General features: G+C 59.7%; 51 protein-coding genes and 1 tRNA gene (2 of these 52 only partly in view). 22 read left to right on the top strand and 30 right to left on the bottom strand.

What is annotated here, in order from left to right; all coding sequences use genetic code 11:
* From QSV77_RS22260 to QSV77_RS22215, 10 genes are all read right to left on the bottom strand, one after another.
* Window positions 1-1,000 carry the 5' portion of a DUF2332 domain-containing protein gene (locus QSV77_RS22260; protein ID WP_302735081.1) on the bottom strand. The gene continues 53 nt to the left of window position 1, outside the view, so 1,000 of the gene's 1,053 nt are visible here — the first part of the coding sequence; it begins with the start codon at window positions 998-1,000; its stop codon lies off the left edge, out of view.
* A 24-nt stretch (window positions 1,001-1,024) separates the two neighbouring features.
* Window positions 1,025-1,513: a MaoC family dehydratase gene (locus tag QSV77_RS22255; RefSeq protein ID WP_269701636.1), complete on the bottom strand. Its 489-nt coding sequence runs from the start codon at window positions 1,511-1,513 to the stop codon at window positions 1,025-1,027.
* A gap of 54 nt (window positions 1,514-1,567) precedes the next feature.
* On the bottom strand, window positions 1,568-3,523 hold the full coding sequence (glgX, locus tag QSV77_RS22250) for a glycogen debranching protein GlgX (protein ID WP_302735080.1): 1,956 nt from the start codon (window positions 3,521-3,523) through the stop codon (window positions 1,568-1,570).
* 250 nt (window positions 3,524-3,773) lie between these two features.
* On the bottom strand, window positions 3,774-5,402 hold the full coding sequence (locus QSV77_RS22245; protein WP_302735079.1) for an alpha-D-glucose phosphate-specific phosphoglucomutase: 1,629 nt from the start codon (window positions 5,400-5,402) through the stop codon (window positions 3,774-3,776).
* 4 nt (window positions 5,403-5,406) lie between these two features.
* The gene (gene glgA, locus QSV77_RS22240; RefSeq protein ID WP_142842469.1) at window positions 5,407-6,849 is read right to left on the bottom strand and encodes a glycogen synthase GlgA; all 1,443 of its coding nucleotides are present in this window, start codon (window positions 6,847-6,849) and stop codon (window positions 5,407-5,409) included.
* Between the two features lie 5 nt (window positions 6,850-6,854).
* Entirely contained in the window at window positions 6,855-8,117 is a 1,263-nt protein-coding gene (gene glgC / locus QSV77_RS22235; RefSeq protein ID WP_046801691.1) for a glucose-1-phosphate adenylyltransferase, read from the bottom strand.
* A gap of 21 nt (window positions 8,118-8,138) precedes the next feature.
* Window positions 8,139-10,346 (bottom strand): 1,4-alpha-glucan branching protein GlgB, encoded by a 2,208-nt coding sequence (gene glgB, locus QSV77_RS22230; protein WP_269701643.1) that lies wholly within the window; start codon window positions 10,344-10,346, stop codon window positions 8,139-8,141.
* Window positions 10,346-12,808 carry a glycogen/starch/alpha-glucan phosphorylase gene (locus tag QSV77_RS22225; RefSeq protein ID WP_271362782.1) on the bottom strand — a complete coding sequence of 821 codons (2,463 nt, stop codon included), beginning with the start codon at window positions 12,806-12,808 and terminating at the stop codon, window positions 10,346-10,348. Before QSV77_RS22225 ends, glgB begins: the two co-directional genes overlap by 1 nt.
* 441 nt (window positions 12,809-13,249) lie before the next feature.
* The gene (locus QSV77_RS22220) at window positions 13,250-14,020 is read right to left on the bottom strand and encodes a class II glutamine amidotransferase (protein ID WP_142842466.1); all 771 of its coding nucleotides are present in this window, start codon (window positions 14,018-14,020) and stop codon (window positions 13,250-13,252) included.
* Window positions 14,021-14,734 carry an aspartate/glutamate racemase family protein gene (locus QSV77_RS22215; protein ID WP_302735078.1) on the bottom strand — a complete coding sequence of 238 codons (714 nt, stop codon included), beginning with the start codon at window positions 14,732-14,734 and terminating at the stop codon, window positions 14,021-14,023.
* Between the two features lie 167 nt (window positions 14,735-14,901).
* On the opposite strand from QSV77_RS22215, the gene QSV77_RS22210 reads away from it, so the two are divergent.
* On the top strand, window positions 14,902-15,363 hold the full coding sequence (locus QSV77_RS22210; RefSeq protein ID WP_142842464.1) for an Lrp/AsnC family transcriptional regulator: 462 nt from the start codon (window positions 14,902-14,904) through the stop codon (window positions 15,361-15,363).
* 17 nt (window positions 15,364-15,380) lie between these two features.
* Here QSV77_RS22210 and QSV77_RS22205 read toward each other — a convergent pair whose 3' ends face one another.
* The 3 genes from QSV77_RS22205 to QSV77_RS22195 form a co-directional block, all read right to left on the bottom strand.
* Window positions 15,381-16,376 (bottom strand): aldose 1-epimerase, encoded by a 996-nt coding sequence (locus QSV77_RS22205; RefSeq protein WP_302735077.1) that lies wholly within the window; start codon window positions 16,374-16,376, stop codon window positions 15,381-15,383.
* A gap of 158 nt (window positions 16,377-16,534) precedes the next feature.
* Complete coding sequence (locus QSV77_RS22200; RefSeq protein ID WP_302735076.1) at window positions 16,535-17,428, bottom strand: NAD(P)-dependent oxidoreductase; 894 nt, start codon at window positions 17,426-17,428, stop codon at window positions 16,535-16,537.
* An 87-nt stretch (window positions 17,429-17,515) separates the two neighbouring features.
* Window positions 17,516-18,271 carry an SDR family oxidoreductase gene (locus QSV77_RS22195; RefSeq protein ID WP_110759189.1) on the bottom strand — a complete coding sequence of 252 codons (756 nt, stop codon included), beginning with the start codon at window positions 18,269-18,271 and terminating at the stop codon, window positions 17,516-17,518.
* Between the two features lie 218 nt (window positions 18,272-18,489).
* Here QSV77_RS22195 and QSV77_RS22190 point away from each other — a divergent pair, with 218 nt between their 5' ends.
* The 7 genes from QSV77_RS22190 to cydX all read left to right on the top strand — a co-directional run bounded on the left by QSV77_RS22190 (window position 18,490) and on the right by cydX (window position 26,831).
* On the top strand, window positions 18,490-19,521 hold the full coding sequence (locus QSV77_RS22190; RefSeq protein WP_302735075.1) for an L-idonate 5-dehydrogenase: 1,032 nt from the start codon (window positions 18,490-18,492) through the stop codon (window positions 19,519-19,521).
* A 282-nt stretch (window positions 19,522-19,803) separates the two neighbouring features.
* Complete coding sequence (locus tag QSV77_RS22185; protein WP_302735074.1) at window positions 19,804-20,382, top strand: GbsR/MarR family transcriptional regulator; 579 nt, start codon at window positions 19,804-19,806, stop codon at window positions 20,380-20,382.
* Between the two features lie 17 nt (window positions 20,383-20,399).
* Window positions 20,400-22,190, top strand: coding sequence for a thiol reductant ABC exporter subunit CydD (gene cydD, locus QSV77_RS22180; protein ID WP_302735291.1), 1,791 nt, complete (start codon window positions 20,400-20,402; stop codon window positions 22,188-22,190).
* A complete protein-coding gene (cydC, locus tag QSV77_RS22175; RefSeq protein ID WP_302735073.1) occupies window positions 22,187-23,878 on the top strand; it encodes a thiol reductant ABC exporter subunit CydC in 1,692 nt (563 codons plus the stop codon). The genes cydD and cydC overlap by 4 nt, the downstream gene beginning before the upstream one ends.
* Window positions 23,879-23,944: 66 nt before the next feature.
* Window positions 23,945-25,522, top strand: coding sequence for a cytochrome ubiquinol oxidase subunit I (locus QSV77_RS22170; RefSeq protein ID WP_142842458.1), 1,578 nt, complete (start codon window positions 23,945-23,947; stop codon window positions 25,520-25,522).
* Between the two features lie 6 nt (window positions 25,523-25,528).
* The gene (cydB, locus tag QSV77_RS22165; RefSeq protein WP_302735072.1) at window positions 25,529-26,686 is read left to right on the top strand and encodes a cytochrome d ubiquinol oxidase subunit II; all 1,158 of its coding nucleotides are present in this window, start codon (window positions 25,529-25,531) and stop codon (window positions 26,684-26,686) included.
* Between the two features lie 22 nt (window positions 26,687-26,708).
* Window positions 26,709-26,831: a cytochrome bd-I oxidase subunit CydX gene (gene cydX, locus QSV77_RS22160; RefSeq protein ID WP_045015706.1), complete on the top strand. Its 123-nt coding sequence runs from the start codon at window positions 26,709-26,711 to the stop codon at window positions 26,829-26,831.
* A gap of 81 nt (window positions 26,832-26,912) precedes the next feature.
* Here cydX and QSV77_RS22155 read toward each other — a convergent pair whose 3' ends face one another.
* The 7 genes from QSV77_RS22155 to QSV77_RS22125 all read right to left on the bottom strand — a co-directional run bounded on the left by QSV77_RS22155 (window position 26,913) and on the right by QSV77_RS22125 (window position 32,325).
* A complete protein-coding gene (locus QSV77_RS22155) occupies window positions 26,913-27,101 on the bottom strand; it encodes a hypothetical protein (RefSeq protein ID WP_142842456.1) in 189 nt (62 codons plus the stop codon).
* Between the two features lie 22 nt (window positions 27,102-27,123).
* Window positions 27,124-27,543: a DUF3597 domain-containing protein gene (locus tag QSV77_RS22150; protein WP_046801706.1), complete on the bottom strand. Its 420-nt coding sequence runs from the start codon at window positions 27,541-27,543 to the stop codon at window positions 27,124-27,126.
* 12 nt (window positions 27,544-27,555) lie between these two features.
* The gene (locus QSV77_RS22145) at window positions 27,556-27,807 is read right to left on the bottom strand and encodes a GlsB/YeaQ/YmgE family stress response membrane protein (RefSeq protein ID WP_142842455.1); all 252 of its coding nucleotides are present in this window, start codon (window positions 27,805-27,807) and stop codon (window positions 27,556-27,558) included.
* A gap of 149 nt (window positions 27,808-27,956) precedes the next feature.
* On the bottom strand, window positions 27,957-28,814 hold the full coding sequence (nadC, locus tag QSV77_RS22140) for a carboxylating nicotinate-nucleotide diphosphorylase (protein WP_302735071.1): 858 nt from the start codon (window positions 28,812-28,814) through the stop codon (window positions 27,957-27,959).
* Between the two features lies 1 nt (window position 28,815).
* A complete protein-coding gene (locus tag QSV77_RS22135) occupies window positions 28,816-30,384 on the bottom strand; it encodes an L-aspartate oxidase (RefSeq protein ID WP_302735070.1) in 1,569 nt (522 codons plus the stop codon).
* The gene (gene nadA, locus QSV77_RS22130) at window positions 30,381-31,352 is read right to left on the bottom strand and encodes a quinolinate synthase NadA (protein WP_302735069.1); all 972 of its coding nucleotides are present in this window, start codon (window positions 31,350-31,352) and stop codon (window positions 30,381-30,383) included. Before nadA ends, QSV77_RS22135 begins: the two co-directional genes overlap by 4 nt.
* 70 nt (window positions 31,353-31,422) lie before the next feature.
* Window positions 31,423-32,325 carry a hypothetical protein gene (locus tag QSV77_RS22125; protein WP_142842451.1) on the bottom strand — a complete coding sequence of 301 codons (903 nt, stop codon included), beginning with the start codon at window positions 32,323-32,325 and terminating at the stop codon, window positions 31,423-31,425.
* Between the two features lie 210 nt (window positions 32,326-32,535).
* On the opposite strand from QSV77_RS22125, the gene QSV77_RS22120 reads away from it, so the two are divergent.
* Window positions 32,536-32,910: a PAS domain-containing protein gene (locus QSV77_RS22120; RefSeq protein ID WP_142842450.1), complete on the top strand. Its 375-nt coding sequence runs from the start codon at window positions 32,536-32,538 to the stop codon at window positions 32,908-32,910.
* Between the two features lie 66 nt (window positions 32,911-32,976).
* Window positions 32,977-33,504, top strand: coding sequence for a thermonuclease family protein (locus QSV77_RS22115; protein WP_302735068.1), 528 nt, complete (start codon window positions 32,977-32,979; stop codon window positions 33,502-33,504).
* A 51-nt stretch (window positions 33,505-33,555) separates the two neighbouring features.
* Here the strand turns inward: QSV77_RS22115 and QSV77_RS22110 are convergent.
* Window positions 33,556-33,631 (bottom strand) — tRNA-Ala (locus tag QSV77_RS22110).
* Between the two features lie 152 nt (window positions 33,632-33,783).
* Window positions 33,784-34,173, bottom strand: coding sequence for a TIGR02300 family protein (locus tag QSV77_RS22105; RefSeq protein WP_046801713.1), 390 nt, complete (start codon window positions 34,171-34,173; stop codon window positions 33,784-33,786).
* A 198-nt stretch (window positions 34,174-34,371) separates the two neighbouring features.
* On the opposite strand from QSV77_RS22105, the gene cmk reads away from it, so the two are divergent.
* Together cmk and rpsA are read left to right on the top strand one after the other, a co-directional pair.
* Window positions 34,372-35,031, top strand: a complete 660-nt coding sequence (gene cmk, locus QSV77_RS22100) for a (d)CMP kinase (RefSeq protein WP_271362794.1) — start codon at window positions 34,372-34,374, stop codon at window positions 35,029-35,031.
* A gap of 170 nt (window positions 35,032-35,201) precedes the next feature.
* Window positions 35,202-36,902 (top strand): 30S ribosomal protein S1, encoded by a 1,701-nt coding sequence (gene rpsA, locus QSV77_RS22095; protein ID WP_046801715.1) that lies wholly within the window; start codon window positions 35,202-35,204, stop codon window positions 36,900-36,902.
* 100 nt (window positions 36,903-37,002) lie between these two features.
* Here rpsA and QSV77_RS22090 read toward each other — a convergent pair whose 3' ends face one another.
* The 4 genes from QSV77_RS22090 to QSV77_RS22075 all read right to left on the bottom strand — a co-directional run bounded on the left by QSV77_RS22090 (window position 37,003) and on the right by QSV77_RS22075 (window position 41,114).
* Window positions 37,003-38,550 carry a hypothetical protein gene (locus tag QSV77_RS22090; RefSeq protein ID WP_302735067.1) on the bottom strand — a complete coding sequence of 516 codons (1,548 nt, stop codon included), beginning with the start codon at window positions 38,548-38,550 and terminating at the stop codon, window positions 37,003-37,005.
* 267 nt (window positions 38,551-38,817) lie between these two features.
* On the bottom strand, window positions 38,818-39,126 hold the full coding sequence (locus QSV77_RS22085; protein ID WP_302735066.1) for a hypothetical protein: 309 nt from the start codon (window positions 39,124-39,126) through the stop codon (window positions 38,818-38,820).
* A 47-nt stretch (window positions 39,127-39,173) separates the two neighbouring features.
* Window positions 39,174-40,406 carry a hypothetical protein gene (locus tag QSV77_RS22080; RefSeq protein ID WP_302735065.1) on the bottom strand — a complete coding sequence of 411 codons (1,233 nt, stop codon included), beginning with the start codon at window positions 40,404-40,406 and terminating at the stop codon, window positions 39,174-39,176.
* Between the two features lie 81 nt (window positions 40,407-40,487).
* Window positions 40,488-41,114, bottom strand: a complete 627-nt coding sequence (locus QSV77_RS22075) for a ribonuclease D (RefSeq protein ID WP_046801718.1) — start codon at window positions 41,112-41,114, stop codon at window positions 40,488-40,490.
* Between the two features lie 163 nt (window positions 41,115-41,277).
* Here QSV77_RS22075 and QSV77_RS22070 point away from each other — a divergent pair, with 163 nt between their 5' ends.
* The 8 genes from QSV77_RS22070 (at window position 41,278) to QSV77_RS22035 (ending at window position 49,765) form a co-directional block, all read left to right on the top strand.
* Window positions 41,278-41,892 carry a nucleoside 2-deoxyribosyltransferase gene (locus QSV77_RS22070; protein ID WP_142842445.1) on the top strand — a complete coding sequence of 205 codons (615 nt, stop codon included), beginning with the start codon at window positions 41,278-41,280 and terminating at the stop codon, window positions 41,890-41,892.
* The gene (locus QSV77_RS22065; protein ID WP_302735064.1) at window positions 41,889-42,638 is read left to right on the top strand and encodes an SDR family oxidoreductase; all 750 of its coding nucleotides are present in this window, start codon (window positions 41,889-41,891) and stop codon (window positions 42,636-42,638) included. Before QSV77_RS22070 ends, QSV77_RS22065 begins: the two co-directional genes overlap by 4 nt.
* 551 nt (window positions 42,639-43,189) lie before the next feature.
* Window positions 43,190-44,377: a Xaa-Pro peptidase family protein gene (locus QSV77_RS22060; protein ID WP_302735063.1), complete on the top strand. Its 1,188-nt coding sequence runs from the start codon at window positions 43,190-43,192 to the stop codon at window positions 44,375-44,377.
* 117 nt (window positions 44,378-44,494) lie between these two features.
* Window positions 44,495-46,099 carry an ABC transporter substrate-binding protein gene (locus QSV77_RS22055; protein ID WP_269701700.1) on the top strand — a complete coding sequence of 535 codons (1,605 nt, stop codon included), beginning with the start codon at window positions 44,495-44,497 and terminating at the stop codon, window positions 46,097-46,099.
* Window positions 46,100-46,161: 62 nt separating this feature from the next.
* A complete protein-coding gene (locus QSV77_RS22050) occupies window positions 46,162-47,169 on the top strand; it encodes an ABC transporter permease subunit (RefSeq protein ID WP_269701702.1) in 1,008 nt (335 codons plus the stop codon).
* Window positions 47,166-48,080 carry an ABC transporter permease subunit gene (locus QSV77_RS22045; protein ID WP_046801723.1) on the top strand — a complete coding sequence of 305 codons (915 nt, stop codon included), beginning with the start codon at window positions 47,166-47,168 and terminating at the stop codon, window positions 48,078-48,080. The genes QSV77_RS22050 and QSV77_RS22045 overlap by 4 nt, the downstream gene beginning before the upstream one ends.
* 3 nt (window positions 48,081-48,083) lie before the next feature.
* Window positions 48,084-48,923 carry an ABC transporter ATP-binding protein gene (locus tag QSV77_RS22040; RefSeq protein WP_142842440.1) on the top strand — a complete coding sequence of 280 codons (840 nt, stop codon included), beginning with the start codon at window positions 48,084-48,086 and terminating at the stop codon, window positions 48,921-48,923.
* Window positions 48,920-49,765, top strand: coding sequence for an ATP-binding cassette domain-containing protein (locus QSV77_RS22035; RefSeq protein ID WP_302735062.1), 846 nt, complete (start codon window positions 48,920-48,922; stop codon window positions 49,763-49,765). Before QSV77_RS22040 ends, QSV77_RS22035 begins: the two co-directional genes overlap by 4 nt.
* A 52-nt stretch (window positions 49,766-49,817) precedes the next feature.
* Here the strand turns inward: QSV77_RS22035 and QSV77_RS22030 are convergent, their stop codons facing one another.
* Entirely contained in the window at window positions 49,818-51,287 is a 1,470-nt protein-coding gene (locus QSV77_RS22030; protein ID WP_302735061.1) for a mannitol dehydrogenase family protein, read from the bottom strand.
* 107 nt (window positions 51,288-51,394) lie between these two features.
* Window positions 51,395-52,069 carry a GntR family transcriptional regulator gene (locus tag QSV77_RS22025; RefSeq protein WP_269701710.1) on the bottom strand — a complete coding sequence of 225 codons (675 nt, stop codon included), beginning with the start codon at window positions 52,067-52,069 and terminating at the stop codon, window positions 51,395-51,397.
* 280 nt (window positions 52,070-52,349) lie between these two features.
* Between QSV77_RS22025 and QSV77_RS22020 the strand changes: the two genes are divergently transcribed.
* A complete protein-coding gene (locus QSV77_RS22020; protein ID WP_302735060.1) occupies window positions 52,350-53,468 on the top strand; it encodes a mandelate racemase/muconate lactonizing enzyme family protein in 1,119 nt (372 codons plus the stop codon).
* A gap of 50 nt (window positions 53,469-53,518) precedes the next feature.
* Here QSV77_RS22020 and QSV77_RS22015 read toward each other — a convergent pair whose 3' ends face one another.
* Both QSV77_RS22015 and QSV77_RS22010 read right to left on the bottom strand, forming a co-directional pair.
* Window positions 53,519-54,541 (bottom strand): LLM class flavin-dependent oxidoreductase, encoded by a 1,023-nt coding sequence (locus tag QSV77_RS22015; protein ID WP_302735059.1) that lies wholly within the window; start codon window positions 54,539-54,541, stop codon window positions 53,519-53,521.
* A 136-nt stretch (window positions 54,542-54,677) separates the two neighbouring features.
* Window positions 54,678-55,595, bottom strand: a complete 918-nt coding sequence (locus QSV77_RS22010; RefSeq protein WP_142842434.1) for a LysR family transcriptional regulator — start codon at window positions 55,593-55,595, stop codon at window positions 54,678-54,680.
* Window positions 55,596-55,827: 232 nt separating this feature from the next.
* Here QSV77_RS22010 and QSV77_RS22005 point away from each other — a divergent pair, with 232 nt between their 5' ends.
* A protein-coding gene (locus QSV77_RS22005) for an ABC transporter substrate-binding protein (RefSeq protein WP_142842433.1) crosses the window boundary here: on the top strand, window positions 55,828-56,751 show its 5' portion. It continues 285 nt past the right edge of the window; only the first 924 of its 1,209 coding nucleotides appear in the window; its start codon is at window positions 55,828-55,830; its stop codon lies beyond the right edge, outside the window.

Here is a 56,751-nt window from a genome sequence, read left to right as displayed (position 1 = left end):
CGGCGCGGCCGATTTCCTGTTTCTCGCCGGTTGGCCAGATTTGCAGGGTAATCGCGGCGCTGCCCGGCGTCTGGTCCGCCTCCATCTGCAGGCGGGCAAGCGGAGCCTCGGGCGTGGCGCGGGCGCCTGCCTCGGCAATCAAGGCTTCGCCGGCCTGCTTCAAGGCATCCGGCAGATATTGCCAGGCGACGGAATGGTAGACGACATGGGTGGCACCCGAATGCGGTGTGGCAAGGCGGCGTTTCAGCCAGTCGATCGCATCGGCCTTTTCGACGTGCAAGCCGTTCTCCACCGCAATCTGTAGAGCCGCTGCCGTTCGCTCCAGCCTGTCGGTCTGATCGGCCCAGACATAGGACATCAACCGCAGGCGATCTTCGGCGGACGACGGATCGAGTGGGTTGAGATCGCAGCCGGCGCGCTCGATGACCTCAATCCGACGACCGGGCGGCGGAGCGTTTCCGCGCCATTCCGGCGAGAGAAAGACATCCGACGTCTCACCCCATGCAAGGTCGCCCAGTCGATACTGGTAACGGTCAAATTGCAGGTTCAGCCCGGCGCTGGCGCCAACTTCTGAAAGCGCCAACGGCTTGCCGGCAAGTGCTGCAATCGTCAGAAAACCCGGCAGCAGCACTGCGGAACGGCGCACTTCGTTGGTCTGCGGTGGTGATGTCAACCTATCGAGGATAAAGGCCGCGTGAAAGCGTAACGCATCCTCGCAGGCCTGCCACAACGTATCCTCGTTTTCAGGTGCGATATCGACAAGCGGCGCGATCTTGTCCTCAATGGCAAGTGCATGCAGGGCGCCCGCCAGCCGCAGCGGCACGGAATCACCGGAGGGGCCAACATCACCGGGCCAGGAAAGGATTTTCCGGCCCACTTCCGTCTGGCGATCCAGCCGCGCTGAGACCGCGCGGCAGAGCCGTGCAGTAAAGGGCGAGCCAAGGCTGTCGCAAGCCCTTGCCTGAACGAGAAACGCATTTCTTACGGCTTCATCATGCATGCGGTCTCTCCCTTGGTTCGTGGGTCAGATATCCTCCGGCCTGTCCTCCGGATTGAACTGGGTGATCGTCGTCCAGCGGGCGGTGAGCGCCGGCTTTCTTTCGTTTTCAATCTCCACCGTCACGTCATAGGTCGTCATCAGCATGGCGGCGCCGCGAAAGCGGGCTTCCGCCAGGAGGAACCGGCCGCGCACCCGCGCACCAGATTTAACCGGCGCGACGAAACGGACGGCGTCGAAGCCGTAATTGAGGCCCATCGTCTGCTCGCGAATAGGGGGCACGGCGTCATAATATAGTGCCGAAAGCAGAGACAGCGTCAGGAACCCATGCGCGATGGTGCCACCAAACGGGCTTTCCGCTTTGGCGCGCTCCGGGTCCGTGTGGATGAACTGTTCGTCCAAAGTTGCCTTTGCGAAAGCGTCGATCATCGTCTGATCGACAACGATCCAGTCGGAAACGCCCATTTCCGTGCCAACGAGACTTTTAATCTCAGCCAGCCCTATGTCCTTTGCCATCTTGTCTCTTTCCGGTTGCGTCGCACGCCATATAAGGGTGCGACGGCCAGGCGATCAACCGCGCAGATAAAACACCACCGAACGGGCAGGCAGGAAAGCCGGATTGCCGAAATCCGTGCCGATAGCTTTCCAACCATTGCCGGGCAAGGTGAAGGGCACGATCTCGCGGTTGCGGTTGATGAGCACGGCGAGTTCGACATCGTTTCCACTCTCATGATCGGAGGTGGAAAGCACCATGGCGAAGGCCGGTCCGTCCGGCCTTTCCCAGTCCGACACCGTCATGGGTTCGCCGCCGGGAGCAAGCCATGCCACATCGTCCTTGCCGGAGAAAAATGCGGTTTGCGAAAAGACGCCGAAGCGTTTGCGCAATGCGGAAAGAAACGCGGTGTGATCAATCAGTTCCGGGGAAAGCGACGACCAGTCGACCCAGTTGATCTCATTATCCTGACAATAGGCATTGTTGTTGCCCTGCTGGCTGCGGCCGCCCTCATCACCGGCGGTCAGCATCAACGCGCCGCGGCTGACGAAAAGCGTGGACAGCAGCGCCTTCACATCTGCAAGGCGCGCAGCGACAATGGCGGGATCATCGCTTGGGCCTTCGACGCCATTGTTCCAGGAATGGTTTTCATTGTGGCCGTCGCGATTGTTCTCGCCGTTTTTTTCATTGTGCTTGTGTTCGTGGCTGACGAGATCGAACAGCGTGAAGCCGTCATGGGCGGCAAGGAAATTGACGCTGCGGCTTTTTGAGCGGCCATGGCGTGAAAAGATCGGCGACGAACCGGACAATGCATCGGCGAGCGCCCCTGTGGTTCCGGCATCACCGCGCCAGAACCGGCGCATATCGTCACGGGCACGGTCGTTCCATTCCAGAAAGCTCTCGGGAAAATTGCCGAGCTGGTAACCGCCGGGACCGATATCCCATGGTTCGGCGATCAGCACACGGTCGTGAAGCACTGCGTCCGAATGCATGGCCGCAAGCGTTTCGCTGGCCATCTCGAAGCCATTGGCGGTTCGGCCGAGCACGGGTGCCAGATCGAAACGGAAGCCGTCCACACCGGCATTCACGACAAAATGCCTGAGCGCATCGATGATGAGCTGGCGCACATAGGGGTGGTCACAGGCAACCGTATTGCCGGTTCCTGTGTCGTTGACCAGCACGCCCGGTTCTCCGGGCGGGTGTCGGAAGGCGGTAAGATTGTCGAGACCCCGCAATGACAAAACCGAGCCTTCAATATCGCTTTCACCCGTATGGTTGAAGACGAGATCGAGAATGGTGCCGATACCTTCCGTATGCAGCGCGGCCACCGTGTCGCGTAATTCCCGCACGCCGCCGGGGCAGAGGCGCGGATCGAGCGCCATGAAGCCGACCGGGTTGTAGCCCCAGGCATTGGAAAGGCCGAGCGGCGGCAGGTGCCGCTCGTCGATCCAGGCAGTGATCGGCATCAGCTCCACGGCATCGACGCCTATCTTCTTTAAATGGGCGATTATGGCGGGATGAGCCAGCGCCGCGACGGTGCCCCTGATGTTTTCCGGCACCTCGGAATGCAATTTGCTGAAAGATTTGACCGCGAGTTCGTAAATCAGCCCGCCTTCGGCAAAAAGCGGTGGTTGGCGTTTGAGCGGTTCGTATTGCGAAAGGATCGCCTTGGGCATGATGCCGCCCGTGTCTTCGCCAAAAGCGTATAGCGCCGGATCATGGCGGAAGGGGCGATCGATCTCCATGGCATAGGGGTCGAGCAGCAGTTTTGATGGGTCGAACCACAGGCCGTGTTCTGGCGCGTAAATTCCGTGGGCGCGGTAGCCATATCGCGTGCCAGAACCGGCATCTGCCACCGTCAAACGGTGAATATCATCCTCTCCGCGCTTCATGGCCAGGCGGGCGGTCTCTTTTTCACCGGCTGCATCGAAAAGGCAAAGATCGATCTGGGAAGCGTGCCGGGAATAGACCGTGAACTCCGTTCCGTTTTCCGTCTGGGTTGCGCCTTTGGGGAAAACGGGTGGGTTCTGCATGGTTTCTCTCCGATAGAATATCGTCTCTTTTCAAACGCGTCGGCAGGGTTAGAGGGCTGGAGCCTCTCCTACGTCATCCTCGGGCTTGACCCGAGGGACCCACAACCCGGCTGCACCATGGATCCTCGGGCCAAGCCCGAGGATGATGCCGAATGTGGCGAAGGGTGCTTCACCCTATAGTCTGCCTTGCCAGATACCATCCTATTGCGCGGCGCCCTCTCTCCCGGAAGAGACAAGCGCCGCGGCAACTTCAGGTAATAACGCTCGGTTCGTTGCGGCCGGTATGGGCCTTGATACCGGCGATCGTATCGGCAACGGCAATCAGGTCGGCGAGTGCCTCCTGAGTTTCGATGCCGTGACGGCCCGCATCCGCCTCGTAACGTTCCACGTAAAGCCTGAGCGTCGCGCCTGCCGTGCCGGTACCGGAAAGGCGCAGCACGATGCGCGAACCGCCCTCGAACAGGATGCGGATACCCTGATTTTTGCTCACCGACTGATCGACCGGATCGTGATAGGCGAAATCATCCGCAGCCGCGACCTTCAGATTGCCATAGCTGGTGCCGGGGAGCGTGGAGAGCTTTTCGCGCAAGGTAGTGACCAGCGTGTTGGCGGCGTCCGAATCCACTTCTTCATAGTCATGGCGGGAATAATAGTTGCGGCCATATTCGGCCCAGTGCTTCGTGACGATGTCTTTTACGCTTTCCTTACGGGCAGCGACGATGTTCAGCCAGAAAAGCACGGCCCAGAGGCCGTCCTTTTCACGCACATGGTTGGAACCGGTGCCAAAGCTTTCCTCGCCGCAGATCGTCACCTTGCCGGCGTCCATGAGGTTGCCGAAGAATTTCCAGCCGGTCGGCGTTTCATACATGCCAAGCCCGAGCTTTTCGGCAACGCGGTCCGCTGCCGCACTTGTCGGCATCGAGCGGGCAATGCCGGAAATGCCTGCGGCATAACCGGGTGCCAGTCTGGCATTGGCGGCGATGATGGCGAGACTGTCTGATGGCGTGACGAACATGCCCTTGCCGACCACCATGTTGCGGTCGCCGTCGCCATCGGAAGCCGCGCCGAAATCCGGACCCTGCGGGCTCATGACATCGTCATAAAGCTCCTTGGCATGGACAAGGTTCGGGTCGGGGTGATGGCCTCCGAAATCCGGCAGCGGCGTTGCGTTGTGGACGGAGCCCTTCGGCGCGCCGAGGCGCTTTTCGATGATTTCCACGGCATAAGGGCCGGTAACGGCGCTCATGGAATCGACTACGACCTTGAAACCACCGGCAATCAGCGCACGGATCGCATCGAAATCGAAGAGTTCTTCCATCAGGGTGGCGTAATCGGTGACGGGATCGATTACCTCGACCGTCAGCTCATCGACTTTGAAGCTGCCCACCTTGTCGAGATCGATATCGGCGGCATCGGAAATCTTGTAGCTGTCGATGACCCTGGAGCGGGCATAGATCGCGTCGGTGATCTTTTCCGGTGCCGGGCCGCCATTGCCAATATTGTATTTGATGCCGAAATCTTCGTTCGGGCCGCCGGGATTGTGGCTGGCGGAAAGCACAATGCCACCGAAGGCCTTGTATTTGCGGATGATGTTGGAGGCGGCGGGCGTGGAAAGAATGCCGCCCTGACCAACCAGAACCTTGCCGAAACCGGCAGCGGCGGCCATCTTGATCGCCTTCTGGATGACTTCGCGGTTGTAATAACGGCCGTCGCCGCCAATCACCAGCGTCTGGCCCTGAAAACCTTCAAGCGCGTCGAAGATCGACTGGATGAAGTTCTCGGCGTAATTTTCCTGGGCGAAAACCGGCACCTTCTTGCGCAGGCCTGAAGTGCCCGGCTTCTGGTCCTGATAGGGCTTGGTCTGAACGGTCTTGATCATTGTTTCAATGGCCTTTCGAAATAAGCTGGCTGTAAAGCGCGGCGTAAAGACCGGCGCTTTTTTCCCAGGAAACATCGGATTTCATGCCGAGTTTCTGCATTTGTGTCCAAAGTTTCGGGTCGTGATAATAACGCACGGTCCGGCGGATCGCCTGTTTGAGACCGTCAAGCGTGACGGGCGAGAATTGCACGCCGGTCGCCGATTTATTGGCGATGGCGGCGTGGTTGGCATCGATCACCGTGTCGGCAAGGCCGCCGGTGCGGGCGACAACCGGAATGCAGCCGTAACGCAACGCGTAAAGCTGGGTAAGCCCGCAAGGCTCGAAACGCGAGGGAATGATGATCGCATCGCAGCCCGCCTGCATCAGATGCGACAGCGGCTCGTTATAACCAACGGCAACACCGACGCGGCCATGGTGACGGGATGCGGCCGCCAGAAGCGCGCCTTCGAGCGCCACTTCGCCAGCGCCAAGCACCACAAGACGACCGCCGAGGGCAACGATCTCGTCCACGGCTTCCGCCATGAGGTCGATGCCCTTCTGCCAGGTGAGGCGGGAAATGATGCAGAAAAGCGGGCTGTCGTCGTCATCGATGCGGAAATGCTCAGCGACCGCCTTCTTGTTCAGCGCGCGGTTCTTGAGATTGGCGGCCGAATAATTGTCGTGGATCAGATGGTCTGTCGCCGGGTTCCAGACATCGGCATCAATGCCGTTGACGATGCCGTGCAGCACATGGGCGCGGCTGCCGATGACGCCGTGCAGGCCCATGCCGAATTGCGGGGTGAGGATCTCCTCGGCATAGGACGGGCTGACGGTGCTAAGTGCGGTTGCCGTCTGCAGGCCGCCCTTCAGGAAGCTCACATCGTTATAATATTCGATGCCTTCCATGCCGAAGGAATGTGGGGGCAGTGCCAGTTTGCTGAAGATATTGGCGCCGAACTGACCCTGAAAGGCGATGTTGTGGATGGTGAGAAGGCTTGGAATCTCCGGCGTTTGCGCATAACGCATATAGACCGGTGTCATCGCAGCCTGCCAGTCATGGGCATGCACCATATCCGGCCGCCAGTCGGGAAGCGCGCCGGCGGCAATGCGGGCTGCCGCGAGCGACAGTGCCGCGAAGCGCTTCCAATTGTCTGGATAATCCTTGCCGGTCTGGTCGAGATAAGGTCCGCCGGACCGCTCGTAATAAGCGGGTGCATCGAGGATGAGGAGATCCAACCCCTCATGCCGTACCTCGAGCACCTCGGCTTTTTCACCGAGCAGATCGGTAAATTCGAAACATTTGACGGGGTCCGTCACGGCGGCTTTCACCGCCGGATAGCCGGGTATCAATGTCCGCGTTCTGACGCCGTGGGCTTCGAGCGCTATGGGGAGCGCGCCGACAACGTCGGCGAGCCCTCCGGTCTTGATCAGGGGATAGATTTCGGATGAAACCGAAAGGACATTCATGGGCTCTACAGGTCCAGCTTGTCGATCATCGATTGGGTGATAAGGCAGATGCCATTTTCCGTGCGGCGGAAACGTTTGGCATCCAGTTCTGGGTCTTCTCCTACTATCAGTCCTTCCGGAATGACCACGCCATGGTCGATGACGACATTGCTGAGCTGGGCATGACGCCCGATCTTCACACTCGGCAGTACTACGGCATTCTCAAGGCGGGAGTATGAATTGGCGCGCACGCCGGTAAACAACAGGCTGCGCGTGAGGGCCGCACCGGAAATGATGCAGTCGCCCGAGACGACCGACGACACGGCCGAACCGCGACGATCCTCATCGTCATGCACGAATTTGGCCGGTGGGGTGATTTCCGCATAGGTCCAGATCGGCCAGGATTTGTCGTAGATGTCGAGGTCCGGCACCACGTCCGTCAGGTCGATATTGGCCTGCCAATAGGCATCGATGGTGCCAACATCGCGCCAGTACGGCCCGTGTTCGAAATCCGAGCGCACGCAGGAATCCGCGAAGCGGTGGGCGACGGCTTTGCCGTGCTTGACGATATAGGGAATGATATCCTTGCCGAAATCGCGGCTGGAGGTCGGGTCGGCGGCGTCGCGGCGCAGCGCTTCCATCAGGAATTTCGTGTGGAAGACATAAATGCCCATGGAGGCGAGCGCAAAACCTTCATTGCCAGGAATGCCGGGCGGATCGGCCGGTTTTTCAATGAAGTCGATGATCTCGTCTTTTTCGTTCACATGCATCACACCGAAGCCGGTCGCTTCCATGCGCGGCACTTCAAGGCAGCCGATCGTCACGTCGGCACCGGAATCGACATGCTGCTGCAGCATGTATTCGTAATCCATCTTGTAGATGTGATCGCCGGCGAGAATGACCATGTATTCCGGCGCATAGGGCTCGATAATGTCGATGTTCTGGTAGACGGCGTCTGCGGTGCCTTCATACCACTGCGTTTCGGACACGCGCTGCGAGGCCGGCAGAATATCGAAGCTTTCATTACGTTCGGGGCGGAAAAAGTCCCAGCCGCGCTGGAGGTGGCGGATGAGCGAATGCGCCTTGTATTGCGTGGCGACGCCGATGCGGCGAATGCCGGAATTGAGCGCGTTGGAGAGCGCGAAATCGATGATGCGCGCCTTGCCGCCGAAATAGACGGCGGGTTTTGCCCGGCGGTCCGTCAGCTCCTTCAGGCGGCTTCCTCTGCCGCCTGCGAGGACATAGGCCATTGCATCACGTGCCAGTGGCTGAACTCTTTTTTCCGACATGGTGTCCTCCCTCTCTGTCTGTCAGTTTTCCGGCTCAAGCATGATCGTCGCCAGAGGCGGCAGGACGAGCATCGCCCCGATTTCTCCGCCGGCATCGACCGCCTGAACGCGTCCGCCATTTCCCTTGCCGCTGCCGCCATAGATTTCGGCATCGGTGTTGAGAATCTCCCGCCACCGCCCGGCCTGGGGCAGCGGCACATAATAACTTTCCCGGTAGACCGGGGTGAGATTGCAGATGACTGCCACCGGTTTTTCACCGGGCGCCATGCGCAACCAGGCGAAGACGGAATTGTCGTGGTCCTCGACTACCAGCCAGCGGAAACCTTCCGGCTCGCAGTCGCGGGCGTGCAAAGCGGGTTTTGAACGATAGGTGAGGTTAAGATCACGCACGAGGCGGCGCATGCCCTCATGCATCGGATATTGGCGCAGATTCCAGTCGAGCGATTTTTTTTCGCTCCACTCGCTCCATTGCGCGAATTCCTGGCCCATGAACAGCAGCTTCTTGCCGGGATAACCCCACATGAAACCGTAATAGGATCGCAGGTTGGCGAATTTCTGCCAATCGTCGCCAGCCATTTTGGCAATCAGCGATCCCTTGCCGTGCACCACCTCGTCATGGGAAAGCGGCAACACGAAATTTTCGGTGAAGGCATAAAGCAGACCGAAGGTCAGTTCCTGATGGTGGAACTTGCGATGCACCGGCTCACGCGAGAAGTAGCTCAGCGTGTCGTGCATGAAGCCCATGTTCCATTTGAAGCCGAAACCGAGGCCGCCTTCATGAACGGGCTGGGAGACTTTCGGCCAGGAAGTGGATTCTTCCGCAATGGTCATGACGCCGGGATGAGTGCCATAAACGAGCGAATTCATTTTCTGCAGGAAGCGGACGGATTCGAGGTTTTCACGCCCGCCATATTCGTTGGGAATCCACTCGCCTTCCTTGCGGGAATAATCGAGATAAAGCATCGAGGCGACCGCATCGACACGCAGGCCGTCGAGATGGAATTTTTCGGCCCAATAAAGCGCATTGTTGATGAGGTAGGACATCACCTCAACACGGCCGAAATTATAGATGGCCGTGTTCCAGTCGGGATGAAAACCCTGACGCGGATCGGCGTGCTCATAAAGCGCCGTGCCGTCAAACCAGCGCAGGCCGTGCTCGTCAGTCGGGAAATGCGCCGGAACCCAGTCGAGGATGACGCCGATGCCGACCTTGTGCGCGCCATTGACGAACCGCGCGAAACCTTCCGGATCACCGAAACGGGCGGTCGGGGCATAAAGGCCGGTCGTCTGGTAACCCCAGGAAGGGTCATAGGGGTGTTCGGTAATCGGCAGGAACTCGATATGAGTGAAGCCCATATCCGTGCAATAGGGAATGAGCTGCGCGGCCAGTTCATCCCAGCTGAGGAAGGTGCCGTCCTCGCGGCGCTGCCAGGAACCGGCGTGAACCTCGTAAATGCTGATCGGCTGGCGGCGCTGATCCACCTGCGCCCAATGTTCGCGGTGAGCCTGATCTTCCCATTTCTGAGCCAGTTCCGGTGCGGTGACGGAAGCGTTTTTCGGCCGCAACTCGCCGCGCCGGGCATAAGGGTCGGCCTTCAGCGGCAGAAGCTCGCCATTGGCACCGAGAATTTCGAATTTATAAGCGCAACCGGCATAGACGTCGGGCGCGAAGATTTCCCAGATGCCGGTATCCTTGCGGAAACGCATGACATGCCGGCGTCCATCCCAATTGTTGAAATCGCCGACTACAGAAACGCGCCGCGCATTGGGTGCCCAGACGGCAAAGTGGAAACCCTCGACGCCCTCGAGCTTCAGAGGATGCGCGCCCATCTTGTCAAAGAGCCGCAGATGCGAGCCTTCACGCACGAAATAATCGTCCATGGGTCCAAGAACCGGGCCGAAGCTGTAGGGATCGGTCACTGCCCATTCGGCATCGTCGCGGCCTGCGCGGTAACGCACCGGCTGGCGCGATGCAAGCTCGACCGGACCTTCGAAAAAACCTTCCGGATCGAGCCGCTTTAGTTCGCCAATGAAATTTCCGTCCAATGTCAGGACGGACACTTCTTCAGCGCCCGGGATAAAACAGCGGGCGGAAAACCCTTCCGGCGTTTCGTGAACGCCGAGAAGGGCAAAGGGATTGGAGTGCAAACCGCTCTTGATCGCCTCGATTTCAGCCTTCGTGATTTCGCCAGTCTTTTTCTCTTCGGCCGAATTGAGCGGTTTTTTCATCAGGCTCTCCAGATCTCGGTGGCATATTGCCGGATCGTCCTGTCGGACGAGAACCAGCCCATACGCGCCGTGTTGCGCACTGTCTTGGTGTTCCAGCTATCCTGATCGCTCCAGATCGCATCCACCTTGCGCTGCGCGTCGGCATAGGCGTCGAAATCGGCAGCGACCATGAACCAGTCGCTATTGTATATACCGTCAATAAGGCCGGCAAAACGCGAGCGGTCATCGGGCGAGAACACGCCTGACGCAATGGACGACAGCGCCTGCGACAATTCCGCGGACTGTTCGATGATCGCACGGGGATTGTGACCTTCGGCCCGCGCCTTTGCGACTTCTTCCGCCGTCATGCCGAAGATGACGATGTTTTCAGCGCCGACATGTTCGAGCATTTCGACATTTGCGCCATCGAGCGTGCCGATGGTGAGCGCGCCGTTCAGTGCGAATTTCATGTTGCCGGTGCCGGATGCTTCCATGCCAGCGGTCGAAATCTGTTCCGAGAGATCGGCGGCGGGAACCATGATTTCCGCAAGCGAGACATTATAGTTCGGAATAAACACCACTTTCAGAAGCCCGCGCACGGCCGGATCGTTGTTGATGACCCGGGCAATATCATTGGCAAGCTTTATGATCAGCTTCGCGTTGTGATAACTCGGCGCCGCCTTGCCTGCGAAGAACTTAACGCGCGGTACCCATTCCAGTTCCGGGTGAGAACGGATCTGGTCGTAAAGCGCTACCGTTTCGACAAGATTCAAAAGCTGGCGCTTATATTCGTGGATGCGCTTGATCTGGATGTCGAACATGGCCGAAGGATCGACACGGATACCCATGCGTTGCGCCACCGTATTGGCAAGGCGCACCTTGTTCAGACGCTTCACTTCGGCGAATTTTTCGCGGAAACCGGCGTCGTCGGCAAAGCGGTCGAGCGCGGTGAGCTTTTCCGCATCGTCAAGGAAGTCGTCGCCGATCGCTTCGCGCACCAGTCCTGTCAGGCCGGGATTGCATTGCATCAGCCAGCGGCGTGGCGTGATGCCGTTGGTCTTGTTGTTGATACGATCGGGGTAGAGGCCATGCAGGTCGGCAAACACCGTTTCCTTCATCAGTTCGGTATGAAGGGCAGAAACGCCGTTGATCGAATGCGAGCCGATGAAGGCGAGGTTGCCCATGCGCACGCGGCGTTCGCCGCCTTCATCAATGAGAGAGATCGAACGGATCTGCTGATCCGCCATCTTCTTTTCCTTGCGGGCATAGACCAGCGTATTGGCGTTGATCGCATAAACGATCTGCATATGTCTTGGAAGAAGACGCTCAAGCAGCGGCACCGGCCAGCTTTCCAGCGCTTCCGGCAGAAGCGTGTGATTGGTGTAGGAGAAAGTCCCCTGCGTGATCTTCCAGGCGTCATCGAATTCGAGGCCATGCACGTCGCATAGAAGGCGCATCATTTCGCAGATGGAAATGGCCGGATGTGTGTCGTTGAGCTGGATTGAAACCTTGTCCGGCAGCGAGGTGAAATCAGGATATTGCTGCAGATGGCGGCGCAGAATGTCCTGCAGCGAGGCGGAGGAGAAGAAGAACTCCTGCCGCAGGCGCAGTTCCTGGCCGGCGGGCGTCGCATCCGCAGGGTAGAGAACCCGCGTCAGGCTTTCCGCCTTGTTGCTCTCGCGCAATGCGCCGATGTGATCGCCGGCATTGAAGGCGGCGAGCAGAATGGGGTCGATCGGCTGTGCCGACCACAGGCGCAGCGTGTTGACGCGGGTGCCGCGCCAGCCGACGACCGGTGTGTCGTAAGCCATGGCGATGACGCGTTCGGCCGGTTTCCAGACGAAACGCTGCGGGTCTTCATAGCCGCCGATGGTCTCCACCGATCCGCCGAAGCCGATCTCATAGGAGCTTTCGCGGCGCTCGAATTCCCAGGGGTTGCCGTGTGCCAGCCAGGTCTCCGGCAGTTCCACCTGCCAGCCATCCGCCATCTGCTGGCGGAAGAGGCCGTGCACGTAACGAATGCCGTAACCATAGGCGGGGATATCGACGGTCGCCATGGATTCCATGAAGCAGGCGGCGAGACGACCAAGGCCGCCATTGCCGAGTGCGGCATCCGGCTCCAGCCCCGCGATAACGTCGAGATCGACGCCGAGCGAGGAGAGCGCGTCGCGGATTTCGTGCATCAGGCCGATATTGGAAATGGCGTCGCGCATCAGGCGGCCGATCAGGAATTCCAGCGACAGATAATAAACGCGCTTGGAATTGTTGGCATAGGCCTTGCGGGTGGATTCCATCCACTTGTCGATGATGCGGTCGCGAACAACGAGAATGGTCGCGGTCAGCCAGTCATGCGGCTTGGCTACCTTGACGTCCTTGCCGATACGGTAAGTCAGTCGCTCGATGATTTCCGCTGCCATGATTTCCGGGTTGGAACTGCGCGGAGCGGGGCGGGGAAGATCGGCGGCGTTGAGATTATTGATCATTGGTCGGTCAGCACCTTGGTGGGAGGAGAGGGTCTGAGAGGTTGATCCGTGTTGCCTTTGCTGATGCCAGTTTATGCATCGATATGGAGGCGTGGCAACAGCAATTTTCGCGGAAAGTTGGAGGGCTTAATATTATGAAAAATAAGACTTTTCCTTCAGCATCCCGAGGACCGCCAAAGGCATTGCGCGCTCTTCATGCGCCGTTCTTGAACGGGTTTGCGTGGTCGTTGCGATGCCGGGCATCGTTCAAAAAAGGGAGAGAGGCTGCAATACTTTCTGAAGTGGTTCACCGGTCCTGAAATCTGTTTCGGTCTATCGGATCACACACTAGCCTTCGCGGCCTGGAAAATTCAATGAAAATAAACGAGGCGGCGTCGTGACCGCTCCCGCTCTGGGTGGTGAGCGCGGAAAAAAGGCCCTGATCGTTGCAAAAACCGATATTTACGTCGGGAAAAAAGGTTCCGTCGTCATCTCGCCGGCGCGGATCGTCACGCGCGTATTCGGCGGAACGGCGCACCACGGGGTGCAATCGAAGGAAAAGGGTTCCGAACTCAGTGCAATTCCCTCATCCAGCCCACGCCAGTAAAGCGTCGGTGGCTTGTCATCGCTGGACCAGCGGAAAGCATGCAGGCAATCACCATCCATCAGCACGGCACTGAACCGCAGCGCTGAGGAAACGCCGGCTGCGAGCATCTTTTCCTGACAGAGGCGCAGTGCGGTGGAAATGGCGCGGATGGGGTCTGTGACAAGGCCGTGGCCGGCGGCGATGAGGAAGATCGCTTCGCTGTCGCCGGTGCCGCGTCGCGACGCATAGATATCATCAGGTATGAGAGAATCGATATCACGCCTGATCTGCTCGTAACCGCCGATCTGGCCATTATGCATGAACAGATATTGTCCATGGGCAAAGGGGTGGCAATTGGCGCGGGAAACCTCGCCTGACGTGGCGGAGCGGACATGGGCCATGAACATGCCCGAGCGGAGCTGATGGCAAAGTGCGGCCAGATTGGCGTCGGACCAGGCAGGTCTTGTGTCGCGAAACACGCCGGGCGTGCCGCGCTCGCCATACCACCCAAGGCCGCAACCATCGCCATTAACGACGGTCTTTGCTTCCCGTGCGGCCATGGACTGGCTGACCAGTGATGCTTCCGGCTCGATCAGCAGACTGTCGAGCCAGACCGGTTTACCGGAATAGGCAAAGAGGCGACACATTCATGCGGCTCTATTGAAGGCCTTGTTTCCGAGCGCGAAACCGACGGCGGCCTTCGCGTGAATGGCGGTCGAATCATAACCCGGCAGCGGCAAAGCGTCGGGGTTGATCAGCAGTGAAATTTCAGTGCAGCCGAGAATGACGGAATCGACACCCAGTGCACGGGCCTTCTCGATGACCGTGAGATAACGCTCGCGCGAGCAGGACTTGATCTCGCCCTGGCATAGTTCGCCGAAGATGATGTCGTGGATCGCAGTCCGGTCTTCCGCATCGGGCACAACCACATCAACACCGTGGCGGCGCATGCGGTCGGTGTAGAAGCCATGTTCCATCGTGTAGCGGGTGGCGAGCAGCAGCGGCTTGCGGCGGCCATCGGCTTTCAGGGCTGCAGCGGTCTCGTCGATAATGTCGATGAGGGCGACGCCCGACATCTTCTCAACGGTTTCTGCGACGAGGTGCATGGTGTTGGTGCAGATCAGCACACAATCGGCGCCGGCATTGGCAAGGCGCGCACCGGCAGCGCCCAACAGCGCACCGGCCTCATCCCAGCGATCGGCCTTCTGCAGGGCGACGACTTCGGAAAAATCGAGCGAATGCATGACGATATCGGCCGAGACCAGCCCGCCGCGGCTATCGCGCACGGCCTCGTTGATCATGCGGTAATAGGTTGCGGTGGATTCCCAGCTCATGCCGCCGATCAGACCGATGCGTTTCATAAGAGTTCCCTTATCAAGTTTGATTGAAGACAAGAATGCCATCGCAAGGGCGAAAACGGCATGCGTTTTTTTAGAGATTTAAATGCGTGCATGCAAATAGAAGGCGTCTGATAGGTTTGGTGTGCAAATTTCTTGCGCTGTTGCGTTAACCAGTGCATTCTTTGGCGATGATTGATGACCGTGATCGCCGAATCCTTGCGATTCTCCAGGAAAATGCCGAAACGCCGCTTGCCGATATAGCGGAGGAGGTGTCGTTGTCGTTATCCGCCTGCTCGCGGCGCGTCACGCGCCTGCGTGCGGAAGGTTATGTGACGGGCACGATGGCGCTGCTCGACCGGCGAAAGATCAACCTGCCGACCACGGTTTTCCTGCTGGTGAGAACCGGCCTGCATGCTGAAGACTGGCTGGACCAATTCCATGCCGCCGTCAGTACCATACCTGAAATCGTCGAGGTTCACCGGCTGACTGGCAATTTCGATTATATTCTGAAGCTGGTGCTGCCGAATGTCGAATATTACGACACGGTCTATAAACAGATCCTGCGCCGCGTTCAGCTCTACGATATGTCCGCATATATCTCCATGGAGACGGTGAAGCTGTCGTCGTCACTGCCGACGACGCATATCTGAGGATCATTGGTGCCTTATCAGCGCGCCGCCTCGAAGCGGACGCCGAAACGGAAACTGCGGGTCTCGCCCGGTTGAAGTGTCACTGCTGCCGCCAGCTCCGGCTGGTTGAAGGCATTGGTGGGCATCTCCACCGGTTCGAGCGCGATGGATTTTCGCCTGTCGCGGGCCAGCGTGTCGCCGGTGAAGACATGCATGTGGCCACGCTCCTGCCACACCGTGAGGCTCGAACCATCGTGCCGGTTTTCGATCCGGGTCTCGTAAAGCCCGTTTTCGGATGCGATCAGATCGGTAAAGCAGACATCCAGCACATGGCCTGCCACCGGCGCATAGAGAAAACGAGTATCGTCCCGTTTGATTATTCCTGTCCGTGAATCGTGCAGGGGAATCAAATCATCGTCCGTTTTGATGGCCGTTCGCGAAGGAAGGGTGAGAAGGAGATCGTCGATGGACGCGATGCCAGGCAGGCGGAAATAGGGATGCCAGCCGGCTGCGAAGGGCAAAGGCCGATCGCCGTGATTGATGCCACGTATATCGATACTAACCGCATGGTCGGCAAAGCGATATTCCACCTCGATGGCAAGCCGATAGGGATAGCCGCTGAAATCGGTCGGGGATATCTCGGCGCGGAAGATGAGGACATGACCCCCATCCTCCTCGAAAGATTGTTCGAGAGCAAAGGGTAGGGCTCTGGCAAATCCGTGGAAAACGAGGGCCTCGTGGGCAAGAACCGGCTCGATGTGGTGCATCTCCCCGCCGAACTCATAACGGCCGTTGGGAATGCGGTTGGTGAAGGGCGCAAGAATGCCGTTTCTCACGCCGTTCTGTGATTGCATCTCCGCCGGCGTCAAATAGCCGTCGACAAGGTTTTCGCCATCGCCATCGCTGTTACCACCGTCGGCAAGCCGCGGCCGCCAGCTCAAAAGCGTAGCGCCCTCATAAGCGATCTCGGCGCTGAAGCCCTTGCCGGAAATGGTAACAGCGGCGATCCCCGTGCCTGTCGCGGAGGTGGTCATCGGGAAATTGTCCTCTGTATGCATATGTTTGCGATCATCGGGACGACTGTCCCGATTCGCAGATCATCTTCGCTGTGCCGATATTTCGCAATGGCTGGAAGAGGCCGCAGCAAGAACGACCTCCGTTACGTCGAGGTTTGTTTCCCCTATGACGGAACTCAGTCCGGGAAGGTTCGTTTCGCGCCGCTGAAAAATTCCATCAGCGCGGCCTCATCCTCTCCGCCCAGTCCCGCCGCCGTCAGCATGCGGTGCACCTCGGTGCAAAGTGCCGTCAAGGGCATGGCCGTGTTGGTGCGTCGGGCCAGGTCCTGCGCGCCGTTCAGGTCTTTCACCATATTGTCGATGCGACCGGTGCGGCGATAGTCCTTGGCCACATAACGCGGCATATATTCCTGCAGGATGGCACTATCGGCCCGGCCGCCTTTCAGCGCCTGCGGTATCTTGGCGGCATCGACGCCGGCATCGAGCGCAAGCTGCGTTGCTTCCGCCACGGCCAGGAAATTCAGGCCGCAGAGAACCTGGTTGATGAGCTTGGTCGTCTGGCCTGCGCCGCAGGGTCCCATATGGGTAAAATTGCTGGCCACATCCTGCAGCACGCGATGGGCGTCGGCGACGTCCCTGTCACTGCCACCTGCCATCAGCGTCAACTGCCCGATGAGCGCCTTGGGCGCGCCGCCGGAGAGGGGACTATCCACCCAGCGCAGCCCCTTTTCTGCGGCTTCGGCCGCCAGTTCCTTTGTCGCCTCCGGATCGATGGAGGACATGTCGATGATCAGCGTGCCGGGCTTTGCTCCCGCCGCCACGCCATCCTTGCCGAAAACGGCGATACGGACGATCTTCGGTGAGTTGAGGCTGAGGATCACGACATCGGAGACGGATGCCGCTTCCGCCGCGGTGCCGGCGCTTTGCGCGCCGAGGCTGGTCAGGGCCGCCACTTTTTCCGCATCCAGGTCAAAAACCGTCAGTTGATTGCCGGTTTCGACTAGCCGTGTGCCGATCGCCCCGCCCATGGCGCCTGCGCCGATCAGGGCGACTTTGTTCTTCTCGGTCATGGTTTTCACGGCCTCCTCCCAAAGTGTCGTGGTGTCGTCGGTCCCATTCCGGATGGCGGCCGCAGCCCGCCATCCGGAACGATGTTTTTAAAGCGAGGCGGTGATGCCGCCATCGACGTAAAGAATATGGCCGTTCACGAAGGACGATGCGTCGGATGACAGAAAAATGCAGGCGCCGACAAGCTCCTCGACCTTGCCCCAGCGACCGGCGGGCGTGCGCTTTTCAAGCCATGCGGAAAAGGTCTCATCTGCGACCAGTGCCGCATTGAGCGGCGTGTCGAAATAGCCCGGCGCGATGGCGTTGCATTGCAGGCCGTATTTCGCCCAGTCCGTCGCCATGCCTTTCGTCAGATTGCCGACGGCACCCTTGGTTGCGGTGTAGGGCGCGATGCCGGGGCGGGCAAGAGCGGTCTGAACGCTGGCGATATTGATGATCTTGCCGCGTCCACGGGAAATCATGTGGCGTGCTGCCGCCTGTCCGGCGTGGAACACAGATGCAATGTTGGTCTGCAGCAGGCGCTCGAAGGCGTCCGCCGGAAAATCCTCGAGCGGCGTGCGGTGCTGCATGCCGGCATTGTTGACCAGAATGTCGATGGGGCCGACTTCGGCTTCGAAACGGTCTATGGCCTCGCGCACTGCACCGTGGTCTGTGGCGTCGAAGGCGAGCGTTTTTGCGCCCTTGATGCCGGCGGCGGCGGCTTTCAGCTTGGCTTCGTCACGCCCGTTCAGCACCACTTCCGCACCGGCTTCCGCAAGCCCTTGCGCCAGCGCGAAGCCGATGCCCTGGGACGAACCCGTGATCAGGGCGCGGCGGCCGGAAAGATCGAACAAATTAAGGCCCACTGTTTCCTCCAGTCTCTCGACATTGCATTTGTACAGGTTTATGTTATCGATAACATTCATCCCTTTCAGGCGTGGATGTCAAGGCTTAAACGCCCGGTTTCGGTACGGATCCGGCGCGGGAGGAGGCCGCAGGGCGGCTAAATGTGGTCTTGTGGCCGCGATCTGGATGCGGAAATTTTTACGCGCCGCAGTGGCGCGCGGTTGAACGGGAGTTGTTGATGAGAGCGATTGTCGCCCACGGGGCAAAGGATGTGCGCATTGAGGAGCGGCCGGAGGAAGCGCCGGGGCCGGGAGAAGTGCGGCTTCGTCTGGCCCGGGGCGGAATTTGCGGCAGCGACCTGCACTATTACAATCACGGTGGTTTTGGCGCGATACGGCTTCGCGAACCCATGGTGCTCGGCCACGAGGTGTCGGCCATCGTCGAGGAACTGGGTGAAGGCGTGGAAGGTCTGAAGCTTGGCGGCCTGGTCGCGGTTTCGCCATCCCGCCCGTGCCGCACCTGCCGTTTTTGTCAGGAAGGCCTGCACAACCAATGCCTCAATATGCGCTTTTATGGCAGCGCCATGCCTTTCCCGCATATTCAGGGCGCTTTCCGCGAGGTTCTGGTGGCGGATGCCCTTCAATGCGTGCCGGCTGACGGCCTGAGCGCCGGAGAGGCGGCCATGACGGAACCGCTGGCGGTGACGCTGCATGCCACCCGCCGCGCCGGTGATTTGCTGGGAAAACGCGTGCTGGTGACGGGTTGCGGCCCCATCGGCATCCTGTCCATCCTCGCTGCGCGCCGGGCGGGTGCTGCCGAAATCGTCGCGACCGACCTTTCCGATTTCACGCTCGCCAAGGCGCGCGAAGCGGGTGCGGATCGTGTCATCAACAGCAAGGATGAGCCCGATGCGCTTGCCGCTTATGGCGCAAACAAGGGCACTTTCGACGTTCTCTATGAATGCTCTGGCGCTGCCGTGGCGCTTGCCGGCGGCATCGCGGCACTCCGGCCGCGCGGCATCATCGTTCAGCTCGGGCTGGGTGGCGATATGAGCCTGCCGATGATGGCGATTACCGCCAAGGAACTCGATCTGCGCGGCTCCTTCCGCTTCCACGAGGAATTCGCCACCGGCGTCGAGCTGATGCGCAAGGGCCTGATCGACGTCAAGCCATTCATCACCCAGACCGTCGATCTCGATGACGCCATCTCGGCCTTCGAATTCGCCTCCGACCGCAGTCGGGCGATGAAAGTCCAGATCGCTTTTTCGTAAGCGCTTCCGCATATTTGTGCGACCCTAACCGGCGGTGGCTAGTTCCACCGCCGGTTTTTTATCGAGAGATTTCAGCCTCGGCAGACTATCATCGATGTTATCGGTATCATAAATTATCTGCGAAAGATTTCCTGGTTCTCCCGGCCTATCCGGCCCAGCATCTGCTGACGTATCGCCAGTCGAGCTGCACATTTTGACGCAGGTCAAAAAGGTGATTTGCCGCCTGCCGTTTTTTGCGTTATCGAAATTTCAGAAATTACTGAAAATTCAGGAAACAAAGAAATGCCGACCAGCCTGTCACCACTCGTTCAGTCCTTCGTGCTGCATTTTGGCGAGATGGGCAGCCGCTGGGGCATCAACCGCACCGTCGGCCAAGTCTATGCTTTGCTTTACATATCGCCGCAGCCGCTTTGCGCCGATGACATTGTTGAGGCGCTTGGCATTTCCCGTTCCAACGTCTCGATGAGCCTGAAGGAGCTTCAGGCGTGGAACCTTGCAATTCTCAAGCATTTTCCTGGCGATAGGCGCGATTTTTTCACGACGCCGGAGGATGTCTGGCAAATTCTCCGTACCCTTGCCGAAGAGCGCAAGAAGCGCGAAATTGATCCCACCCTGAGCGTATTGCGTGAAATTCTGATGGAGACGCCGGAGAACGAAGATGAGCGGCATGCGCAAAAGCGCATCGATGAGATGAAGACGCTGATCGAGCAGCTCACCGGCTGGTATGACGATGTGAAGCAGCTGGAGACGGAGAGGCTGGCCTCCCTTCTGGCGCTCGGCTCAAAGGTCACGAAGCTGCTGGAGGCGAAGGACAAGATCGTCTCTCTTGCAAGACCCCGCGGCGCGAAAAAGGACAGGTGAGGAGATCGGTCATGAACATGTCCGCACAAATCCGCCAGTCGGCCGATAGCAATGGCGCAGACTGTCCTGTGCCGGTTTCGGTCTCACCTGAAACGCCGAGGCGGCGCTTCTTCAGCACCGCCAGCCGCAAGACCTCCCGCGACAACACTGCCGTGAAGGCGACGCGCGCACCGGCGGTGGGTAGATCCGTTGCCCTGGTGCATGTTCTGGCGGCCCTGCTCTGGCTGCCGCAGGCGGGCCTGCTGGCCTTTTCCGTCGGAAAAATCGCTGATGGCGAGCCGATGACGGCAATCGTGCCGGCGGCCGTCGCGGTTCTCATTTTGGGTCTCCTGAAGGCGTGGCTGGAGAAAATCGCCGCGAGACTATCGTTTCGTACTGCGCGTGCGGCGCTGTCAGAGCGGCGGCTGGAAGCGCTTCAGGCCGTGGCGAAGGTTTCGCCGCTCGATCTGTCGCGCGCTGCTTCCGGCGAGGCGGCAAGTGTCGTGGCCGAGGCGGCGGAATCGCTGGTGCCCTATCTTTCCCGTTTCCAGCCGGCACGGATGAAAGCCACCATCGTTCCCCTGGTTTTTGTGGTGGTGATCCTGCCGTTCACCTGGATTGCGGCGCTGGTGCTGCTCATCTCCATGCCGACCATTCCGCTTTTCATGGCGCTGATCGGCTGGCAGGCCAAGGCGGCGAGCGAAAAGCAGCTGGCCGAGACCGGCAATATGAATGCTTTCCTGCTGGATCGCCTGCGCGGGCTGGAAACGATCCGCGCACTGGAAGCTGTCGATCTGACTGCCGGGCGCCTCAGCGCCGATGCGCAGAACCTCAAGACGCGGACGATGGCGGTTCTGAGGATCGCTTTTCTGTCTTCGGCGGTCCTGGAGCTTTTCGCCGCCCTCGGCGTTGCCATGACCGCCGTTTACATCGGTTTTCATCTCCTCGGTTTTCTTGATTTCGGCGCGTGGGGGCAGAAGCTGACGCTTGCCGAGGGTCTGTTCATCCTGCTTCTGGCCCCGGCCTTCTTTGAGCCGCTACGGGAATTATCCGCAGTCTGGCACGACCGGGCGGCGGGGGAAGCAGCACTTGATGCGCTCGACAAGTTGACGCAGGACGGTGCGGCCATTGCGGGTGAGGGCAGGGATGTGGCGTTGGCAACATTGCCCACCCCCGGTACGGTGGAGATGGACGATCTGTCCTTTGCCTATCCAGCCTCGCCGCCCGTGCTCCGCAATTTCAATCTCAACATTCGGGCGGGCGAAACGGTAGCGCTCCTGGGGCCATCGGGCTGCGGCAAATCCACTGTCCTGTCGCTGGTCGCCGGGCTGGCTTCGGCCGGAAGCGGCACGGTAAAAATCGGCGGCGTCGCCCTTGATGACGAGGCGGCTGATACAATTCGAACATCCATCGGCTGGATCGGCCAGAAGCCGTTCTTTTTTGCCGGTTCGCTTGCGGCAAATATCCGTTTCGGCCGCCCCGGCATTACGCGGGATATGGTCGAGACGGCGCTTGAGCAGACAGGGCTCGAAAGACTGTCATCCGCCCGGCAACATCTGCTTGTCGGCGATGCCGGCCATGGCATTTCCGGTGGTGAAGCGGTGCGGCTGGCCATTGCGCGCGCCTTCGCCGATCCCGCGACACGCCTTGTTCTGGCTGATGAGCCGACGGCGCATCTGGACCGGGAAACCGCCGCTCTCATTACGGAAAACCTGCTGCAGCTGGCAAAAGGCAGGACTTTGATCGTCGCAACCCATGATCCGGTGCTGGCCGCGCGCATGGACAGGGTCGTGGATATGGCGGCGATCCATTCGGGGGATCGGTCATGATTGCGCGTTTTGCCATATTGAAACCTATCATTGCCCTATTCTGGTCGGCGCGCCGCGGCATGCTGCTTGCCGGTGCGGTTCTGGCGGCAACCACGGTGCTGGCGGGCATCGGCCTTCTCGGTGTTTCCGGCTGGTTCATCACCGCCACCGCCATTGCCGGTCTGCTTCCGGCAACGGCCTATGCGTTTGATGTCTTCATGCCTTCGGCAGCCATTCGTCTTCTGGCGCTGTCGCGCACCGCCGCCCGGTACGGCGAGCGTATGACCACCCATGAAGCGACGCTCTCCGTGCTGGCTGCACTGCGCGAAAGGCTGTTTCGCGGGTTTGCAGCGCCGCAGGCGGCGCAAAATCTGGAAGCGAGGCCCGCCCGCCTGCTGAACCGGTTGACCGCGGATATCGATGCGCTGGATTCGCTTTATCTGCGTGTGCTGGTGCCTGCCGCTGTCGCGGTCCTTGCGGCTGTCGCAACCGGCATAGGGCTGACTTTTCTCAATCCGCTTGCGGGCATTCTGGCGGCGTTTTTTCTCATTGCGGCAGGGCTCGGCATTTCGGTGCGCTCCGCCTTGCGGGCTGAGAAATTCTCGCGCCGGCGAGCAATCGGGCTTGAAGCCCTGCGTGCCCGTACGGCAGACCTCGTCAACGGGCAGACGGAATTGCTCACGGCAGGTCGCCTTTCCGCGCAGGTCGCGGCAGTGAGGCGCGCCGATGACTACCTGCTTTCCTGCGACGAGGCCTTGAACCGCATCGAAACGAATACCGGTTTTTCCTTCGGGCTTGCGACGGCGGTCCTTCTGAGCGCGGCTCTGCTCGGCATGGCCTGGCTGGCGGAGCAGGGAATGGTGAGCGCGCCGGCCGCCGCACTCGGGTTGCTCGTCTGTTTTGCCGCGCTGGAGCCTTTCACCGCGCTGCGCCGCGGTGCGATGGAACTCGGCCGTACATTGTTTTCCGCAAGGCGCATCGCGCCGCGCCTTTCAGTGCCGGCCGAGGTCCGCTGTCCGGCTTTGCCCGCTAGCGGCGTGGCTGCCGAGCTTGAAGGCGTGCGTCTGGAACGGCACGGCAACGACCAGCCGGTCCTGACCAAGATCAATCTTGCCATTGCCGCTGGAGAAAAGGTCGCGATCATCGGCCCGAGCGGTGCGGGCAAGACCAGCCTCATCCAGCTTCTGGCGGGTGAATTGCAGCCATCGGCAGGTACTGTCCGCGCGTTACCCTCTTCGCTCATGACACAACGGAGCCAGCTTTTCCGCGATAGCATCGCGGATAATCTGAGGCTGGCGAAACCCGCTGCGACCGAGCGCGAATTGTGGGACGTCCTTGACGCCGCAGGCCTTGCCGAACATGCCAAAACCCTGCCCGCCGGGCTGGAGACGAGGCTTGGCGAAGCGGGGCAGGGGCTCTCCGGGGGCCAGTCGCGCCGGCTGGCGCTTGCCCGTTTCCTGCTCATCGACAAACCGCTCTGGCTTCTCGACGAGGTGACGGAGGGACTGGACGGCGAGACAGCCCGCGATGTGCTCAGCCGGCTGTTTGCGAGGGCCGAAGACAAGGCTGTCGTGATGATCACCCATAATCGCCGCGAGGCCGAATTCACTGACCGCATAATCATGCTGAAAGACGGGCGCCAATTTGATGAATGTCAAAGCGGGACGCCGGAATACGACGTAGTGCTGCAAACATTACGCCGGGACTGAGTATTTTTCGGGGCTGGCGTGATTTCGTAACAGAAGGCCGGCTTCCCATAAAGGTGGGGTAAAACCATGGAACTCGACATCGTGGCGCTGTCGCGCCTGCAATTCGCGGTTACCGCTTTATATCACTTTCTGTTCGTTCCCCTGACGATCGGGCTGTCGGTGGTCATCGCCATCATGGAAACGGTCTATGTCATGACCGGCCGGGTGATCTGGCGGCAGATGACGAAATTCTGGGGCACGCTGTTCGGCATCAACTTCGTGCTGGGTGTTTCAACAGGCATCGTCATGGAGTTCCAGTTCGGCATGAACTGGAGTTATTACAGCCACTATGTCGGTGATATTTTCGGTGCTCCGCTGGCGATCGAGGGCATGATGGCCTTCTTTCTGGAAGCCACCTTCGTCGGCCTGTTCTTTTTCGGCTGGGACAAGCTGTCGAAACTCGGCCATCTCGTTGCGACATGGTGCGTGGCGATCGGCTCAAACTTCTCGGCGCTGTGGATATTGATCGCCAATGGCTGGATGCAGAACCCGACGGGTTCGGCTTTCAACCCGCAGACCATGCGCATGGAAGTGACGGATTTCGCCGCGGTCCTGTTCAACCCGGTCGCACAGGCGAAATTCGTTCACACGGTTTCCGCAGGTTATGTCACGGCCTCCATCTTCGTGCTCGGCGTTTCCGCCTGGTATGTGCTGAAGGGGCGCCACGTCGATCTCGCCAAGCGGTCGATGACAGTTGCCGCCTCCTTTGGTCTGGCGTCCGCGCTGTCGGTCGTCGTGCTGGGTGACGAAAGCGGTTATCTCTCCACCGAACACCAGAAGATGAAGCTCGCCTCCATCGAGGCCATGTGGGAAACGGAACCGGCACCGGCACCCTTCACGGCAATAGGTTTCCCCAATCAGGAAGCGCGCGAGACGCATTTCGCGGTGAAGATCCCCTGGGTGATGGGCCTTATCGGCACCCGTTCGCTCGATACGGAAATCCCCGGCATCAACGATCTGGTGGAACAGGCAAAGACCCGTATCCGCGACGGCATCAAGGCCTATGACGCACTGATGCAGATACGCGCCAGCGGCAAGGGCGCGCAGCTGCCGGAAGAGGTGAACGGCACCTTTGCCGAACTCGGCCACGAGCTTGGTTATGCCCTGCTGCTCAAACGTTATGTCGACGATCCGCGTCAGGCGACAGAAGAGCAGATCGCCAAGGCGGCCGCCGATACGATCCCGCATGTGCCGACCCTGTTCTGGGCCTTCCGCATCATGGTCGGTCTCGGCATGTTCTTCATCGTTTTGACGGCGACCTTCTTTTATCTTTCGGCCCGCCGGCGGCTGGACCGTTATCCGCTGTTGCTGAAGGTGGCCGTCTTCGCCATTCCGCTGCCGTGGATTGCCGCCGAAATGGGCTGGGTGGTGGCCGAGTTCGGGCGTCAGCCGTGGATCATTGAGGGCGTGCTGCCAACGGCGGCGGCTGTTTCGAGCCTTAGCGCCTCGACGGTTCTGATTACGCTTCTGTGTTTCATCGCCATCTACACGGTGCTGTTCATCGTCGAGATGGGGCTGATGCTGAAGGCGATCCGCAAGGGGCCTGATCCGGACCATGAGCCGGAAGCGCCGCTCGTTCCTGAAAAACTCGTCGCTGCGGAGTAAACGATCATGATCCTGCACCAACTCATCGACTATGAAATCCTTCGCATCATCTGGTGGCTGCTGCTCGGCGTATTGCTTATCGGCTTTGCCGTAACCGGTGGTTTCGATCTCGGCACGGGCGCGTTGCTGCCCTTCGTCGCGAAGACGGATATTGAGCGGCGTGTCGTCATCAACTCCATCGGCCCTGTCTGGGAGGGCAATCAGGTCTGGCTCATCCTTGGCGCCGGAGCGATCTTCGCCGCGTGGCCGCCACTCTATGCGGTGTCATTTTCAGGATTTTACCTGGCAATGGCGGCCATCATGTTCGCGTTGATCCTGCGACCGGTCGGTTTCAAATACCGTTCCAAGCGTGAAAGTGCGGCATGGCGCAGCGGCTGGGACTGGGCCCTGTTCGTCGGTGGCTTCGTACCGGCGCTGATCTTCGGCGTGGCGATCGGCAATGTGCTGCAGGGCGTCCCGTTCTATTTTAATGACGATCTCAGGATCTTCTACGACGGCACGACGCTGTTCGAGCTTCTGAACCCCTACGCTCTACTTTGCGGCCTCGTTTCCGTCGCGATGCTGGTGATGCATGGGGCGGCCTGGCTGGTGCTGAAAACCGAAGGTCCGGTTGCGACCCGCGCCCGCGGTTTCGGCAGCATCGCGGCACTTGCCACCACCGTTCTTTTTGCACTCGGCGGCATCCTGCTGTGGTTTGGTGTCGATGGTTATCGTTTCACCTCGGAAGTCGTGACCGATGGGCCGTCCAATCCTCTGGCAAAGACGGTTGAGGTCGCAACCGGCGTCTGGTTCTCCAATTATGCGGCGCATCCATGGATGATGCTGGCACCGGCGCTCGGTCTGGCCTTCCCGCTGGTCGCCTTCATCTTGCTGAGGCTCCGCAGGGAAGTGATGGCGCTGCTTGCCAGCTCGCTTGCCATTTTCGGTATCATCGCCACCGTCGGGCTTTCAATGTTTCCCTTCATCCTGCCGTCCTCGGTCGATCCGAAGTCGAGCCTGACGGTCTGGGATGCATCGTCCAGCCATATGACACTGTTCAACATGCTGGTCGTCACCCTTATCTTCGTTCCGATCATCGTCGCCTACACCTCATGGGTCTATCGCGTCTTGTGGGGCAAGGTGGATGAAAAGGCGATCCGCGACGACAGCGGTCACGCATATTGATATCGAGAGAAGGAGATCGAACATGTGGTATTTCGCCTGGCTGCTCGGCCTGCCCCTCGCCGCCATCTTCGCCGTCATGAACGCCATGTGGTATGAGCTGATGGAAGAAAACGCCAAAAAGGCTGAGGCTAAGCTGGAAAAATAACGCTTCGGCATGAGACATAAAAGGGCGGCATCCGTTCCGGATGCCGCCCTCTCGTAAAACAGCCGTGCCTATCGCGCGGCCTTAGTGGATCGCGATGCCGCGCTTGTCCGCTTCTTCCTTGATGATGTCTTCGACGATTGCTCTCTTGAGGTTTGGATTTCCAAGGAGATAGTCGTCAGCGATTTCAAAAATCGACTTCGGGTTATCGGTCCCGTGCAGGGTATCGAGATCCTGGCCGATCTGCTCGCGCAGGCTGGAATAGTCGTCCATTGCGGCTCTCCCGTTTACCGGTTCAATCCAAAAGGTCGGCCGGAACCTTGCCGCCGTTTTCGGAGAGTTTCTTGATGACGGCCTTGTGCAGCCAGATATTCATCGTGGCCGAATCCGAGGTATCACCGGTGTAACCCAGTTCACCCGCCAGCTCTTTTCTGGCGCTGAGGCTGCTATCCAGATCAAGGGCTTTCAGAAGATCGACGATCGAGTGTTTCCAGTCGAGCTTCTGTCCGTTCTTTTTGACTGCCGCATCCAGAATGGAGGCGACGTCGACGCTGCCGGTGGATGCCGGAGCGCTGGCTGTCGGTGCCGGCGAAGCAGGCTGGGCGGGTGCTGCCGGGCTTGCGGCCGTCGTTGGCGTGCCGGCCGGTGCCGAAGTCTGCGGGGCGGCCTCGGCCTTGCCGAAAATCGCGTTCTTGATCTTGTCGAAAAAGCTCATTCTTGTGCTCCCTTATCGGCGAATTGCACGCCCGACGGCGATGAGAATGCAGGCGCCGATGAAACCGGCGATGAGATAACCAATCCAGCCTCCGAGCGAGACGCCAATCAGCCCGAGAAGGAAATTGGCGACGATGGCGCCGACAATGCCGAGAATAATGTTCATGAAAACACCCATATTGCTTTTCATGAACTGTTCGGCGAGCCAACCGGCTACGCCGCCGATGATAATTGCTGCAATCCAGCCAACTTGTGCGTCTTCCATAATAAGCCTTTCCTTTGTAAGAGAGGTCCGCAGGCATATGGACAGGCTTTTGCGCGCACTGATCCCCCCGCCTTGAATGACCCCAGGCGGGGTAACAACGCAGATGCGGAGATGTGGTTCCCTGCGGCGCGCCTGGACTGCCTTATTCTTTAGCCCCGGCTTTGAAAATCCAGCCCGATATCGAGAACCGGTGCGCTGTGCGTCAGCCAGCCGACGGAGATGAGATCGATGCCGCTTGCGGCGATGGCTGCCGCCGTCTGCGGGTTGATACGGCCGGAGGCTTCGGTGATGGCGCGCCCGGCGACGATCGCCACGGCCTCGCGCAATTGTTCCGGCGTCATGTTGTCGAGAAGAACCGCATCGACACCTTCGTCCATCACCTCGCGCAATTGCGCGAGCGTATCGACCTCCACTTCGATTTTGACGAGATGGCCCACGCTCTGTTTGGCGCTCCGGATGGCGGCACGCACCCCGCCCGCCACGGCAATGTGGTTATCCTTGATGAGGACGGCATCATAAAGCGCGAAACGGTGGTTCATGCCGCCGCCGGCGCGCACGGCGTATTTTTCGAGCGCCCTGAGGCCGGGCGTCGTCTTGCGGGTGCAGGCGATTGAGGCCTTGGTGCCGGAGATGGATGCGGCGATTTTTGCGGTAACGGAGGCGATGCCCGAGAGATGCCCGAGAAAATTCAGCGCCGTGCGCTCCGCCGTCAGAAGCCCGCGGGAAGGGCCTTCGATCGTCGCGATGATATCGCCGGGCGCAACGGTCGCTCCATCCTCAACGTGTCGTTTCAGTATGATGGCGGGATCAACAAGCTGGAAAGCAAGCTCCGCCGCATCGAGACCGGCAATGACGCCCGGTTCACGTGCGGCCATGACGACGACCGAGCGATGATCGGCGGGAATGACGGCGGCGGAGGTTATGTCGCCCGCAAGCCCCAGATCTTCCAGAAGGGCGTTGCGCACGAGCGGCTCGATGATGAGACGTGGCAGGGGGGCAAGGTTCATGTCAGGCGCTCCGCGCAATGCTGGAAGAAGAAAAGCTGGATGAGGAAAGGTCATGGCCGATGGCGATGACGTCGGTCAGGCTCAGCCTGCGTCGTGTGGCTACAGCGTCCTTTCCGGGAAAATCGTCGCGAAAATGCGCGCCGCGCGATTCCGTGCGCAGGGCCGCAAAGACGGCTATGGTGAGGCCGATAAGGGCGGGATCGGATGCCGGGCCTTCCTGTTCGGCAAGCGGCAGCAGGTCCCGGATCGCTTCGCTCAAACCTGCTGCATGTCTCACAATGCCGAGATGGCGGGAAACGATGGGCCGGACGGCAGCGAGATCGGCGGCCACATAGTTGGGGGCTGCGCTTGGCGCAATAGCTGTCGCCTCTGCCCTGCGTACCTGTCGACCGGCAATGTCCTGTGCTGCGCGCATGCCCATGGCGGCGGCTTCCAGCAGGGAGTTGCTGGCGAGCCGGTTGGCGCCGTGCAGGCCGGTGCAGGCGGTTTCACCGGCAACCCACAGGCCCGGCACCGAGCTCTGGCCTCTGCCATCCGTGGCGACGCCGCCCATATGGTAATGCACGGCGGGACGCACGGGCACAAGCTCACGGGCGGGGTCTATGCCGGCCTCGCGGCAGAGCAGGTCAATAGAGGGGAAACGCAGCGAAAAGCCGGAACCCAGCGCCTTGCGGGCATCGAGAAAGACCGCGCCGCCGCGCAGGATTTCCCGATCGATGGCGCGGGCGACGATATCGCGTGACGCAAGCTCGGCACCCGGCACCGCCGCCATGAAACGCTCGCCGTTTTCATTGAGCAGAAGCGCGCCTTCGCCCCGAACCGCCTCGCTCACCAGCGCCAGCGGCCGTCTGGGCGAGGAAAGCGCCGTCGGGTGAAACTGGACGAATTCCATATCGGTGAGGATGGCGCCGGCCCGCGCGGCGAGCATGATGCCCTGGCCGAAATTGCCGGAGGGATTGGTCGTCGCCTCGTAAAGCCCACCAAGGCCGCCGGTCGCAAGAATGACCTGCGTGGCCGGCAGAATGAAACTGCCCTTCGGGCCGACGCAGGCAAGACCGGTGATAGTGCCCTCTTCCGTCAATAGACGGCGCACTTCCGTGCCTTCCATAACAGTGATGGACGGCGTGCGAAGGACTGCGGTTGCGAGCGCCCTGACAATGGCCGCGCCCGAACCGTCGCCTTCCGCATGCAGGATGCGCCGTCGGCCATGGGCAGCCTCCAGCCCGAAGACAAGTTTCCCCTCGGCATCGCGGTCGAAGCGCACGCCGGCCCGCTCCAGCGCCTCGATGACGGCGGGGGCGGCAGAAACGATCTCCTCGGCCATATCCGCGTCGCAGAGCCCGTCGCCTGCGGCGAGCGTGTCGGCAAGATGCAGGGCGCTGCTATCGCCCGGGCCGAGACTTGCGGCAATACCGCCCTGCGCCCAGGCGCTTGAGGTTTCGCCGCCGAGCGCCCCGCGTGTCAGAAGCAGCACGGGCTGCGGCGCAAGCGTCAGCGCCGCCATCAGGCCGGCAATGCCGCTGCCGACGACGACTGTCCAGTCCTGCTGCAACGGAAGGCGTTCGCTCATACCTCCAGCATCCTCTCCACGGCGCGGCGGGCGGCGACCGCGATTGTCGGGTCGACCGTCACCTCATGGCGGTTTTCCTCCAGTGCCGTGCGGATATTGCCAAGCGTGATGCGCTTCATATGCGGGCAAAGATTGCAGGGACGGATGAATTCGACATCGGGGTGATGCACGGCGACATTGTCGCTCATCGAGCATTCGGTCAGAAGCACCACGCGAGCGGGGCGCTCCCGGCCGACATAATCCGACATGACCGCGGTGGAACCGGAAAAATCGGCGGCTTCCACGACATCCGGCGGACATTCAGGATGTGCGAGAACGGTGACGCCCGGATGACTCTCTCTCAATTCCCTGATGTCATCGGCGGTGAAAAGCTCGTGGACTTCGCAATGGCCACGCCAGGCGATCAGCTCGACATTGGTTTCCCGCGCCACGTTCTGCGCCAGATATTCATCCGGCAACATCAGCACACGCGGCACGCCGAGCGATTCCACAACCTGGCGGGCATTGCCGGAGGTGCAGCAAATATCGGACGCCGCCTTCACCGCAGCGGAGGTGTTCACGTAGGTTACGACTGGAACGCCGGGATAGGCCTTGCGCAAAAGCGCAATATCCTCGGGCGTGATGGAGTCTGCCAGCGAGCAGCCGGCGGCCATATCCGGAATAAGTACGGTTTTTTCCGGATTGAGCAGCTTTGCTGTCTCGGCCATGAAATGCACGCCGGCCAGAACGATAACATCCGCTTCCACCTCCATCGCCTTGCGCGCAAGGGCGAGGCTGTCGCCGACGATATCGGCGACGCCGTGGAAGATTTCCGGTGTCTGATAATTATGGGCGAGGATGACGGCGTTGCGTTTGCGCTTCAGCTCAAGGATCGCATCCACATCATCCTGAAAGCCCATCCATTCGGCCTTGGGAATGACGCGGCTGACCCGATCATAAAGGCTTGCAGCAGAAATCTGTTCGTTCACGAGCACTCTCCCATTTATACTCTTTTTGAGTATATATAGGACAAAGAGATATTCTCATTGTGAGCATATGTCAATTGCGGGAGAGTGGCAGTTTCGTTCCGGAAAGGGCACGTTCATCGAGCACGGTCTGGCGGAAGCGGAAAAGCTTTGCCGGGCGGCCGCCAGTTTCGCTCGTCATGTCGCCGGTCTCCTCCACCAGCTGCTGCTGCTCGATCAACCGGCGGAAATTCTGCTTGTGCAGGGTCAGTCCCGCCAGCGCCTCTATCGCGCGCTGCAATTGCAGCAGGGTGAAGGTATCGGCCATCAGTTCGAAGACCACCGGGCGATATTTGATCTTGGCCCTCAGGCGAGCGATGCCGGTGGCGAGAATGCGGCGGTGATCGGCAAACATCGGCCTGCCGAAATTGGTCCGGGGCTCGCTCTGGGCTTCCTCGACAAGGCCTGCCTCATACAGCAACTCGTAGCGCTGCAGGGTCAGTTCCTCGTTCCAGCCGCCGCCATCGAGGCCGAAGGTAAAATCGGCCCGCAGGTGACGCTGGCTCTTGCAGGCAAGATCGGAATCCGCCCAGGCGCGCAGCCTGTCGATGATGGTATCCAGAACCGCCGGGCGGCCCTGCCGATGATCCTCCCAGGGCAGGTATTCATACCAGCCATGCCAGAGCGCATGCCCGTTGCCCGATGATTCGTGCTCGCGAACCAGCCCCAGATAACCGATGGAGATGGTTCGTCCGCCTGGGATATCGTTGTTACGGTCGCGATCCGCGAAGGTGTAAAGCTGCTCGAGATAACCGACCGGATGATGGGTCTGTTCGTGGATCCACTCCCGCAGCCCGCTTTGCAGCGTTCTGTGCCCGAACTCGAATGGGCCCGAGGGAAGTGCCGCGCCCGCCCGGACGGTCATCACCCGCGGTTCGTCTCCCGTAATGGCGGTGACGACGGCAATGAGTTCAGCATGGGCAAGCCCGATGGTCACGGCGACTCCTGTCTTGGGTTGCGGTATCAACCTTCTTTGGCACAGGAAGGCTGGTTCGCCAACAAGGGGCAGGCGGCAAAGTGCTTTCTATATCCGCATAAAGTCTAAAGTAGCATATAATCAAACAAATGGATAAAATCTTGTGATTAGTAATGCATTTTTTGTTATGTTATAAAAAAGTTATAAGCATTCATATAGTGTAGAAAGCCGATGTTAGAAGATATATCTCTGGAAGAGACGCTTATTGGTTATTATACGTGGAGCATCGGCCAGAATCTGGTCTATCTGGATGCCGTAGCTTCGCGTCTGCGCGATTTCTCCTTTGAGGAGGCTTCTCGCGGCATTCCGGTGGAGAAGTTCATCGCCCAGGTTGAGGTTGGTTCACAGGCCCGGGTGGCGCGAGCGGTCCATAATTCGCTGACAAACGGTGAGTTTTACGATCAGGAGTGCCGGATTGATCTCAAGGCTGGCGGTTTCCGTTGGCTCAGGACGACGGGCAGGGTGATCCACGACTGCGACGGCGTTCCGATCATGGCAATGGGGACAATTCGCGATGTTACCGCGCGCAAGGTGCTGTTGATGTAATGCGGCGTCTCCCCTACTCTGCAGCGAGACAGGGTCATATTTTATCGCTTTTGATGTTTCGGTGACATGGTTCGGCAGATCGCAATTTTGCTGTTTCAGATCATGCTGGTGATAGGGTTCGGCATTGCCGGCATGCGCATCGCCTCGTTCTTCAATGGCGAAGATGGATATGAGACGGCCGCTCTTGCGGCAAACACGGAAATGCTGTGGACGACCTCCCCGGTGAAGGTCGATATCCGTCGGCAAAATTATGAACGAATCCCCACCCCGCCCGATCCCTATCCGCTAAAAATACATGCGGACCAGCGCCTGCGCGTGGTCGCCAGCAATCGTTTCACCTTCAAGGGCCAGGAATTCCGCCTTGCCGGCGTCGAAGACATCGATCGCAACCGCGTCTGCGCCGGTGCTGATGGCCGCCGCTATGCCTGCGGCCTCAACGCCTTCAAGGCGCTGGAGAACCGGCTGCGCGGCAAATATCTCGAATGCCGGGTGGTGGAAGAGGGAGTGGCAGTCCAAACTGTTGAATGCGGGATCAAAGGGCAGGACGTGCGGGCGTTATTGCAGGAGAGGACCATGCCGGTCGCTGGCCGATAGGACGTCGGGCTATGTCTGTCTTGTGGATGATTAATCGTGTCTGGGAAGATTTGGTGGAGCTAAGCGGGATCGAACCGCTGACCTCTTGCATGCCATGCAAGCGCTCTCCCAGCTGAGCTATAGCCCCATAAGGGTTCCGGCATTTCGTCCGGTTCCGGGAACCGAAGCGGCTGTTGTTCCGTTCGGTGGCGGCTTACTACTTCGGCTAATCGAAGAGTGCAAGCACAAAAAACAGCCCGGCTTCATTTTTTTGTCGCCGGGCTGGTTTATCCAATAAGATCAAGCTTCTTCGTCGTCGCCCGTAACGCCGATGATGCCGGACATGTCGTCATCATCGTCGTCTTCGTCAGCTTCAAGGAAGGTATCGTCGTCGTCGCCGATTTCCACGTCGTCTTCGTCGTCGCCCATATCCGGAATCTCGTCGCCGCTGTTGTCGCCATCGGCATCTTCCAGCGATACGAGTTCGACTTCCGTGTTTTCGGTATCGACTTCCGCTACTTCCTCTTCCTCAGCCTGCTCGAGCTTTGCCTGTGCCGTGCTTTCCTCGAAGAAGGAGAGCGGCCATGACTTGCCGGTATAGGGAGAAACGACCGGATTGCGGTTCAGATCGTAGAACTTCTTGCCGGTATCGGGGTCTGTGCGCTTGGTACCAAGGTCCGCTTTTGCCACTGTCTAAGCCTCAAATTGTCGAATGAGTTTCGGTGTGTACGCCGTAAAACCGGCATAGACTGTAAAATTTCTAGCCGGTCCCCTTAATCGTTGCGGTCTTTCGTGTCAAAGACAAACTTCGGGCATTACCCTTGCAACGCACCTTATATGCCGGGCTGCTGATGAAGATTGGAAGCAGCCGAACGCCATATTATATGAATGACGCACACACAGGCAGAGAGCTTCATGACATTCACGATCGCCATAGATGGACCGGCTGCGGCCGGCAAAGGAACGTTGTCGCGCAGGATCGCGGAAATCTATGGGTTCCATCATCTCGATACCGGCTTGACCTATAGAGCCACCGCCAAGGCCCTTCTCGATGCCGGCCTGCCGCTTGATGATGAGGGCGTGGCTGAAAAGGTGGCGCTGGAACTCGATCTTGCCGGTCTCGACCGCTCGGTGCTTTCCCGACACGATATCGGCGAAGCTGCGTCGAAGATTGCAGTGATGACGCCGGTGAGGCGCGCACTCGTCAAGGCGCAGCAGCGTTTTGCGGCAAGGGAGCCGGGCACGGTGCTGGATGGCCGCGACATCGGCACGGTGGTCTGCCCGGATGCGCCGGTGAAGCTTTATGTCACGGCTTCGCCTGATGTCAGGGCAAGACGTCGTTACGACGAAATTCTGGCCAATGGCGGAGAGGCCGACTACGACGCCATCTTCGCCGAGGTGAGGCAACGTGACGAGCGCGACATGGGTCGCGCCGACAGCCCGTTGAAACCGGCTGAAGACGCGCACTTGCTAGATACGTCGGAAATGAGTATAGAGGCGGCGTTTCAGGCCGCGCGGGCGATCATCGACGCCGCCCTGAGGAAATAGGTTTTTCGCGGAACCGCTTCATTTCGGTCCGCGTTTAGTCCGGAATTGCCTGAAGACATGTCCTTGCGCCGGAAAGCCTTTTAAAAGGCGGGCATGGGTTCGGGTATCAACAACACTAGCCCACCGGCGCTTTTGTATTCGCCCTAGCGCGGATGCAACCAGGAGATTTCATGTCAGTATCTACCCCCACGCGCGAAGATTTCGCAGCGCTTCTCGAAGAATCCTTTGCCTCTAACGATCTTGCCGAAGGCTATGTTGCCAAGGGTATCGTAACGGCAATCGAGAAGGACGTTGCCATCGTCGACGTCGGCCTCAAGGTTGAAGGCCGCGTACCGTTGAAGGAATTCGGCGCGAAGTCCAAGGACGGCACGCTGAAGGTCGGCGACGAAGTCGAAGTTTACGTCGAGCGCATCGAAAACGCTCTCGGCGAAGCCGTTCTGTCGCGCGAGAAGGCTCGCCGCGAAGAAAGCTGGGTCAAGCTCGAAGCCAAGTTCGAAGCTGGCGAGCGCGTCGAAGGCGTTATCTTCAACCAGGTCAAGGGTGGTTTCACCGTCGATCTGGACGGCGCTGTTGCCTTCCTTCCGCGTTCGCAGGTCGACATCCGTCCGATCCGCGACGTTACCCCGCTGATGCACAACCCGCAGCCCTTCGAAATCCTCAAGATGGACAAGCGTCGCGGCAACATCGTTGTTTCGCGTCGTACGGTTCTCGAAGAGTCGCGTGCCGAGCAGCGTTCTGAAATCGTTCAGAACCTCGAAGAAGGCCAGGTTGTTGACGGCGTCGTCAAGAACATCACCGATTACGGTGCGTTCGTTGACCTCGGCGGCATCGACGGCCTGCTGCACGTTACCGACATGGCATGGCGCCGCGTCAACCATCCTTCGGAAATCCTCAACATTGGCCAGCAGGTCAAGGTTCAGATCATCCGCATCAACCAGGAAACCCACCGTATCTCGCTCGGCATGAAGCAGCTCGAGTCCGATCCGTGGGATGGCATCTCCGCCAAGTACCCGGTTGGCAAGAAGATCTCCGGTACGGTCACGAACATCACCGACTACGGTGCATTCGTTGAGCTGGAGCCGGGCATCGAAGGCCTGATCCACATTTCCGAAATGTCCTGGACCAAGAAGAACGTACATCCCGGCAAGATCCTGTCCACGAGCCAGGAAGTCGACGTTGTCGTTCTCGAAGTCGATCCGTCCAAGCGCCGTATCTCGCTCGGCCTCAAGCAGACGCTGGAAAACCCGTGGCAGGCATTTGCCTACAGCCATCCGGCCGGCACTGAAGTTGAGGGCGAAGTCAAGAACAAGACCGAATTCGGTCTGTTCATCGGCCTCGAAGGCGATGTCGACGGCATGGTTCACCTGTCGGATCTCGACTGGAACCGTCCGGGCGAACAGGTCATCGAAGAGTTCAACAAGGGTGACGTCGTCAAGGCTGTCGTTCTTGACGTTGACGTCGAGAAGGAACGCATCTCGCTCGGCATCAAGCAGCTCGGCAAGGATGCTGTCGGCGAAGCCGCTTCGTCCGGCGACCTGCGCAAGAACGCTGTTGTTTCGTGCGAAGTCATCGCCGTTAACGACGGTGGCGTTGAAGTGAAGCTCGTAAACCACGAAGACCTCACCTCCTTCATCCGCCGCAACGACCTCGCACGCGATCGCGACGATCAGCGTCCGGAGCGTTTCTCGGTTGGCCAGGTTTTCGACGCTCGCGTCGTCAACTTCTCCAAGAAGGATCGCAAGGTCATGCTTTCGATCAAGGCTCTGGAAATCGCTGAAGAGAAGGAAGCTGTCGCACAGTTCGGTTCTTCCGACTCGGGCGCTTCGCTCGGCGACATCCTCGGCGCGGCTCTGAAGAACCGCGGCGAATAATCGCTCTGATCTTTTGAAATGAAGAACCCGCCGGAATTTTCCGGCGGGTTTTTTATTGGCGCAGTTTTCGCGTCATCGGAGACGGGTGGTCACCTGAAACTCAGAGCATGCCGCTCATTCTGAGATAATAATTTTCCGCGCTATCGTCGTAAGCCGCTTCCGGTGGGCTTTCCTGTTCGCCGGTCTCGTCATTGGCGGCCAGCCGCTCTTCCGCCTCTTCCGGGGCTTCGGCGTTTTCGCCCTCCGCTTCGCCCTCCGCTTCGCCTTCCGCTTCATCTTCAGAGAACGGGCCGCCACCGCGGGGTGGTGTTTCCGATTCATAATCCTCTTCCGCCGGCGGGTAGGCGACCAGCGGCAGCGGTGTGCCGTCTTTTGCAAGAGCTGCGGCGATCAGCGATTGTGAGGCCGATTGTTCGAGCATCGCCATCCTCGTTTCCGGATCGAGTGCTGCGCGGGGGAGGGGCTGGGCCTCCGGACGGTTGGCAATCGTCTCCGCCTCTTCGCCGGAGGGATGGATGAGCGGCGTCGGCACCGCGGTCTTTTCGGCCGGCTGATTCTCGAGTTGCTGCGGCGCGGTGCCCGGTGGCGGGACAGGTGGTTGCGCGCCTGGCGCGGCTCTAGTGGGAAGTTTTCCGGCAAGGGCGGCGAGCAGCAGGTTTTCCATGGTCTTGGCCTCGCCCGCAGGCTGGCCAGAAGACTGGGGCAGGGGCGTGCGCATTTCCTTCTGCTCCGCCTTCATCATATCCCGAAGGGGGAGCGCCGTGCGCATCTCGCCATTTTCAGCCCGCGGCGAGTTTGCCAGGCGTGCCTCTGCCGTTATTTCCCTGGTCACGTTGCCCGCGGGTGATTGAGGCGGGCGTCCCACACCTTCTGCTTTTCCCTCCGGTTTTGAGGCTGCCGGCGCGGGTTCGGGCATGTCTGTTGCCGGTGCGGAAAGGCTCGCCCGTAGATCCGGTGGCCCTATCTGCGCCGCGATGACGTTTTTTATCGCTGCGCCACCGAGGGCGAGCGGACTGATGAGCAAAGGCAGAAGCCGGGCGGTCGCTGCCGCGCTTGCCGGTTGCGCAGCCGCAGCGGCATTCTGGTGGTTTCCGGAATTCTGGCTTTGGGGGCTCTGCGGTTTCGGCTGCGTGGGTGCCGAACTGGCGGGATTGTTCTGCTGATAGGAGGAAACCACCGCTTTCGCTGCCAGATCCATTCCCTTGTAGCGGGAAAGCTCGATCAGCAGGGCGAGACGGGCTGCTTCCGGACCAGTGGGCTGTTTCAGAATTTCGGCCAGCATCGAAAGGCTCAAGCCCTGAAGGGCCTTGCTGACCTGCTGTTCCAGCGCCAGGCGCTGTGCGGGGGGCATGGTGCGCAGCGCGTCCGTCAGGCGCACCACATAAGTCTCGATGGCTTCGCCGTCGCGCCGTGGCAGGTTCATCAATTTACCGAGCGTTTCCGCCAGTACGGCGGTGCTGCGGGAAAGTTGAAATTCGCTGGTCAGCGAGGCGACCGCGGCTTTGGCAAAAATACTGCTGCCATTGTCGGGAGCAGGATTGGTCACCTGCGGTATCGCGGCGTCTTTCGGCTGCCCGCGGGTCGCCGGCGGAACTGTCGTTCCATAGGCGGCATCGGCTGCCGAAATTTTCGTTACAGGCGGTAACATGGGTGCGCTCCGTTCCTATCGATTACCGCCGCTGGCTTGCGAAAGGGCCAATCCACACTGGCTCTCTGGTTCGCGTCTGGCCCGTCTGTTGAAAGATTGCCGCGCCGGTGATGTACAGGTGTCATCTCGCCCGCTCATGCGGGAGCGCCCGTATATGCCGCTGGCGCGAATGCCAGCTCTCTTCGGCACACACAGAATCATCAAGTCGAAGCTTGCCGCGCAGAGATTAATATTTGGCTAACCATAAATTGTGCCGGATGGCTTCGCTCACGGCGAAACGCCGATGAACATGCGGTAAAGCCCGTTATCGTCGGAATTGACCGAGGAAATGTGGTCGGGTTCGCTGACGGGCACTTCCATGGCCTCCGGCGGCATGGCATCGAGCCAGCTCGCCTTGGGAAAGCTTCTCTCGGGCCGAATTTCCACGGGATCGATGGTGTCGTCATCCTCGCCGGGCGCGAGGAAGCTCGTGTTATCCGGGGCGAGTGGCGGGGCCGCTATCGAGAGCAATGCCTGCGCGGTATTCGGTTCGGCATCGAGACCGGCGCTGCCGGATAGGCCGGAAATATCGGACATGTCTGAACTCACATCATGTTTCGCTCAAATACGGTCGCAAGCGGCAATCATGCCGCCTTTTTCTTCAGCAGTTCATAAAGGCCGTTATCGTCGATCGAGATCGGCAAAATGGCGCTGCGGGCGTCATCGACAACCGCCATCGCATCCAGCAATGCTTCCGCATCGGCCGGTGTGGTGGTCGCGTCTGTTTTGGCCTTACCCGCCTCGGCAGGCGCATTATCGTTTTCAGCCGGGGTAGCTTGTTCGTCCGGTGCGGCCGCAAGCACGGAAATCAGGGCGATTTCCGATGAAATATCGACCGGACCTTGCCCCTCCGCGCTATCCGTTTTTTCACCGGCGGAAGCGTCGTTGTGTTCCTTCACGACCTCCTGAAGCTCCTGCACATCCTCGAGTTTGCCCTGCGCGTCACGGCTCTGGATATCCTGCTCCCGCTCGGCCTTCACTTCGGCATCGTTGACTTCGCCGATGCGATTTTCGCCGCGCTCAGCCTGCAATTCTTCCTTGGTTTTCGGGTCGGCGACATCTTCCAGGCGCTGGATGACCTTCATCGTTTCGCGTGTCATGAACAGGGTGCCCTGCGCCTGCTCGTTCAGGGCATCCTTCACGGCGCGTGCCGCGTCGCCGAAGGGATTGGCGATGGCGGCGATCATCTGCTGGGCTGAAACGCCGAGTTCCTTCAGGCCGGTGGATTCTTCCAGATCGTTGACGCTTTTCGGCAAGGTCGCACGCGCTGCCATGATCGCATCCGACATCTGCACACCGAAATCCTCTTCCTTGCCCGTCAGGCCAGCGCTTGCTGCAATGCGGGCGGCAAGGGCGGCCATGGGATCGGTCTTGGCGGTGGCGCCATTGTTCAGCACGTCTACGACCTGTGCTTCCGAGACGCCGAAGGATTTCAGGGAGATCGTCGTGGCTTTTCCCTGCGCATCAGCCTTTTCAAAGCCGCCCGTCAGGGTCAGCGCGTCCTGAAGTCTTCGCGCAAACGAGAAGCTCGATTCGTCCTTTTCCTGGGTGACACCAAGGGCGGAGGAGAAGCGGGAGACGAGCGAGGCAAAGGCATCCGGGTCCGGTTTCATGATGCCGAACAGATAGGCGCTTATCTTTTCATTGGCGACACGCTGGCTTTGGTCCGGTTGCGGCTGGGTCTTGACCGCCTCATCCTTTTTGGTGCCGCTTGCCTTTTCCTGCTCTTCGCGCTGACGTTCCTCGATAGTCTCGACCATCGACCGCATGAGGTCGCTGACGGCTATGCTGGCTGTCTGCTGCAGCGGAGTAATCATCTGAAAAATCCCGGCCACCCAAAGTTGCGGCCGAGAATAGGCAAATTCGGTAAATCAGTGCTTAACCAGGGGTAAAAACGCTCAGCTATGGGCGAAAATATCCGTTTCTTCCCAGCCGAGAAGATCGAGCTTGGCGCGGGTCGGCAGAAACGCGAAACAGGCGTCGGCATGATCAAGGCGGCCATCGCGCACAAGGCGGTGGGTCAGCTTGTCGCGCAGCGCATGCAGGTGCAGCACATCGGAGGCGGCATATTCGAGCTGGGCGGGCGATAGCGTCTCCGCGGCCCAGTCGGAGGACTGCTGCGCCTTGGAAATATCGACTTCCAGCATCTCCTTCAGATTGTCCTTCAGGCCGTGCCGGTCGGTATAGGTGCGGGTGAGGCGGGAGGCGATTTTGGTGCAGAAAACCGGTGTCGTCGTCACGCCAAAGGTGTGGAACAGGACGGCAATATCGAAACGCCCATAATGAAAGATCTTCTGGTGGGCGGGGTCTTCGAGCATGCGCACGAGGTTGGGGGCCTGTTTCTGTCCGGCGGCGATACGGATGACATCCGCAGTGCCATCGCCCGGCGAAAGCTGGACGACACAGAGACGGTCGCGGCGCGGCACCAGCCCGAGTGTTTCCGTGTCGATTGCGATGGCCCCGGTATAACGCGCGGTATCTTCGGCGGAAATATCGCCTTCGTGATAGCGAATGGTTGCGGCCATGTCTTGCTCCAGAAATTGCAGTCGGTTGCTCCGGCTATAACGGAAAGAATGGCCTGATGATACCGTTTTATGGGTCGTTTCGGGGCGGCTTCGCGCTTGCCTTTGCGAAAGTCCCCGGGTTAGGTTCGGGAAATCCTTTTCTTACAAAACGCATGAATTCCCGATGACAAAGAAAATCTATCTCGCCGGACCGGAAGTCTTTCTCCCGAATGCGCGTGAAATGCTCGATCTCAAGGCCTCGCTGGCGAGGGATGCCGGTTTTACGCCGCTTTCACCGGGTGATCTGCAGATTCCGCCGGCGGATACCCGGATCGGCCATGGCTGCAACATCAATGCCGTTGACGAGCGGATGATGCTGGAAGCGGATGCGGTGATTGCCAATCTCACACCGTTTCGCGGTATCGCTGCCGATACGGGAACAAGCTTTGAGCTGGGTTTCATGTGCGCGCTGGGCAAGCCGGTTTTCGCCTATACCAATGTCGCGGCCAATCACTTCACCCGCATCAAGGCGCATTATGGCGGTGTTGCCACCATCGATGAAACGGGCCGTTATCGCGGGCCGGACGGGCTGTCGATCGAGAATTTCGACATGGTCGACAATCTCATGCTGCATGGTGGAATTGTGCGGCGCGGTGGGGTCATCATTGTCGGCAATGCGCCTGAAGAGGCGCTCTATACGGACCTCGACGCCTATAAACGCTGCCTTGCGGCGGCGGCGGAGAAATTACTGGGACAGACTGATCCTGACAGAACGAAATTAGCGGAGACATCATCATGAGCGGTACCATTCTTATCACCGGCGCCACATCCGGTTTCGGCCAGGCTACGGCGCGGCGCTTCATCAAGGAAGGCTGGAAGGTCATCGGCACAGGCCGGCGGGCGGAACGGCTTGAGGCGCTGGCGGCGGAACTCGGCTCGGCCTTCCATGGTGCCGCTTTCGACATTACCAATGAGGATGCAACGGCAAAGGCGCTGGCTGCGTTGCCGGAGGGCTTCCGGGATATCGACATTCTCGTCAACAATGCCGGCCTTGCGCTTGGCACGGCGCCCGCGCCGCAGGTGCCGCTGAAAGACTGGCAGACCATGGTGAACACCAATATCACCGGCCTGTTGAACGTCACTCACCTTCTCTTGCCCACGCTGATCGAGCGTAAGGGCATTGTCGTCAACCTCTCCTCGGTCGCCGCGCACTGGCCCTATGCCGGCGGCAACGTTTATGCCGGCACGAAAGCTTTCCTTCGGCAGTTCTCGCTCGGCCTTCGCTCGGACCTGCATGGCAAGGGCGTGCGCGTCACTTCCATCGAACCCGGAATGTGCGAAACCGAATTCACACTGGTGCGCACCGGCGGCAACCAGGATGCGTCGGACAATCTTTATAAGGGTGTCAATCCGATCACGGCAGACGATATCGCCAATACGATCTATTGGGTCGCCTCGCAGCCCAAACACATCAATATCAACAGCCTCGAACTCATGCCGGTCAACCAGTCCTTTGCCGGTTTTCAGGTCTATCGCGAAAGCTGATTTCGACGGGTTTTGAGGAGTGCTGAAAAACCGGGCAGGTATTTTGAAGCTATGCAAAAATGCAATGCTGCATTGCGAGACTTGCTCTGTTAAAAATCGCAGATGTCGCTATATTCCAATCATCGAAGCGACGCACTCCTCCTCCCAGCGTCGCTCGATGTGGATCGGTGGCACTCCTCCTCCCAGTCGCCGATCAAGTTTGAAGCCTGCCGCACCTCCTCCCGCGGCAGGCTTTTTCCTTTTCCGGACCTTCTTTTTTTGATGTTCTTTCTGTGGGTGCGTTTCAGCGCGCTGGCCAGGCGCGCGGAATATTCCACTGGCCCCCGAATTTCCGGGGGATTTTCATTTTTCCCGTCAAGGCAATCGGAACGGGAATCGGACGCGCATCGATCACGATTTCGTTATGTCTAGATGAATATGCACAGTTTTGTGGCGGTGCGTGGTGCTGGCCCATTGCTTAGGCCCCGGCCTGTGTTTAAGCATGGGCAAAAGAACGCTTGGGAGGTGGCCGACACGCTTGTGTCTGTGCGCCCGAAAGCGGCGGGGAGAGAATGGCAGACTTTCAAGAGGCGCTGAAGCGGTTTCAGCCGATCGCGGTTTCATCGATCGCTGAAGACGAACTCAGGTTGCGGCTACGCGGCCTTCAGGCGCGGATGATCCAGGACAATGTCAAGGCGGTCTGGCTCGATGCATCATCGTCGCTGACCTATTATACCGGCCTGTCGCTTGGCCTTTCCGAGCGAATTCATGGCGCCCTGGTGCCGGCCGAGGGCGCGCCGATCTATATCAGCCCGACATTCGAAGAGCCGAAACTCCAGACCCTCATTCGCATCAAGGGCGAAGTCGCCGTCTGGGAAGAGGACGAAAATCCCTTTGACCTGATGGCAGGACGCGTTGCGGCGCTTTCCTGTGCCGGTCATCTTGCGGCCATCGATCCCGCTACCCCATTTGTTTTCGCATCCGCCCTGATGCAGCGTCTGGAAGGGCGGATCATTTCCGCCCAGCCGATGATCGTCGCCCAGCGACAGGTCAAGTCTGCGGCTGAAATTGCCCTTATCCAGACGGCGATGGATGCAAGTTACGGTGTGCAGAAGGCCGTATTCGAAGGGCTTCGTCCCGGCATTTCCACCACCGAAGTGGCTGATTTCGTTAATGCCGCTCATATCGCCCTTGGCATGAAACCGCTTTTTGTGGCGGTGCAGTTCGGCGAGGCCACGGCCTATCCGCATGGCGTGCCCTATGCGCAGACATTGAACGAAGGCGATATGGTGCTGGTCGATCTCGGCGCCATTCTTCATGGCTACCGTTCCGACATCACCCGCACCTATGTCTTTGGCCAGCCGACCGAGCGGCAGCGTTTCCTCTGGAACGCTGAACGCGATGCGCAGGCTGCGGCCTTTGCCGCGGCCCACATTGGTGCTGCGTGTTCCGATGTCGACAAGGCCGCACGCGACAGCCTGAAGGCGGTCGGTTTCGGCCCGGATTATCAGGTCCCGGGTCTGCCGCATCGCACCGGCCACGGGCTTGGGCTGGATATTCACGAAGAACCCTATATCGTTGCAGGAAATGCGACGGCGCTTGAACCGGGAATGTGCTTTTCCATCGAGCCCATGCTGTGCGTTTATGGGGAATGCGGCGTCCGTCTTGAGGACATTGTTTATATGACGGAGGCGGGACCGCGCTGGTTCTGCCCGCCGGAAAAGAACCTCGACCGGCTGTTTCAGCCGGTCGCCGGGTAATTGGTCGGGAGGCAAAGGACCGAATAGCGGCACGGGTTGCGTGCCGCTGCTGACCAGAAGAGGTAGGCACCCAAACGGGGCCGCAGGAACTCAGAAAAAGAGGGAAAGGACCACCAGATGAAAACGCTGACCCGCAGTTTGCTTATCGCCTCTGCGATTGCGATCACTTCCGCCATGCCTGCCATGGCGAAGACCTTCGTTTATTGCTCCGAGGCATCGCCGGAAGGCTTTGATCCGTCGCCTTACACGGCTGGCGGCACCTTCGATGCCTCCGCGCACCCGGTCTACAACCGTCTGGCCGAGTTCAAGAAGGGCACGACCGAAGTCGAGCCGGGCCTTGCGGAAAAATGGGATGTTTCGAGCGATGGCCTCGAATACACGTTCCACCTGCGCAAGGGCGTAAAGTGGCACTCCAACGAGAAGTTCACGCCGAGCCGCGATTTCAACGCCGATGACGTGATTTTCAGCTACAACCGCCAGGGTGACGCGAAGAACCCGTGGAACCAGTATATCGCAGGTATCACCTACGAATATTACAACTCCATGGAAATGCCGTCGCTGATCAAGGAAATCGTCAAGGTTGACGATTATACCGTCAAGTTCGTGCTGACGCGCCCTGAAGCACCGTTCCTCGCCAACATCGCCATGCCTTTCGCTTCGATCGTATCGAAGGAATATGCCGATACGCTTGACAAGGCCGGCACCAAGGAAGACTTCAACAACCTGCCGATCGGCACCGGTCCGTTCAAGTTCGTCGCCTATCAGAAGGACGCGGTCATCCGCTACCAGAAGAATGCCGACTACTGGGGTGACGCGCCGAAGATCGACGATCTGATCTTCGCGATCACGCCTGACGCCGCCGTGCGCCTGCAGAAGCTGAAGGCCGGCGAATGCCACCTGATGCCCTATCCGGCTCCGGCCGATCTGGACACCATCCGCGCCGACAAGAACCTCAAGCTCGATGAGCAGCCGGGTCTGAACGTTGCTTACTTCGCTTACAACACCACCGTTGCACCTTTCGACAAGCCGGAAGTCCGCAAGGCGCTGAACATGGCGATGAACAAGCAGGCAATCATCGATGCCGTGTTCCAGGGCGCTGGCCAGGTTGCCAAGAACCCGATCCCGCCGACAATGTGGTCTTACAACGACAGCATCAAGGACGATCCGTACGATCCGGAAGCCGCCAAGAAGGCTCTTGAAGCCGCTGGCGTCAAGGATCTGACGATGAAGATCTGGGCGATGCCGGTTCAGCGTCCTTACATGCCGAACGCACGCCGCACGGCCGAGCTGATCCAGTCGGATTTTGCGAAGGTTGGCGTCAAGGCCGAGATCGTCTCCTTCGAGTGGGGTGAATATCTCAAGAAGTCGACAGAAGTGAACCGCGACGGTGCCGTCATCCTCGGCTGGACCGGCGATAACGGTGACCCTGACAACTTCATGGGCGTTCTGCTCTCCTGCGCCGCAACCGGCGAAGGTGGTGCAAACCGCGCGCAGTGGTGCAACAAGGAGTTCTCCGATCTGCTTTCCAAGGCAAAGCAGACCACTGACGTTGCCGAGCGCACCAAGCTTTATGAGCAGGCGCAGGTGATCTTCAAGGAACAGGCTCCGTGGGCGACACTTGCGCACTCCACGCAGTTCGTTCCGATGTCCGCCAAGGTTTCCGGCTTCACCATGAGCCCGCTTGGCGACTTCACCTTCGAATCCGTCGATATCGCGGAGTAATCCCAAACAACAGGACGCGCGGAAGAACCATGTTCTTCCGCGCGTCTTTTCAGGAAAAAACCATGATCCGGTTCATTCTCGGCAAACTTCTCTATCTCGTTCCGACCTTCCTCGGGATCACCATCGTCGCCTTCGCCTTCGTGCGCGTTCTGCCGGGCGATCCCGTGCTGCTGATGGCCGGCGAACGGGGCATATCGCCTGAGCGGCATGCGCAGCTTGCCGAACAGCTCGGCTTTTCCCAGCCCATCTGGCAGCAATATCTGCATTTCCTCGGACGGCTGCTTCAGGGCGATCTCGGCAATTCTCTGGTCACCAAGAAGCCTGTTCTGACCGAGTTCCTGTCGCTCTTCCCCGCGACGGTTGAGCTTGGCCTCGTTGCCATCATCATCGCCACCCTGATCGGCGTGCCGGTCGGCGTCATCGCCGCCATTCGCCGTGGCTCGTGGTTCGATCAGATTTCCATGACGACCGCGCTGGTGGGCTTCTCCATGCCGATCTTCTGGTGGGGTCTGCTGCTGATCATCATGTTCTCCGGCATCCTGCAATGGACGCCGGTGTCGGGCCGCATCTCGCTGATGTATTTCTTCCCCTCCGTCACTGGTTTCATGCTGATCGACAGCCTGATTTCGGGGCAGAAGGGCGCTTTCGCCTCGGCCCTGTCGCATCTCATCCTGCCCTCGGTGGTGCTTGCCACCATTCCGCTGGCGGTGATTGCGCGCCAGACACGCTCGGCCATGCTGGAAGTTTTGGGTGAGGATTATGTCCGCACCGCCCGTGCAAAAGGCATGTCGGCCTCCCGCGTCGTCGGCGTGCATGCGCTGCGCAACGCCATGATCCCGGTCATCACCACCATCGGCCTGCAGATTGGCGTGCTGATGGCGGGTGCCATCCTGACCGAAACCATCTTTTCCTGGCCGGGCATCGGCAAGTGGATGATCGATTCCATCTCGCGCCGCGACTATCCGGTCGTGCAGAGCGGCCTGCTGCTGATTGCGGGCCTGGTAATGGTCGTCAACCTGCTTGTCGATTTGACCTATGGCCTCATCAATCCGAGGATCCGTCACAAATGAGCGATGTGACCACCACCCCCGGCGTCCGTCTTTCGGACGCCGCCATCCGCCGCCGGATGATCGCCGATTTCTGGTTCTACTTCCGTCAGAACCGTGGCGCCGTCATCGGCCTTGCCGTCTTTACTCTTCTGGTGCTGGTGGCGGTTTTCGCACCGCTGATCGCGCCGCATGACCCGACGCAGCAATATCGCGATGCGCTGCTTGTCCCGCCGGTCTGGCAGGAAGGCGGCCGCGCCGGCTTCTTCTTCGGCACCGATGCGGTCGGTCGCGACATGCTGTCCCGGCTGATCTATGGCGCGCAATATTCGCTGTTCATCGGCGTCGTCGTCGTTTCCATCGCCCTTGTCGGCGGCATCGTCATCGGTCTCGTCGCCGGCTTTTTCGGCGGCTGGGTGGATACCGTCATCATGCGCGTGATGGACGTCATCCTCGCATTTCCGTCGCTGCTTCTGGCACTGGTGCTGGTCGCGATCCTCGGCCCGGGTCTTACCAACGCCATGATCGCCATCGCCATCGTCTACCAGCCGCATTTTGCGCGCCTGACGCGCGCGGCTGTCATGAGCGAGTTGCGCCGCGAATATGTCACCGCCGCCCGTGTGGCGGGTGCGGGCAATTTCCGGCTGATGTTCAAGACCATTCTGCCGAACTGCCTTGCCCCGCTGATCGTGCAGGCGACGCTCTCCTTCTCGTCCGCGGTTCTCGATGCAGCGGCCCTCGGCTTCCTCGGCATGGGCGCCCAGCCGCCCGCTTCCGAATGGGGCACGATGCTGGCCGAAGCGCGTGAATTCATTCTGCGCGCCTGGTGGGTTGTCACCCTTCCCGGTCTGACGATCCTGATTTCGGTACTCGCCATCAACCTGATGGGCGACGGTCTGCGCGATGCGCTCGATCCCAAACTGAAGCGGAGCTGAGCGATGAGCCTGCTGAAAATCAAGAACCTCACCGTCAAATTCGCCACCGCCACCGGCGCCTTCATTGCCGTCAACGGCATCGACGTATCCGTCGACAAGCATGAAGTGCTGGCCATCGTCGGCGAATCCGGTTCCGGCAAGTCGGTATCGATGCTCGCCGTCATGGGGCTTCTGCCCGATACGGCAACGATTACCGCCGATGAGATGACCTTCGACGGCAAGAACCTGCTGACCATGTCGCCGCAGGAGCGCCGCAGGGTGATCGGCCGCGAGATCACCATGATCTTCCAGGAGCCGGTCGCCTCGCTCAACCCGTCCTTTACGGTCGGGTTCCAGATCGAGGAAGTGCTGCGCCTCAATCTCGGCATGGGCCGCTCCGCCGCCCGCGCCCGGGCGCTGGAACTGTTCCGCGCTGTCGGCATTCCCGAGCCGGAAACCAAGCTCAACGCCTACCCGCACCAGATGTCCGGCGGCCAGTGCCAGCGCGTGATGATCGCCATCGCGATCGCCTCCAAACCGCGCCTCTTGATCGCCGACGAGCCGACCACCGCGCTTGACGTGACGATCCAGAAGCAGATTCTCGATCTCTTGATGAACCTGCAGGCGGAATACGGCATGGCGCTGATCCTCATCACCCATGATATGGGCGTGGTGGCGGAAACCGCAGACCGCGTTGTGGTGCAATATAAGGGCCGCAAGATGGAGGAGGCGGATGTCTTGAGCCTCTTCGAGGCCCCGCAGCATCCCTATACCAAGGCATTGCTTTCGGCCCTGCCCGAAAATGCCACCGGCGACCGCCTGCCCACGGTTTCCGATTTCTTCGGCAAGGAGGGCGTTCAATGAGCATTGTTGTCGAAGGCAAGGGCATTACCCGCGATTATCATGTTCCGGGCGGCCTGTTCGGCGGCGCCAAGACGGTTCAGGCGCTGAAAGGCATCGATTTTGCCGTCGAGCGTGGCAAGACGCTCGCCATCGTCGGCGAATCCGGTTCGGGCAAGTCGACGCTTGCCCGCATCATCGCCCTGATCGACCCGGCATCCGGCGGTGAGCTGAAGATCGAAGGCCAGCCGGTCGATATCGCCAGACGACGTCCGGACACGCAGATGCGTTCCAAGGTGCAGATGGTGTTCCAGAACCCCTATGGCAGCCTCAATCCGCGCCAGAAGGTGGGTGACGTGCTGATGGAACCGCTCATCATCAACACGAAAATTCCGGCTTCCGAGCGTCGCGAGCGGGCTGAAGCCATGCTGGTGAAGGTCGGTCTTGGTCCTGAACATTTCAACCGTTATCCGCACATGTTCTCCGGCGGCCAGCGCCAGCGCATCGCCATTGCGCGCGCGCTGATGCTCAATCCGGCGCTGCTGGTGCTGGACGAGCCGGTTTCCGCGCTCGATCTTTCGGTCCAGGCGCAGGTCTTGAACCTGCTCCGGGATCTGCAGGAAGAATTCGAACTCACCTACGTTTTCGTCAGCCACGATCTCTCGGTGGTTCGTTATATCGCCGACGATGTGATGGTCATTTCCAAGGGCGTGGCGGTGGAGCAGGGGACGCGCGAGCAACTCTTCGCCGATCCGAAGCACCCCTATACGCGCCAGCTCTTCGCCGCGACGCCGATCACGGATGTCGATGCCATCCGCGCCCGCGTGGAACGCCGCAAGGCGGCGCGGCAGGCCGCGACGGCCTGAGCATAGAAACATCAAGTTAGAAAACAGGCCGGGTTTCCGGCCTGTTTGTTTTTCAGGACTTTAAAAACATACCGATAGCGGCAAGTGCGCCTTGCTGGCGGATGTCGCGATAAGCGGCTTTCAGTGTCGACACGAAGTTTTCGTTGCCCGGCAGGTCATCGCCGAATGTGCGCCTGAAGGTGAGGAACCGGTCCACGACAGCATCCGGCGCCATTGCCAGCTGGTCCGGCGCATCCCATTCCTTGAAAGCAGGGTCGAGAATGGTGATCGGCTGATCCTTTTCATCCCTGTCTGCGCAGGATCTGATCCACAAAGCGACGGCAAAAATAACGGCGCGACTGGCGGTCTTTTCTTCCAGCAATTCGCGCAAGGGGCCAAGAATACGCAGCGGTACCTTCTGCGAGGCATCGGAGGCGATCTGCATCGTTTTGTGTTGCAGGGAGGGGTTGGCGAAACGCTCCCTGAGGCCGGCTGCAAATTCTGCGCCATCGACCGCCGGGTCCAACGTCCGGCCGACTTCACGCCAATAGGCGTCGATGAAATCGCGCACGGTTTTTTCACCCCATGCATCGGCAACCGTTTTGAGGCCGGTGATCTGGCCTATGGCGGCGATGGCGCTGTGGGAGCCGTTCAGCATTCGGAGCTTCATATGTTCATATGGCTCGACGTTGCTGACGAACTCCACGCCTGATCTTTCGAGCGCCGGTCTCCCATGCGGAAAACGATCTTCGATGACGAAGCGGAAATAGGGCTCGGCCACCACCGGCCAGGCGTCGCGCACCCCAAGTGCTGTCGATATTGCGTCCCGATCCGCGTCGGTTGTGGCGGGAACGATGCGGTCCACCATGGAGCAGGGGCAGGCGATATTGGCTTCGATGAAGGAGGCCAGTTCCGCATCGGCCAGTTCCGTAAATTCCAGCAAGAGCTTTTGTAACACATGCCCGTTGGCGGGCAGGTTGTCGCAGGAAAGCAGCGTCAGCGGCAGCGAGCCTACTTTGCGTCTGCGTCGTGTAGCGGCGAGAATGAAACCGAAGATGGAGCGTGGCCGGTCCGGGTTTTCAAGGTCGTGGAGAATATCGGGATGGTCACGCAGCAGGCTGCGGGAAGCGAGATTGGTGAGATAACCCTTCTCCGTCACGGTCAGGGTGACGATGAGCACGCGCGGATCGGATAGCCGCTCCACCAGCCTTTCAGGATCTTCCGGCGCAACGATGGTTTCCATGATGGAGCCGATGATGCGCAGGTGCTCGCTCTTTCCGTCGCGCAGGCAGAATGTGTAGAGATTGTCCTGCGGTTCGATGGCATCGCGTGTGTCCGGGCTGCGCAGCGATGCGGCGACGATACCCCATTGCGTCTCACCGCGATTGAGGCAGTCATCAATGAAAACCGCCTGGTGCGCCCGGTGAAACGCCCCGACCCCCAGATGCACGATGCCGGGTGTGACCGCCTGGCGATCATAGGCGGGTGTTGCCACGGATTGCGGCAGGCGGGGAAGGGCGGCAGCGGAAAGCCGGTCTGTCATCAATGCGAAATCCCCATGCGGAGCAAGATGGTAATGGCGGCATCCGGGTTTTCCCGCATCATGTCAGTTCCTCCACTTGTGCCTGAACAGGTCGTATTTTGAATGGATCAGGCCCGAGCCTCTTTGAGCAGCCGGACCTGACGCAGCGTGTTCTGGCGGCTGCGCTCGAGATGCCGCCACAGGGCATCGACGATCTGGGCCTTGCTGCCGGCGGCAATGGCGTCGGCGATATTCTGGTGCTCTTCCACCGAACGGGCGTAATCCCCCAGGATCGAGACGAAAACCGTATGGGTCTGGTCGAGAATGCGCTCATGCGAGCCGGAGATGACCGGAATGCGGGCGGCTGAAACCAGTGTCGTGTGAAAGCTGCGGTCGTAGAAAAGCGCTTTCGACAATTCGTCGAGCGTCGGGCCCTTGGCGAATTCGCGGTGTTGGGCAAGGCTTTCGAGAAGCTGCGCATGCAGCGTCCCGTCCAGTTGTCCGGCATCGAAAGCCACTTCGACGGCGCCTTTTTCAAGCAGCATTCTGGCGGCGTAGAGCTCTTCCACATCCTCCACGGTGAAATCGCGCACCACCATGCCGCGCCTTGAAGAATTGACTACCAGCCCGTCAGCCTCGAGTTTCACGCAGGCTTCCTTGACCGGTGTGGGGCTGATGCCGAGATCGGCGGCAAGCTCGTTGGGCAGCAGCCGTTCGCCGCCGCGCAGTTTGCCGCTGACGATGCGGGCGCGCAGCTCCCGGTGCGCCTGTTCGGCGAGCGTGACTTTGACGAGTGTGTTCATGGCCGCATCATTGCCCAGCTTGGAAAGACAGGCAACAATCAAATATTAAAAATAAAAAATTTTTTATTTTACAAAATCCGTTTTTCCGTTAGCTCTATCTGCCATCGGAAGCCGGCTGCCGGAGGAGGGTGGTCCGGCAATCCCCTGACGGTTCAGTTCCCGCAGTCATCGGGTGCGGGGCATGACGTGACTTCACCCACCAATCGGCGAAGCGTCGCTCAGAAAAGGGACTTCCGCCTTTCCTCCCCAGAAGCGTCCAAGCATCGAGGAATGACCGATCATGAAAATTACCGCTGTCGAACCTTTCATCCTGCATCTGCCGCTCACGTCGGATTCTATATCCGATTCCACTCACAGCATCACCCATTGGGGCGTCGTCGGCGCGAAAATCACGACGAGTGACGGCATTCAAGGTTATGGTTTCACCGGCACCCACGCGCATCTTCCATCCGACAGGCTGATCACCTCCTGCATCAGCGATTGTTATGCGCCCTTGCTGCTGGGTGAGGACGCGTCGGAGCATTCGCGGCTGTGGATGAAACTTGCCCGTTACCCCTCGCTGCAATGGGTCGGCCGGGCTGGCATCACCCATCTGGCGCTTGCCGCCATCGACGTGGCGCTGTGGGATATCAAGGCGAAAAAGGCGGGCGTGCCGCTCTGGCAATATCTCGGTGGTGCGCGCACGGCAGGCGTGGAAGCCTATAACACCGATATTGGCTGGCTTTCCTTTACGCTGGAAAACCTGCTGGCCGGCAGTGCAAAGGCCGTGGAGGAGGATGGCTTCACCCGCCTGAAGCTCAAGGTCGGTCATGATGATCCGAATATCGACATTGCCCGGCTTGCCGCCGTCCGCCAGCGCGTCGGCTCCTCCATCCGCATCGCCATTGACGGCAATGGCAAGTGGGACCTGCCGACATGCCAGCGCTTCTGCGCCGCGGCGAAGGATCTGGATATCTACTGGTTCGAGGAACCGCTGTGGTATGACGATGTCACCAGCCACGCCCGGCTGGCGCGCGGCACATCCATTCCCATCGCGCTCGGCGAGCAGCTTTATACGGTGGATGCGTTCCGCTCATTCATCGATGCCGGCGCGGTCGCCTATGTCCAGCCGGATGTGACCCGGCTTGGCGGCATCACCGAATATATTCAGGTGGCTGATCTCGCGCTCGCCCATCGCCTGCCCGTGGTGCCGCATGCGGGTGAGATGAGCCAGGTGCATGTGCATCTGAGCTACTGGCATCCGGCTTCGACCATTCTCGAATATATTCCGTGGATCAAGGATCATTTCGAAGAGCCGATCCATGTGCGGGATGGTGTTTACAGGAGGCCGGAGCAGCCCGGCGCCAGCACGACGCCGCTGGCGGAAAGCTTCGCCCGTTATGGCAAGGCGGTGAAATAAAAAAGGCGGCGCAGAAACTGCGCCGCCTTGCTCATTTTCAGGACCAGCCGTTAGCGCCAGCCGAGAGCCGGCGCCACCTGCTTCAGGATCGTCTCGATGACATGGGCGTTGTAATCGACACCCAGCTGGTTCGGTACGGTCAGGAGCAGCGTGTCGGCCTCGGCAATGGCTTCATCGGCCTTCAGCTGTTCGATCAGCGCTTCAGGCTCGGCGGCGTAGCTGCGCCCGAAGATCGCACGCGTCTTGTCGTCGATATAACCGATCTTGTCGTCGCCTTCATTGCCGTAACCGAAATAGGCCCGGTCACGGTCGCTGACGAGGGCGAAGATGCTGCGGCTGACCGAAACACGGGGCTCGCGGGCATGTCCGGCTTCCTTCCAGGCTTCCCGGAAGATACGGATCTGCTGCGCCTGCTGGACGTGGAAAGGTTCGCCCGTTTCATCCGTCTTCAGGGTGGAGCTTTGCAGGTTCATGCCAAGCTTTGCCGCCCACACCGCCGTCGCGTTGGAACTCGAACCCCACCAGATGCGCTCACGCAGCCCTTCGGAATGGGGTTCCAGGCGCAAAAGGCCGGGCGGGTTCGGGAACATCGGTCTCGGGTTCGGCTGCGCGAAACCTTCGCCCTTCAAAAGCTCCAGGAAGACTTCGGTATGTTGCCGCGCCATATCCTCCTCGGTCTCGCCCCCGGCCGGGCGGAAGCCGAAATAACGCCAGCCATCGATCACCTGTTCCGGCGAACCACGGCTGATGCCGAGTTGCAGGCGTCCACCGGCGATGAGGTCGGCCGAACCGGCATCCTCCGCCATGTAGAACGGGTTTTCATAACGCATGTCGATGACGCCGGTGCCGATCTCGATGTTTTTCGTTCTGGCGCCGACGGCGGCCAGAAGCGGAAAAGGTGAGGCAAGCTGGCGGGCGAAATGGTGTACGCGAAAATAGGCGCCGTCGGCGCCCAGTTCTTCGGCGGCCACGGCAAGGTCTATCGATTGCAGCAGCGTGTCGGCCGCCGAGCGGGTCTGCGACTGGGGTGAGGGTGTCCAGTGGCCGAAGGATAAAAATCCGATCTTTTTCATGATGACCTTCCAGATGTCGGAGGATGCCGGTTTTCACAAACCGGCTTCGTTGTTGTCAGTCATATAAGCAACCGCGCACATCCTCCAATCCGTCACCCGTAAACACGGTGTCGCCGAAATGTGAACGATGGCCGTTTCAGGCAATCGTCCTGCGGTCGAGGATGAAGAGATTTTCGTGGGCGCGTGCGGTGGTCAGGATGAAATCCATCAGCGAGCGCACACGCGGCACGTTGGCAAGATCCTGATGGCTGGTCAGCCAATAGCCGCGCCGCAGTTGCACTTCGTCGGCAAGAACCATCTGCAAGTCCGGAAAACGGGCGGCGATGAAGTTCGGCAATATGCACAGGCCGCGGCCGCTCAGCGTGGCGGTCAGCTGGGCGAAAATGCTCGATGACTGAAAATTGGGGCGCAGGCCGGGCATCACGTCGCGCATGTAATCGAGGCCCGGCGAAAAAATCAGGTCCTGCACGTAACCGATAAAAAAATGGTCGGGCAAATCCTCACGCCGCGTGATTTTCGGATGTCCGGCGAGATAGGAACGCGAGGCATAGATATGCAGTGTGTAATCGATGATCTGTTCATTGATATAGGGACCGGCTTTTGGCGGATCGAGCGTGACGGCCACATCCGCTTCCTTTCTGGAAAGCGCCATGATCTGCTGGATCGTCACCATCTCCACCATGATGTGGGGATGGGTGGCGGCGAAGTCTTTCAGCCTCTCCACGAAGAAAAAATTGGAAAAACCTTCAGGGGCGCTTAGGCGCACCACGCCGCGCAGCAGGCTGCCGCTTTCGGAAATATCCGATTGCAGTCTTTCGGCTTCCGCCTCTATGCGCTCGACCGTATCGACCAGCCGCCGTCCCACCGTCGTCAGCTCGTAACCGCGCGGGTTTCGCTCGAACAGCTTGGTTTTAAGCGAGAATTCCAGCCGGTCGATGTGGCGGGAGACGGTTGCGTGGCTGGTGCGCAGGCTGCGGGCGGCCGATGAGAGCTGCCCGGTGCGGGCCACGGCCAGAAAATATTGCAGGTCGTCCCAGGTAAAAGGCGTGGCCAATCTCGTCTCCCATTCAGAGTTCTGTTCAAAAATGAACAGTTCCTGTTCGAAATTTGATGATGCCGTGCTCTTGTGTCAACCGAGGAATTCGAGAAATCTAAAACCAGGATGCGTCGCTTTGAGGAGAGTGGCGTGACCGTTCGGATGCAGCACCCGGGACGAACGCCATGCGGCTTCGTTCACTGTTGCACAGACAATCTGAGGCTCGCAATCATCTCTGGGAGGAGAAGTCATGCGCAAGAGTATCGTTTTATCCACGGCCATGGCACTGGCCGCCGGCACCGCCGCTTATGCCGCCGAGATTTCGGACGGCAAGGTCAAGATCGGTATCCTGAACGACCAGTCCGGCGTTTACGCCAACTTTGGCGGTAAGTACTCTTACGAGGCCGCGAAGATGGCGGTTGAGGATTTCGGCGGCAAGGTGCTCAATGCGCCGGTTGAGGTCGTGACCGCCGACCACCAGAACAAGGCGGACGTGGCCTCCAACATTGCCCGGCAATGGTACGACACCGAACAGGTGGATTCGATCATGGAGCTGACATCGTCGTCAGTGGGCCTGGCCGTGCAGGCGCTCTCCAAGGACAAGAAGAAGATCACCGTCAACACCGGTGCGGCAACCACCGAACTGACCGGCAAGCAGTGCAGCCCCTATGGTTTCCACTGGGCTTATGACACTTATTCGCTCGCGGTCGGCACTGGCGGCGCGCTGGTGAAGCAGGGCGGCGACAGCTGGTTCTTCCTGACTGCGGACTATGCTTTCGGTTACTCGCTGGAAGAAAACACCGCCAATTTCGTCAAGGCCAATGGCGGCAAGGTTCTGGGCTCCGTGCGCCATCCGCTGGCAACGACGGATTATTCCTCCTTCCTGCTGCAGGCGCAGTCTTCGGGCGCGAAGGTCATCGGTCTTGCCAATGCGGGCCTCGACACCTCCAATGCCATCAAGCAGGCGGCTGAATTCGGCATCGTTGCCGGCGGCCAGCGGCTTGCCGCTCTTCTCTTCACGCTCGCCGAAGTCCATGGCCTCGGTCTTGAGGCGGCGCAAGGGCTGACGCTGACGGAAGGTTTTTACTGGGACCGCGACGATGAATCGCGCAAATTCGGCGAGCGTTTCAAGGAACGCACCGGCGCAATGCCGAACATGGTGCATGCCGGCACC

Origin of the sequence: Agrobacterium sp. V1 (assembly GCF_030518355.1) — a bacterium.
Lineage (GTDB): Bacteria > Pseudomonadota > Alphaproteobacteria > Rhizobiales > Rhizobiaceae > Agrobacterium > Agrobacterium cucumeris.
This window is presented reverse-complemented; position numbering and strand designations above follow the sequence as displayed.

What these genes read in the sequence shown, in the direction of transcription:
- QSV77_RS22255 (WP_269701636.1), bottom strand. Translation starts at nt 1,513, where the DNA reads ATGGCAAAGGACATAGGGCTGGCTGAGATTAAAAGTCTCGTTGGCACG.
- glgX (WP_302735080.1), bottom strand. Translation starts at nt 3,523, where the DNA reads ATGCAGAACCCACCCGTTTTCCCCAAAGGCGCAACCCAGACGGAAAAC.
- QSV77_RS22245 (WP_302735079.1), bottom strand. Translation starts at nt 5,402, where the DNA reads ATGATCAAGACCGTTCAGACCAAGCCCTATCAGGACCAGAAGCCGGGC.
- glgA (WP_142842469.1), bottom strand. Translation starts at nt 6,849, where the DNA reads ATGAATGTCCTTTCGGTTTCATCCGAAATCTATCCCCTGATCAAGACC.
- glgC (WP_046801691.1), bottom strand. Translation starts at nt 8,117, where the DNA reads ATGTCGGAAAAAAGAGTTCAGCCACTGGCACGTGATGCAATGGCCTAT.
- glgB (WP_269701643.1), bottom strand. Translation starts at nt 10,346, where the DNA reads ATGAAAAAACCGCTCAATTCGGCCGAAGAGAAAAAGACTGGCGAAATC.
- QSV77_RS22225 (WP_271362782.1), bottom strand. Translation starts at nt 12,808, where the DNA reads ATGATCAATAATCTCAACGCCGCCGATCTTCCCCGCCCCGCTCCGCGC.
- QSV77_RS22220 (WP_142842466.1), bottom strand. Translation starts at nt 14,020, where the DNA reads ATGTGTCGCCTCTTTGCCTATTCCGGTAAACCGGTCTGGCTCGACAGT.
- QSV77_RS22215 (WP_302735078.1), bottom strand. Translation starts at nt 14,734, where the DNA reads ATGAAACGCATCGGTCTGATCGGCGGCATGAGCTGGGAATCCACCGCA.
- QSV77_RS22210 (WP_142842464.1), top strand. Translation starts at nt 14,902, where the DNA reads ATGATTGATGACCGTGATCGCCGAATCCTTGCGATTCTCCAGGAAAAT.
- QSV77_RS22205 (WP_302735077.1), bottom strand. Translation starts at nt 16,376, where the DNA reads ATGACCACCTCCGCGACAGGCACGGGGATCGCCGCTGTTACCATTTCC.
- QSV77_RS22200 (WP_302735076.1), bottom strand. Translation starts at nt 17,428, where the DNA reads ATGACCGAGAAGAACAAAGTCGCCCTGATCGGCGCAGGCGCCATGGGC.
- QSV77_RS22190 (WP_302735075.1), top strand. Translation starts at nt 18,490, where the DNA reads ATGAGAGCGATTGTCGCCCACGGGGCAAAGGATGTGCGCATTGAGGAG.
- QSV77_RS22185 (WP_302735074.1), top strand. Translation starts at nt 19,804, where the DNA reads ATGCCGACCAGCCTGTCACCACTCGTTCAGTCCTTCGTGCTGCATTTT.
- cydD (WP_302735291.1), top strand. Translation starts at nt 20,400, where the DNA reads ATGTCCGCACAAATCCGCCAGTCGGCCGATAGCAATGGCGCAGACTGT.
- cydC (WP_302735073.1), top strand. Translation starts at nt 22,187, where the DNA reads ATGATTGCGCGTTTTGCCATATTGAAACCTATCATTGCCCTATTCTGG.
- QSV77_RS22170 (WP_142842458.1), top strand. Translation starts at nt 23,945, where the DNA reads ATGGAACTCGACATCGTGGCGCTGTCGCGCCTGCAATTCGCGGTTACC.
- cydB (WP_302735072.1), top strand. Translation starts at nt 25,529, where the DNA reads ATGATCCTGCACCAACTCATCGACTATGAAATCCTTCGCATCATCTGG.
- cydX (WP_045015706.1), top strand. Translation starts at nt 26,709, where the DNA reads ATGTGGTATTTCGCCTGGCTGCTCGGCCTGCCCCTCGCCGCCATCTTC.
- QSV77_RS22155 (WP_142842456.1), bottom strand. Translation starts at nt 27,101, where the DNA reads ATGGACGACTATTCCAGCCTGCGCGAGCAGATCGGCCAGGATCTCGAT.
- QSV77_RS22150 (WP_046801706.1), bottom strand. Translation starts at nt 27,543, where the DNA reads ATGAGCTTTTTCGACAAGATCAAGAACGCGATTTTCGGCAAGGCCGAG.
- QSV77_RS22145 (WP_142842455.1), bottom strand. Translation starts at nt 27,807, where the DNA reads ATGGAAGACGCACAAGTTGGCTGGATTGCAGCAATTATCATCGGCGGC.
- nadC (WP_302735071.1), bottom strand. Translation starts at nt 28,814, where the DNA reads ATGAACCTTGCCCCCCTGCCACGTCTCATCATCGAGCCGCTCGTGCGC.
- QSV77_RS22135 (WP_302735070.1), bottom strand. Translation starts at nt 30,384, where the DNA reads ATGAGCGAACGCCTTCCGTTGCAGCAGGACTGGACAGTCGTCGTCGGC.
- QSV77_RS22120 (WP_142842450.1), top strand. Translation starts at nt 32,536, where the DNA reads ATGTTAGAAGATATATCTCTGGAAGAGACGCTTATTGGTTATTATACG.
- QSV77_RS22115 (WP_302735068.1), top strand. Translation starts at nt 32,977, where the DNA reads ATGGTTCGGCAGATCGCAATTTTGCTGTTTCAGATCATGCTGGTGATA.
- cmk (WP_271362794.1), top strand. Translation starts at nt 34,372, where the DNA reads ATGACGCACACACAGGCAGAGAGCTTCATGACATTCACGATCGCCATA.
- rpsA (WP_046801715.1), top strand. Translation starts at nt 35,202, where the DNA reads ATGTCAGTATCTACCCCCACGCGCGAAGATTTCGCAGCGCTTCTCGAA.
- QSV77_RS22090 (WP_302735067.1), bottom strand. Translation starts at nt 38,550, where the DNA reads ATGTTACCGCCTGTAACGAAAATTTCGGCAGCCGATGCCGCCTATGGA.
- QSV77_RS22085 (WP_302735066.1), bottom strand. Translation starts at nt 39,126, where the DNA reads ATGTCCGATATTTCCGGCCTATCCGGCAGCGCCGGTCTCGATGCCGAA.
- QSV77_RS22080 (WP_302735065.1), bottom strand. Translation starts at nt 40,406, where the DNA reads ATGATTACTCCGCTGCAGCAGACAGCCAGCATAGCCGTCAGCGACCTC.
- QSV77_RS22075 (WP_046801718.1), bottom strand. Translation starts at nt 41,114, where the DNA reads ATGGCCGCAACCATTCGCTATCACGAAGGCGATATTTCCGCCGAAGAT.
- QSV77_RS22070 (WP_142842445.1), top strand. Translation starts at nt 41,278, where the DNA reads ATGACAAAGAAAATCTATCTCGCCGGACCGGAAGTCTTTCTCCCGAAT.
- QSV77_RS22065 (WP_302735064.1), top strand. Translation starts at nt 41,889, where the DNA reads ATGAGCGGTACCATTCTTATCACCGGCGCCACATCCGGTTTCGGCCAG.
- QSV77_RS22060 (WP_302735063.1), top strand. Translation starts at nt 43,190, where the DNA reads ATGGCAGACTTTCAAGAGGCGCTGAAGCGGTTTCAGCCGATCGCGGTT.
- QSV77_RS22055 (WP_269701700.1), top strand. Translation starts at nt 44,495, where the DNA reads ATGAAAACGCTGACCCGCAGTTTGCTTATCGCCTCTGCGATTGCGATC.
- QSV77_RS22050 (WP_269701702.1), top strand. Translation starts at nt 46,162, where the DNA reads ATGATCCGGTTCATTCTCGGCAAACTTCTCTATCTCGTTCCGACCTTC.
- QSV77_RS22045 (WP_046801723.1), top strand. Translation starts at nt 47,166, where the DNA reads ATGAGCGATGTGACCACCACCCCCGGCGTCCGTCTTTCGGACGCCGCC.
- QSV77_RS22040 (WP_142842440.1), top strand. Translation starts at nt 48,084, where the DNA reads ATGAGCCTGCTGAAAATCAAGAACCTCACCGTCAAATTCGCCACCGCC.
- QSV77_RS22035 (WP_302735062.1), top strand. Translation starts at nt 48,920, where the DNA reads ATGAGCATTGTTGTCGAAGGCAAGGGCATTACCCGCGATTATCATGTT.
- QSV77_RS22030 (WP_302735061.1), bottom strand. Translation starts at nt 51,287, where the DNA reads ATGACAGACCGGCTTTCCGCTGCCGCCCTTCCCCGCCTGCCGCAATCC.
- QSV77_RS22025 (WP_269701710.1), bottom strand. Translation starts at nt 52,069, where the DNA reads ATGAACACACTCGTCAAAGTCACGCTCGCCGAACAGGCGCACCGGGAG.
- QSV77_RS22020 (WP_302735060.1), top strand. Translation starts at nt 52,350, where the DNA reads ATGAAAATTACCGCTGTCGAACCTTTCATCCTGCATCTGCCGCTCACG.
- QSV77_RS22015 (WP_302735059.1), bottom strand. Translation starts at nt 54,541, where the DNA reads ATGAAAAAGATCGGATTTTTATCCTTCGGCCACTGGACACCCTCACCC.